Origin of the sequence: Pseudomonas sp. 273, from assembly GCF_029201425.1 — a bacterium.
Lineage (GTDB): Bacteria > Pseudomonadota > Gammaproteobacteria > Pseudomonadales > Pseudomonadaceae > Pseudomonas > Pseudomonas delhiensis.
The window spans coordinates 897,612-954,848 of sequence record NZ_CP116775.1; the positions used below are offsets into that span (position 1 = coordinate 897,612).

The 57,237-nt window shown below is 62.2% G+C and carries 49 protein-coding genes and 2 pseudogenes (1 of these 51 cut by a window edge); 23 read left to right on the forward strand and 28 right to left on the reverse strand.

The genetic code is table 11. From position 1 onward, the window contains the following. From PKO50_RS04255 to PKO50_RS04305, 11 genes are all read left to right on the forward strand, one after another. Positions 1-2,252, forward strand: the 3' portion of a protein-coding gene (locus PKO50_RS04255; protein WP_275628908.1) for a hybrid sensor histidine kinase/response regulator. It extends 19 nt beyond the left edge of the window; only the last 2,252 of its 2,271 coding nucleotides appear in the window; its start codon lies off the left edge, out of view; it ends in the stop codon at positions 2,250-2,252. Then, positions 2,249-3,256 (forward strand): chemotaxis response regulator protein-glutamate methylesterase, encoded by a 1,008-nt coding sequence (locus tag PKO50_RS04260; RefSeq protein WP_275628909.1) that lies wholly within the window; start codon positions 2,249-2,251, stop codon positions 3,254-3,256. Before PKO50_RS04255 ends, PKO50_RS04260 begins: the two co-directional genes overlap by 4 nt. A gap of 36 nt (positions 3,257-3,292) precedes the next feature. Next, positions 3,293-4,315, forward strand: coding sequence for a PleD family two-component system response regulator (locus PKO50_RS04265; protein ID WP_109935224.1), 1,023 nt, complete (start codon positions 3,293-3,295; stop codon positions 4,313-4,315). Positions 4,316-4,393: 78 nt separating this feature from the next. After that, a protein-coding gene (prfB, locus tag PKO50_RS04270) for a peptide chain release factor 2 (RefSeq protein ID WP_109935223.1) occupies positions 4,394-5,489 on the forward strand; the annotation gives its coding sequence in 2 pieces (ribosomal slippage) (positions 4,394-4,465 and positions 4,467-5,489; 1,095 coding nt in all). A gap of 81 nt (positions 5,490-5,570) precedes the next feature. After that, positions 5,571-7,076 carry a lysine--tRNA ligase gene (gene lysS / locus PKO50_RS04275; RefSeq protein ID WP_109935222.1) on the forward strand — a complete coding sequence of 502 codons (1,506 nt, stop codon included), beginning with the start codon at positions 5,571-5,573 and terminating at the stop codon, positions 7,074-7,076. A gap of 599 nt (positions 7,077-7,675) precedes the next feature. Beyond that, positions 7,676-8,389 (forward strand): TetR family transcriptional regulator, encoded by a 714-nt coding sequence (locus PKO50_RS04280; protein WP_089391517.1) that lies wholly within the window; start codon positions 7,676-7,678, stop codon positions 8,387-8,389. A 53-nt stretch (positions 8,390-8,442) separates the two neighbouring features. Next, the gene (locus PKO50_RS04285; RefSeq protein WP_275628910.1) at positions 8,443-9,006 is read left to right on the forward strand and encodes a hypothetical protein; all 564 of its coding nucleotides are present in this window, start codon (positions 8,443-8,445) and stop codon (positions 9,004-9,006) included. Then, positions 9,003-10,307: a flavohemoglobin expression-modulating QEGLA motif protein gene (locus tag PKO50_RS04290; protein ID WP_275628911.1), complete on the forward strand. Its 1,305-nt coding sequence runs from the start codon at positions 9,003-9,005 to the stop codon at positions 10,305-10,307. The genes PKO50_RS04285 and PKO50_RS04290 overlap by 4 nt, the downstream gene beginning before the upstream one ends. 128 nt (positions 10,308-10,435) lie before the next feature. After that, positions 10,436-11,356, forward strand: a complete 921-nt coding sequence (locus PKO50_RS04295) for an alpha/beta hydrolase (protein ID WP_275628912.1) — start codon at positions 10,436-10,438, stop codon at positions 11,354-11,356. Further along, positions 11,353-11,685, forward strand: coding sequence for a hypothetical protein (locus PKO50_RS04300; protein WP_109935218.1), 333 nt, complete (start codon positions 11,353-11,355; stop codon positions 11,683-11,685). The genes PKO50_RS04295 and PKO50_RS04300 overlap by 4 nt, the downstream gene beginning before the upstream one ends. Before the next feature lie 46 nt (positions 11,686-11,731). Continuing rightward, positions 11,732-12,250, forward strand: coding sequence for an O-acetyl-ADP-ribose deacetylase (locus tag PKO50_RS04305; RefSeq protein ID WP_275628913.1), 519 nt, complete (start codon positions 11,732-11,734; stop codon positions 12,248-12,250). A gap of 693 nt (positions 12,251-12,943) precedes the next feature. Here the strand turns inward: PKO50_RS04305 and PKO50_RS04310 are convergent. From PKO50_RS04310 to PKO50_RS04320, 3 genes are all read right to left on the reverse strand, one after another. Further along, positions 12,944-13,723 carry an OmpA family protein gene (locus PKO50_RS04310; RefSeq protein WP_109935216.1) on the reverse strand — a complete coding sequence of 260 codons (780 nt, stop codon included), beginning with the start codon at positions 13,721-13,723 and terminating at the stop codon, positions 12,944-12,946. A 45-nt stretch (positions 13,724-13,768) separates the two neighbouring features. After that, positions 13,769-14,170 (reverse strand): DUF4398 domain-containing protein, encoded by a 402-nt coding sequence (locus PKO50_RS04315; RefSeq protein WP_109935215.1) that lies wholly within the window; start codon positions 14,168-14,170, stop codon positions 13,769-13,771. Positions 14,171-14,353: 183 nt separating this feature from the next. After that, positions 14,354-16,618, reverse strand: coding sequence for a heavy metal translocating P-type ATPase (locus PKO50_RS04320; RefSeq protein ID WP_275628914.1), 2,265 nt, complete (start codon positions 16,616-16,618; stop codon positions 14,354-14,356). A gap of 85 nt (positions 16,619-16,703) precedes the next feature. On the opposite strand from PKO50_RS04320, the gene cadR reads away from it, so the two are divergent. Next, positions 16,704-17,171, forward strand: a complete 468-nt coding sequence (gene cadR / locus PKO50_RS04325) for a Cd(II)/Pb(II)-responsive transcriptional regulator (protein ID WP_074985207.1) — start codon at positions 16,704-16,706, stop codon at positions 17,169-17,171. Positions 17,172-17,313: 142 nt separating this feature from the next. Here the strand turns inward: cadR and PKO50_RS04330 are convergent, their stop codons facing one another. Further along, positions 17,314-17,661 carry a pilin assembly protein gene (locus PKO50_RS04330; protein WP_089391526.1) on the reverse strand — a complete coding sequence of 116 codons (348 nt, stop codon included), beginning with the start codon at positions 17,659-17,661 and terminating at the stop codon, positions 17,314-17,316. A 195-nt stretch (positions 17,662-17,856) separates the two neighbouring features. On the opposite strand from PKO50_RS04330, the gene ppc reads away from it, so the two are divergent. The 7 genes from ppc to PKO50_RS04365 all read left to right on the forward strand — a co-directional run bounded on the left by ppc (position 17,857) and on the right by PKO50_RS04365 (position 25,046). After that, positions 17,857-20,493 (forward strand): phosphoenolpyruvate carboxylase, encoded by a 2,637-nt coding sequence (gene ppc / locus PKO50_RS04335; RefSeq protein WP_275628915.1) that lies wholly within the window; start codon positions 17,857-17,859, stop codon positions 20,491-20,493. A gap of 160 nt (positions 20,494-20,653) precedes the next feature. Next, positions 20,654-21,301 carry an adenylate kinase gene (adk, locus tag PKO50_RS04340; protein ID WP_275628916.1) on the forward strand — a complete coding sequence of 216 codons (648 nt, stop codon included), beginning with the start codon at positions 20,654-20,656 and terminating at the stop codon, positions 21,299-21,301. 87 nt (positions 21,302-21,388) lie between these two features. Then, on the forward strand, positions 21,389-22,063 hold the full coding sequence (gene tsaB, locus PKO50_RS04345; protein ID WP_109934932.1) for a tRNA (adenosine(37)-N6)-threonylcarbamoyltransferase complex dimerization subunit type 1 TsaB: 675 nt from the start codon (positions 21,389-21,391) through the stop codon (positions 22,061-22,063). Between the two features lie 64 nt (positions 22,064-22,127). Further along, positions 22,128-22,478: a hypothetical protein gene (locus PKO50_RS04350; protein ID WP_275628917.1), complete on the forward strand. Its 351-nt coding sequence runs from the start codon at positions 22,128-22,130 to the stop codon at positions 22,476-22,478. After that, positions 22,475-23,335, forward strand: a complete 861-nt coding sequence (locus tag PKO50_RS04355) for a DUF72 domain-containing protein (protein ID WP_275630425.1) — start codon at positions 22,475-22,477, stop codon at positions 23,333-23,335. The genes PKO50_RS04350 and PKO50_RS04355 overlap by 4 nt, the downstream gene beginning before the upstream one ends. 50 nt (positions 23,336-23,385) lie before the next feature. Beyond that, positions 23,386-24,213 carry an isocitrate lyase/phosphoenolpyruvate mutase family protein gene (locus PKO50_RS04360; protein ID WP_275628918.1) on the forward strand — a complete coding sequence of 276 codons (828 nt, stop codon included), beginning with the start codon at positions 23,386-23,388 and terminating at the stop codon, positions 24,211-24,213. Between the two features lie 47 nt (positions 24,214-24,260). After that, positions 24,261-25,046, forward strand: coding sequence for a class I SAM-dependent methyltransferase (locus tag PKO50_RS04365; RefSeq protein WP_275628919.1), 786 nt, complete (start codon positions 24,261-24,263; stop codon positions 25,044-25,046). 455 nt (positions 25,047-25,501) lie between these two features. On the opposite strand, the gene PKO50_RS04370 is transcribed toward PKO50_RS04365, so the two are convergent. Beyond that, complete coding sequence (locus PKO50_RS04370) at positions 25,502-26,134, reverse strand: TetR/AcrR family transcriptional regulator (RefSeq protein WP_275628920.1); 633 nt, start codon at positions 26,132-26,134, stop codon at positions 25,502-25,504. 97 nt (positions 26,135-26,231) lie between these two features. On the opposite strand from PKO50_RS04370, the gene PKO50_RS04375 reads away from it, so the two are divergent. Further along, entirely contained in the window at positions 26,232-27,335 is a 1,104-nt protein-coding gene (locus PKO50_RS04375; protein ID WP_109934417.1) for an efflux RND transporter periplasmic adaptor subunit, read from the forward strand. 6 nt (positions 27,336-27,341) lie between these two features. Beyond that, positions 27,342-30,413 carry an efflux RND transporter permease subunit gene (locus tag PKO50_RS04380; protein WP_275628921.1) on the forward strand — a complete coding sequence of 1,024 codons (3,072 nt, stop codon included), beginning with the start codon at positions 27,342-27,344 and terminating at the stop codon, positions 30,411-30,413. A gap of 585 nt (positions 30,414-30,998) precedes the next feature. Here the strand turns inward: PKO50_RS04380 and PKO50_RS04385 are convergent. After that, entirely contained in the window at positions 30,999-31,832 is an 834-nt protein-coding gene (locus PKO50_RS04385) for a crotonase/enoyl-CoA hydratase family protein (protein WP_109934415.1), read from the reverse strand. 102 nt (positions 31,833-31,934) lie between these two features. Here PKO50_RS04385 and PKO50_RS04390 point away from each other — a divergent pair, with 102 nt between their 5' ends. Both PKO50_RS04390 and PKO50_RS04395 read left to right on the forward strand, forming a co-directional pair. Continuing rightward, positions 31,935-32,534, forward strand: a complete 600-nt coding sequence (locus PKO50_RS04390; protein WP_109934414.1) for a TetR/AcrR family transcriptional regulator — start codon at positions 31,935-31,937, stop codon at positions 32,532-32,534. 17 nt (positions 32,535-32,551) lie between these two features. Then, a complete protein-coding gene (locus PKO50_RS04395) occupies positions 32,552-33,679 on the forward strand; it encodes an aromatic ring-hydroxylating dioxygenase subunit alpha (protein WP_275628922.1) in 1,128 nt (375 codons plus the stop codon). 389 nt (positions 33,680-34,068) lie between these two features. On the opposite strand, the gene PKO50_RS04400 is transcribed toward PKO50_RS04395, so the two are convergent. From PKO50_RS04400 to rfaH, 22 genes and pseudogenes are all read right to left on the reverse strand, one after another. Continuing rightward, positions 34,069-34,746, reverse strand: coding sequence for a DUF4197 domain-containing protein (locus PKO50_RS04400; RefSeq protein ID WP_109934412.1), 678 nt, complete (start codon positions 34,744-34,746; stop codon positions 34,069-34,071). Positions 34,747-34,858: 112 nt separating this feature from the next. Next, a complete protein-coding gene (locus tag PKO50_RS04405; RefSeq protein WP_275628923.1) occupies positions 34,859-35,263 on the reverse strand; it encodes a YbaY family lipoprotein in 405 nt (134 codons plus the stop codon). A gap of 133 nt (positions 35,264-35,396) precedes the next feature. Then, positions 35,397-37,481 (reverse strand): YjbH domain-containing protein, encoded by a 2,085-nt coding sequence (locus PKO50_RS04410; protein ID WP_275628924.1) that lies wholly within the window; start codon positions 37,479-37,481, stop codon positions 35,397-35,399. After that, positions 37,478-38,245, reverse strand: a complete 768-nt coding sequence (locus PKO50_RS04415; RefSeq protein WP_275628925.1) for a capsule biosynthesis GfcC family protein — start codon at positions 38,243-38,245, stop codon at positions 37,478-37,480. The genes PKO50_RS04410 and PKO50_RS04415 overlap by 4 nt, the downstream gene beginning before the upstream one ends. Beyond that, entirely contained in the window at positions 38,242-38,901 is a 660-nt protein-coding gene (locus PKO50_RS04420; RefSeq protein ID WP_275628926.1) for a YjbF family lipoprotein, read from the reverse strand. The genes PKO50_RS04415 and PKO50_RS04420 overlap by 4 nt, the downstream gene beginning before the upstream one ends. Before the next feature lie 24 nt (positions 38,902-38,925). After that, complete coding sequence (locus PKO50_RS04425; RefSeq protein WP_275628927.1) at positions 38,926-40,032, reverse strand: polysaccharide biosynthesis/export family protein; 1,107 nt, start codon at positions 40,030-40,032, stop codon at positions 38,926-38,928. A gap of 139 nt (positions 40,033-40,171) precedes the next feature. Beyond that, complete coding sequence (locus PKO50_RS04430) at positions 40,172-40,444, reverse strand: hypothetical protein (RefSeq protein WP_089391546.1); 273 nt, start codon at positions 40,442-40,444, stop codon at positions 40,172-40,174. A 180-nt stretch (positions 40,445-40,624) separates the two neighbouring features. Continuing rightward, positions 40,625-42,039 (reverse strand): annotated as a pseudogene (locus tag PKO50_RS04435) (undecaprenyl-phosphate glucose phosphotransferase). 38 nt (positions 42,040-42,077) lie between these two features. Continuing rightward, positions 42,078-43,097: an NAD(P)-dependent oxidoreductase gene (locus PKO50_RS04440; protein ID WP_089391548.1), complete on the reverse strand. Its 1,020-nt coding sequence runs from the start codon at positions 43,095-43,097 to the stop codon at positions 42,078-42,080. Positions 43,098-43,161: 64 nt separating this feature from the next. Further along, positions 43,162-44,571, reverse strand: coding sequence for a mannose-1-phosphate guanylyltransferase/mannose-6-phosphate isomerase (locus PKO50_RS04445; protein WP_089391549.1), 1,410 nt, complete (start codon positions 44,569-44,571; stop codon positions 43,162-43,164). 74 nt (positions 44,572-44,645) lie between these two features. Next, positions 44,646-45,746: a glycosyltransferase gene (locus tag PKO50_RS04450; protein ID WP_089391550.1), complete on the reverse strand. Its 1,101-nt coding sequence runs from the start codon at positions 45,744-45,746 to the stop codon at positions 44,646-44,648. 92 nt (positions 45,747-45,838) lie between these two features. Then, the gene (locus PKO50_RS04455) at positions 45,839-46,987 is read right to left on the reverse strand and encodes a glycosyltransferase (protein WP_089391593.1); all 1,149 of its coding nucleotides are present in this window, start codon (positions 46,985-46,987) and stop codon (positions 45,839-45,841) included. After that, positions 46,984-48,264, reverse strand: a complete 1,281-nt coding sequence (locus PKO50_RS04460; protein WP_139210180.1) for an O-antigen ligase family protein — start codon at positions 48,262-48,264, stop codon at positions 46,984-46,986. Before PKO50_RS04460 ends, PKO50_RS04455 begins: the two co-directional genes overlap by 4 nt. Further along, entirely contained in the window at positions 48,212-49,168 is a 957-nt protein-coding gene (locus PKO50_RS04465) for a hypothetical protein (protein ID WP_275628928.1), read from the reverse strand. Before PKO50_RS04465 ends, PKO50_RS04460 begins: the two co-directional genes overlap by 53 nt. Before the next feature lie 436 nt (positions 49,169-49,604). Next, a pseudogene (gene pseI / locus PKO50_RS04470) lies at positions 49,605-50,659 on the reverse strand (pseudaminic acid synthase). Next, on the reverse strand, positions 50,660-51,088 hold the full coding sequence (locus tag PKO50_RS04475) for a GNAT family N-acetyltransferase (RefSeq protein WP_275628929.1): 429 nt from the start codon (positions 51,086-51,088) through the stop codon (positions 50,660-50,662). Between the two features lie 92 nt (positions 51,089-51,180). After that, positions 51,181-52,263: a UDP-2,4-diacetamido-2,4,6-trideoxy-beta-L-altropyranose hydrolase gene (pseG, locus tag PKO50_RS04480; RefSeq protein WP_089391553.1), complete on the reverse strand. Its 1,083-nt coding sequence runs from the start codon at positions 52,261-52,263 to the stop codon at positions 51,181-51,183. Next, on the reverse strand, positions 52,263-52,964 hold the full coding sequence (gene pseF, locus PKO50_RS04485) for a pseudaminic acid cytidylyltransferase (protein WP_089391554.1): 702 nt from the start codon (positions 52,962-52,964) through the stop codon (positions 52,263-52,265). Before pseF ends, pseG begins: the two co-directional genes overlap by 1 nt. After that, positions 52,961-54,121, reverse strand: coding sequence for a UDP-4-amino-4,6-dideoxy-N-acetyl-beta-L-altrosamine transaminase (gene pseC, locus PKO50_RS04490; RefSeq protein WP_089391555.1), 1,161 nt, complete (start codon positions 54,119-54,121; stop codon positions 52,961-52,963). The genes pseF and pseC overlap by 4 nt, the downstream gene beginning before the upstream one ends. Continuing rightward, on the reverse strand, positions 54,121-55,119 hold the full coding sequence (gene pseB / locus PKO50_RS04495; RefSeq protein ID WP_089391556.1) for a UDP-N-acetylglucosamine 4,6-dehydratase (inverting): 999 nt from the start codon (positions 55,117-55,119) through the stop codon (positions 54,121-54,123). The genes pseC and pseB overlap by 1 nt, the downstream gene beginning before the upstream one ends. Before the next feature lie 15 nt (positions 55,120-55,134). Beyond that, positions 55,135-56,406 carry a hypothetical protein gene (locus PKO50_RS04500; protein WP_089391557.1) on the reverse strand — a complete coding sequence of 424 codons (1,272 nt, stop codon included), beginning with the start codon at positions 56,404-56,406 and terminating at the stop codon, positions 55,135-55,137. A 287-nt stretch (positions 56,407-56,693) separates the two neighbouring features. Then, positions 56,694-57,194 (reverse strand): transcription/translation regulatory transformer protein RfaH, encoded by a 501-nt coding sequence (gene rfaH, locus PKO50_RS04505; RefSeq protein WP_275628930.1) that lies wholly within the window; start codon positions 57,192-57,194, stop codon positions 56,694-56,696. Positions 57,195-57,237 lie beyond the last annotated feature (43 nt).

Genomic DNA, 57,237 nt, shown 5'->3' on the forward strand with positions numbered 1-57,237 from the left:
TGGAACTCTTCCGCCTGGAGGCCGAAGCCCAGGCCCAGGCCCTCGGCCAGGGCCTGCTGGCGCTGGAGCGCGAGCCGCGCCAGGCCACCCGGCTGGAAGCCTGCATGCGCGCCGCGCATTCGCTCAAGGGCGCCGCGCGCATCGTCGGCCTGGACGAAGGCGTGCAGGTGGCCCACGTCATGGAGGAATGCCTGGTGGCCGCCCAGGACGGCCGCCTGCTGCTGGGGGCGGAGCATATAGATGCCTTGCTGGCCGGCACCGACATCCTGCTGCACATCGCCGACGTCCAGCCCGAGCAGGCCGCCGCGGCGCGCGCGGCGGTGCCGGACCTGGTGCTGCGCCTGCAGGGCCTGCTGGGCGGGGAGCCGGCGCAAGCCAAGGCGCCGCCTGCCGCGCCTGCGCCCGCTCCCGCCGAAGCCGCGCCGCCGATGCCGCAGCCGGCCGAAGTCGCCGAGCCGCCGCCCGAACCTGCCGCAGTCGCGAACCCACGCGGCCCGGGCGAGGAGGGCACGGGGCGGGTGCTGCGCGTCACCGCCGAGCGCCTGAACCAGTTGCTCGACCTGTCCAGCAAGGCCCTGGTCGATTCCCAGCGCCTGCAACCGCAGCTGGCCTCGATGCAGCGCCTGAAGCGCCTGCAGGCCACCGCCAGCCGCCTGCTCGACGGCGCCCGCGACGCCGCCGGCGCCAGCCTCGACCCGCAGGCCCAGGCCTTCCTCGCCGATGCGCGGCGCCTGGTGGGCGAATGCCAGCAACTGCTGGGCGAACAGATGGCCGAGCTGGACGAATTCGCCTGGACCACCTCGCAGCGCGCCCAGACCCTCTACGACAGCGCCCTGGCCTGCCGCATGCGGCCCTTCGCCGACGTGCTCGGCGGCCAGGCGCGGATGGTCCGCGACCTCGGCCGCGAACTGGGCAAGCCGGTACGCCTGGAGGTGGACGGGGTGTCCACCCAGGTGGACCGCGAGGTCCTGGAAAAACTCGAGGCGCCGCTGACGCACCTGTTGCGCAACGCCGTCGACCACGGCATCGAGATGCCGGACGCGCGGCGCCGGGCCGGCAAGCCGGAGCAGGGGCTGATCCGCCTGCTGGCGCGGCACCATGCCGGCATGCTGGTGCTGGACCTGCGCGACGACGGCGCCGGCGTCGACCTGCAGCGCCTGCGCGAAGGCATCGTGCGCCGCGGCCTGTCCACCGCGGACACCGCCGCGCGGATGTCCGAGGAAGAGCTGCTGGCCTTCCTCTTCCTGCCCGGCTTCAGCCTGCGCGAGCAGGTCACCGAGGTCTCCGGCCGCGGCGTCGGCCTGGACGCGGTGCAGCACATGGTGCGCCAGCTGCGTGGCGGCATCCGCATGGAGCAGGTGCAGGGCCAGGGCAGCCATTTCCACATCGAGGTGCCGCTGACCCTCTCGGTGGTGCGCAGCCTGGTGGTGGAGATCGGCGGCGAGGCCTACGCCTTCCCCCTGGCGCACATCGAGCGCATGCGCAGCCTGGCGGCGGAGGAGATCGTGCAGATCGAGGGCCGCCAGCAGTTCTGGCACGAGGGCCGGCACGTCGGCCTGGTGGCCGCGCACCAGTTGCTGCAGCGCCCGGAAGGCCGCGCGGCGGAAGGCGACATCCCGCTGGTGCTGATCCGCGAGCGCGACACCCTGTACGGCGTGGCGGTGGAGCGCTTCATCGGCGAGCGCACCCTGGTGGTGATGCCGCTGGACGCGCGCCTGGGCAAGGTCCGGGACGTGTCCGCCGGCGCCGTGCTGGACGATGGCACCCCGGTGCTGATCCTCGACGTCGAGGACATGCTGCGTTCGGTGGACAAGCTGCTGGCCAGCGGCCGCCTGGAACGCATCGACGCCGGCAACCGCCAGGGCGCGATGCTGCGCAAGCGCGTGCTGGTGGTGGACGACTCGCTGACGGTGCGCGAGCTGGAGCGCAAGCTGCTGGTCGGCCGCGGCTACGACGTGGCGGTGGCGGTGGACGGCATGGACGGCTGGAACGCCCTGCGCTCGGAGCGTTTCGACCTGGTCATCACGGATATCGACATGCCCCGCATGGACGGTATAGAACTGGTCGGGCTGATCCGCCGCGACGCCCGCCTGCAGGCCCTGCCGGTCATGGTCGTGTCCTACAAGGACCGCGAGGAGGACCGCCGCCGCGGGCTCGATGCCGGCGCCGACTACTACCTGGCCAAGGCCAGTTTCCATGACGAGGCCCTGCTGGACGCGGTGGTCGATCTGATCGGAGGGGCGCAGGGATGAGGATAGGCATCGTCAACGACATGCCGCTGGCCGTGGAAGCATTGCGCCGCGCATTGGCCTTCGAACCCTCGCACCGCGTGCTCTGGGTGGCCGGCAACGGCGCCGAGGCGGTGGAGATGTGCGCCGCGCAGACCCCCGACGTGGTGCTGATGGACCTGCTGATGCCGGTGATGGACGGCGTCGAGGCCACGCGGCGGATCATGGCCGCCTCGCCCTGCGCCATCATCGTGGTCACCGTGGACCTGGAGCAGAACCTCTCGCGGGTGTTCGAGGCCATGGGCTGCGGCGCGGTGGACGCGGTGAACACCCCGGCGCTGGGCGTCGGCGACTCCCTGGAGGCGGCCCGCCCGCTGCTGCGCAAGCTGCAGAACCTGGCCTGGCTGTCGGCCCCGGGCAATGCCCGGCCGCGCAGCGAGGTCGCCGTGCGCGACAACCCCGCCAAGGCCCGCCGCCTGGTGGCCGTGGGCGCCTCGGCCGGCGGCCCGGCGGCCCTGGCCGAACTGCTGGGCAAACTGCCGGCGAGCTTTTCCGCGGCCATGGTGGTGGTGCAGCACGTGGACGAAGTGTTCGCCGCCGGCATGGCCGAATGGCTGGCCAGCCAGGCCAGCATCCCGGTGCGCCTGGCGCGCAACGGCGAGGTGCCGCAGCCCGGCTGTGTGCTGCTGGCCGGCACCAACGACCACATCCGCCTGCAACGCAACGGCGAGTTGGCCTACACCGCCGAACCCTGCGGGCACATCTACCGGCCCTCGATCGACGTGTTCTTCGACAGCGTGGCCGACAACTGGGTGGGCCAGGCCACCGGCGTGCTGCTCACCGGCATGGGCCGCGACGGCGCCCAGTGCCTGAAGCACATGCGTGAGCGCGGCTTCCTGACGCTGGCCCAGGACCAGGCCAGCAGCGCAGTCTATGGCATGCCCAAGGCCGCCGCGGCGATCGGCGCCGCCACCGAGATCCGCGCCCTGGGCGACATCGCCCGGCGCCTGGGCGAACTGTACGGCTGACATTCCGGAGGGAGCGCCAGCGGCGCCAGAACGACGATGAATCCCAACCATAGCGAGAAGCCCTTGATCACCCCGGACGACACCGCGGTCATGGTCCTGCTGGTCGACGACCAGGCCATGATCGGCGAGGCCGTGCGCCGCGCCCTGGCCGACGACGGCAGCATCGACTTCCACTTCTGCTCCGACGCCACCCAGGCCATCGAGCAGGCCCTGCAGATCCGCCCGACGGTGATCCTCCAGGACCTGGTGATGCCCGACACCGACGGCCTCGACCTGGTGCGCCAGTACCGCCGCCACCCGCAGACGCGGGACATCCCGATCATCGTCCTGTCGACCAAGGAGGAGCCGCAGGTCAAGAGCGCCGCCTTCGCCGCCGGGGCCAACGACTACCTGGTCAAGCTGCCCGACGCCATCGAGCTGGTGGCGCGGGTGCGCTACCACTCGCGCTCCTACCTGGCCCTGCAGCAGCGCGACGAGGCCTACCGCGCCCTGCGCGAGAGCCAGCAGAAGCTGCTGGAGACCAACCTGGTGCTGCAGCGCCTGATGAACTCCGACGGCCTCACCGGGCTGTCCAACCGCCGGCACTTCGACGAGTACCTGGAAATGGAATGGCGCCGCGCCCTGCGCGAGCAGAGCCAGCTGTCGCTGCTGCTGATCGACGTCGACCACTTCAAGGCCTACAACGACACCTTCGGCCACGTCGCCGGCGACGAGGCGCTGCGCCGCGTCGCCGGCACCATCCGCGAGAGCTGCGCGCGTTCCTCCGACCTTCCGGCGCGCTACGGCGGCGAGGAGTTCGCCATCATCCTCCCGGGCACCTCGCCGGGCGGCGCGCGGCTGCTGGCGGAAAAGCTGCGGCTGACCGTGCAGGCCCTGGGCATCGCCCACGAGGAGCCGGACTCCGGCGCGGTGCTGACGGTCAGCATCGGCGTGGCGACCCTCACCCCGGGGCAGGGCGAAAGCTGCCTGCGGCTGATCGAGCACGCCGACCGCGCGCTCTACAATGCCAAGCACGGCGGGCGCAACCAGGTCGGGGTGGACGGCGGCCCGACCGGCTGACGCATAGCCGCCCACGGGCGGCTTTCTCGGGTATACTTCCGAGTTTTTCCACGCCATTACCCGTGAGTGCTGACCGTCATGGAAATCAACCCGATCCTCAACAGCATCAAGGACCTCTCCGACCGCACCCAGTCCATTCGGGGGTATCTTTGACTACGATCTGAAGCATGATCGTCTGGTCGAAGTGAACCGCGAGCTGGAAGACCCGGCCGTCTGGAACAACCCCGAATACGCCCAGAACCTGGGCCGCGAGCGCGCCACCCTGGCGCAGATCGTCGAGACCCTCGACGAGCTGACCGGTGGCCTGGCCGACTCCAGCGACCTGCTGGACATGGCGGTCGAGGAAAACGACGAAGGCGCCGTCAACGACGTCGCGACCGAAGTCGAGCGCCTGCGCGAGATCCTCGAGAAGCTGGAATTCCGCCGCATGTTCAGCGGCGAGATGGACCCGAACAACGCCTACCTGGACATCCAGGCCGGCTCCGGCGGCACCGAGGCCCAGGACTGGGCCAACATGCTGCTGCGCATGTACCTGCGCTGGGCCGACAAGCACGGCTTCGATGCCGAGATCGTCGAACTGTCCGAGGGCGAGGTCGCCGGCATCAAGGGCGCCACCGTGCACATCAAGGGCGAGTACGCCTTCGGCTGGCTGCGCACCGAGATCGGCGTGCACCGCCTGGTGCGCAAGAGTCCGTTCGACTCCGGCAACCGCCGCCACACCTCGTTCACCGCGGTGTTCGTCTCGCCCGAGATCGACGACAACATCGAGATCGAGATCAACCCGGCGGACCTGCGCATCGACACCTATCGCTCCTCCGGCGCCGGCGGCCAGCACGTGAACACCACCGATTCGGCGGTGCGCATCACCCACGTGCCGACCAACACCGTGGTGGCGTGCCAGAACGAACGCTCCCAGCACGCCAACAGGGACACCGCCATGAAGATGCTGCGGGCCCGGTTGTACGAGCAGGAGATGCAGAAGCGCAACGCGGCGTCCCAGGCCCTGGAAGACAGCAAGTCGGACATCGGCTGGGGCCACCAGATCCGCTCCTACGTGCTCGACCAGTCGCGGATCAAGGACCTGCGCACCGGCGTCGAGCGTAGCGACTGCGACAAGGTGCTCGACGGCGACCTGGACGAGTACCTGGAAGCCAGCCTGAAACAGGGCCTCTGACCCGTCCCGCCTCGCGGGAACGGGACCGCCCGTTCCCGCCATAAACCCAAATTGAAGATACGCCAGGCAGATAGAACGACCATGAGCGACCAACAACTCGACCAGCACGAACTGCAGCAGGAAGAAAACAAGCTGATCGCCCAGCGCAAGGAAAAGCTTGCCGCCGTGCGCGAGGCCAAGGCCATCGCCTTCCCCAACGACTTCCGCCGCGACAGCTACTTCGCGGACCTGCAGAAGCAGTACGCCGACAAGACCAAGGAAGAGCTGGAAGCCGCAGCCATCCCGGTCAAGGTCGCCGGTCGCATCATGCTCAACCGCGGTTCCTTCATCGTCCTGCAGGACAGCAGCGACCGCCTGCAGGTGTACGTCAACCGCAAGACCCTGCCCGAAGAGACCCTGGCCGAGATCAAGACCTGGGACCTGGGCGACATCATCGGCGCCGAAGGCGTGCTGGCCCGCTCCGGCAAGGGCGACCTGTACGTCGACATGCACGACGTGCGCCTGCTGACCAAGTCGCTGCGCCCGCTGCCGGACAAGCACCACGGCCTGACCGACACCGAGCAGCGCTACCGCCAGCGCTACGTCGACCTGATCGTCAACGAGGAAACCCGCCACACCTTCCGCGTGCGTTCCCAGGTGATCGCCCACATCCGCCGCTTCCTCAGCGACCGCGGTTTCCTCGAAGTGGAAACCCCGATGCTGCAGACCATCCCCGGCGGCGCCGCGGCCAAGCCCTTCGCCACCCACCACAACGCGCTGGACATGGCCATGTTCCTGCGCATCGCCCCGGAGCTGTACCTCAAGCGCCTGGTGGTCGGCGGCTTCGAGAAGGTCTTCGAGATCAACCGCAACTTCCGCAACGAAGGCGTCTCGACCCGGCACAACCCCGAGTTCACCATGCTCGAGTTCTACCAGGCCTACGCCGACTACGAAGACAACATGGACCTGACCGAGGAGCTGTTCCGCGAGCTGGCCCAGGCGGTGCTCGGCACCACCGACGTGCCCTACGGCGACAAGGTCTTCCACTTCGGCGAGCCGTTCGCCCGCCTGTCGGTGTTCGACGCCATCCTCAAGTACAACCCGGACATCACCGCGGCCGACCTGCAGGACGTCGACAAGGCCCGCGCGATCGCCAAGCAGGCCGGCGCCAAGGTCCTCGGCCACGAAGGCCTGGGCAAGCTGCAGGTGATGATTTTCGAGGAGCTGGTGGAGCACAAGCTGGAACAGCCGCACTTCATCACCCAGTACCCCTTCGAGGTCTCCCCGCTGGCCCGCCGCAACGACCAGGACCCGAGCGTCACCGACCGCTTCGAGCTGTTCATCGGCGGCCGCGAGATCGCCAACGCCTACTCCGAGCTGAACGACGCCGAGGACCAGGCCGAGCGCTTCATGCTGCAAGTCAAGGAGAAGGACGCCGGCGACGACGAGGCGATGCACTACGACGCCGACTTCATCAACGCCCTGGAATACGGCATGCCGCCCACCGCCGGCGAAGGCATCGGCATCGACCGCCTGGTGATGCTGCTGACCAACTCGCCGTCGATCCGCGACGTGATCCTGTTCCCGCACATGCGCCCGCAGGCGTAAGCGCTGGAGCAATAGAAGAAGCCGCCTTACAGGCTGTGTGAAAAACCGAGCGGCTCTTCGAAGAGCGCGTTCCTACGTGAAATCTGAAGAGGCTTGGCTATTCAGCCAATCCAGAATCCACGTAGAAACGCGAAATCCAGGTTGTTTTTTAACCAGCGGGACCGATCCTGAGGTTTTCACACAGCCTGCTTAGGGCGGCTTTTTCGTGCCCGAGGGCAAGGCTCTTCGTAGGAGCGAACTTGCTCGCGAACGGTGCTTGCCGGGGATTTGGGCGCTGGGTTTGAGAGCGCCCTCTCCCCAGCCCTCTCCCTGAAGGGAGAGGGGGCTTGTCCGTGCCGAGAGAGGGAATGGTTTCAGCCGGAAACCCTCCGTGTTGCCGGCTGACTCCAAAACATCCAAGCACACCGAACGGTCCCCTCTCCCTTCAGGGAGAGGGTTAGGGAGAGGGAACGGAGGTCGGCGCAATAACAGAGTTACCGGGTGACTCGTTCGCGAGCGCTCCTACAAAACCCGCCTCTCCATCCGCCAGCGGGCCACCAATTGATTCCCCGCGCAAAAGCCCGAACAATGCGCCATCGCCCGCGAGCGGAGGAAACACCGTGCCCCGAGCAGTTCCCAGAGACAGCGCCGCCCAGGCCGCCAGCGCGGTGGCCGAGAGTGTCCGGTACCAGGGCCGCAAGGCCGCCCGCCAGGGCAGCGAGCAGCGCCGCCAGGCGATCCTCGACGCGGCCATGCGCATCATCGTCCGCGAGGGCGTGCGGGCCGTGCGCCACCGGGCGGTGGCGGCCGAGGCGGACGTGCCGCTGTCGGCCACCACCTACTACTTCAAGGACATCGACGACCTCATCACCGACACCTTCGCGCTCTTCGTCGAACGCAGCGCCGAGGCCCTGTCGGCCTTCTGGGCCAGCGTCGAGGGCGACCTGCAGGCCCTGGCCGCCGGCCTCACCGGCAGCCCCGAGGCGCGCCGCGAGCTGGCCGACCGCATCGCCGAGCTGGCCATCCAGTACGTGCGCGTGCAGCTCACCGAGCGCCGCGAGCACCTGCTGGCCGAGCAGGCGTTCCGCCAGGAGGCGCTGCTCAACCCGCGCCTGGAACAGCTGGCGCAGAGCCACAGGCGCATCCTCTCCCTGGGCGTGGTGCACTTCTTCGAGGTGCTCGGCTCGCAGCAGCCGGAACAGGATGCCAAGGTGTTGACGGCCATCATCCTGCAGATGGAGTATCAGGGCCTGCTGGATGGCGTGGAGCACCTGGACACCGTGGAGATGCGCGCCATCCTGACCCGCTACCTGTACCTGGTGCTGGGCCTCTGAGCCCGCCGACGACCCCATATGGCGTGCCGCCCGCGGCCCCTGAGGAGACTTCGATGAAAGCCTGGCGCGCCTTGCTGCTGTTGAGCATCCTCCTGCTCGGCGGCTGCCTGGTGACCTTCAAGGAGCCGATCCCGGCGAAGGAGGCCGCGCCCACGCAGTTGCTCGGCCAGTGGTCGCGGATCGACGAGTACGGCGAGGAACAGTTCCTCGAGATCAGCCGCACCGGCGAGGGCCTGTACCGCGCCTTCAGCTACTACGACGACAGCGGCAACACCGACAGCGCCGAAGACCTGCCCTTCACCGTGGCCCACCACGGCCAGCGCTGGTACCTGTCCGCCGGGCTGCCCAAGAGCCAGGGCGGCAACTACGTGCTGGCCGGCTTCGAGATCACCGACAAGGACGAGCTGGTGGTCTACTCGCTGGACGTCGAGCAAATCCTCCAGGCCATGGCCAAGGGCACCCTGCAGGGCCAGAAGGTGGACAGCGAGCAGGGCGCCGGCGCCCTGGTGGCCAGCCCCCTGGGCGACGTCCTGGCCTACCTGGACGACCCCGCCAACGCCGAAGTCTTCAGCGAAGCGCTACGCTTCCAGCGAGTGACTCCGGGAGAACGCCCATGAACCCGCGGCGCAAGAAGGCCACGCCCAGCGAGTACCAGCAGATCATCCGCGGCCTGTCCGACCGCCTGGTGGAGGCGCAGACGCCGATCCGCGTGCTCGACGCCATCAAGTGGGACGACAGCGTGCGCGCGGACTTCCTCAAGGGCCGCGGCAAGCATGCGCCCAAGGTCGACCGCGGCTACTACGACGGCCGCCCGCTGGCCTTCGACGGCGATGCCAAGAAGCAGGAATTCCAGAACCTGGAGCGCGACATCACCCGCCAGCTCGGCCAGTTCAACCCGGTGGGGCAGATCATGCGGCGCATGTGCCGCGAGTACCGCATGGTCATCCGCATGCTCGAGGCGCGCGGCACCCAGGACTTCGGGCTGATCTCCCAGGAGCTCTACGGCTCGGCCTCCGACGCCTTCCACGCCGGTGACCCGACCCTGGCCGACCTCGGCCTGATGCTCTCGGACTACCTGAACAACATCGCCGACCGCGGCGACCTCAAGGACGAGCCCAAGACCCTCACCGCCAAGGAAGCGGTGGCCATGCTGCAGGAGCGCCTGAACAAGACCTTCGGCGAGGCCGAGGACACCATCCGCGTGTTCGAGTCCGACGGCATAGTCGCCGATGCCGCGGCCGGCGCCGACTACATCAAGGTGCGGGCGGACGCCATGTTCAACGAGCGCGACGTGCGCGCCCTGGAGGTCCACGAGGGCCTGGTGCACGTGGGCACCACCCTGAACGGGCAGAACCAGCCGATCTGCACCTTCCTGGCCAAGGGCCCGCCGTCCTCCACCGTGACCCAGGAAGGCCTGGCCATCCTGATGGAGGTGATCGCCTTCGCCTCCTACCCCACGCGCCTGCGCAAGCTCACCAACCGCACCCGCGCCATCCACATGGCCGAGGAGGGCGCGGACTTCCTCGAGGTGTTCCACTTCTACCGCGAGCAGGGCTACAGCCAGGAAAGCAGCTACCAGAACGCCAGCCGGGTGTTCCGCGGCTCGACCCCGGCCGGGCTGCCGTTCACCAAGGACCTGTCGTACCTGAAGGGCTTCATCCTCATCTACAACTACATCCAGCTGGCCGTGCGCAAAGGCAAGCTGGAGCAGATCCCGCTGCTGTTCTGCGGCAAGGCCACCCTGGAAGACATGCGCACCCTGCGCCAACTGGTGGACGAGGGCCTGGTGGTGCCGCCGAAGTACCTGCCGCCGCAGTTCCGCGACCTCAACGCGCTGTCGGCCTGGATGTGCTTCTCCAACTTCCTCAACCACCTGAGCCTGGACCGCATCGAGGCGGACTACGCGAATATCCTCTAGGGACCGCGCCGAAATGCCCTTCGTAGGAGCGAGCTTGCTCGCGAACCGACTCCGCAGCGGGGCCCATTCGCGAGCAAGCTCGCTCCTACGAAAAGCCGTGCGTTCCCGGCCCCAAGGATGACCCGACCATGACCCACCGCTTCAAGGCCGCCGCGCTGTCCCTGCTGCTTCTGCTCGGCGGCTGCAGCTCGCTGCTGTTCTACCCCAGCCCCGACGTGGCCATCACCCCGCAGCGGGCCAAGCTGGACTACCGCGACGTCAGCATCACCACCGCCGACGGCGTGAAGCTCGCCGGCTGGTGGCTGCCGGCCAAGCCGGGCGTGCCGGTGAAGGGCACGGTGCTGCACCTGCATGGCAACGGCGGCAACATGGCCTGGCACCTGGGCGGCACCTTCTGGCTGCCGGAACAGGGCTACCAGGTGCTGATGATCGACTACCGCGGCTATGGCCATTCCCAGGGCGAGCCGCGCCTGCCGGATGTCTACCGCGACATAGACGCGGCCTTCGCCTGGCTGGACAAGGCCCCGGAAGCCCAGGGCAAGCCGCTGGTCCTGCTCGGCCAGAGCCTGGGCGGCGCCATGGGCGTGCACTACCTGGCGCAGCATCCCGAACGGGTGAAGCAGCTCAAGGCGGTGGTGCTCGACGGCGTGCCGGCCAGCTACCGCGAGGTGGCCCGCTACACCCTGGGCAACGCCTGGCTGACCTGGCCGCTGCAGGTGCCGCTGTCCTGGCTGGTGCCCGACGGCGACAGCGCCATCCGCGCCATGCCGCGACTTTCTGGCGCACCCGTGCTGTTCTTTCACAGCATCGACGATACCATCGTGCCCCTGGACAACGGCCTGAGCCTGTACAAGGCGGCGCGGCCGCCGAAAGTCTTCCAGCTGACCCGTGGCGGGCACGTGGAAACCTTCGGCGAACCGACCTGGCGCGAAGTGATGCTGCGCTTCCTCGACGACCCGCAGCATTTCAGCGGCCTGCGCCGCCTGGCCGAAGTCCCCAACACCGATCCGCCGGCCGAGCCGGCCAGCCAGTCCCAGGGCAAGCCATGACCACCAGCACCGACCGCAACATGATCCCGTACATCCTCACCGCCATCGGCAGCATCATCGTCAGTGTCGGCACCCTCTGGTACTACGGTTACCTGCACTTCGCCAAGGAGCAGGACGCCCTGCTGCTGGCCGAGTTCACCATGCTCAAGAGCATCCCCGGGGAGGACGTGAAGCTGTCCCTGGAGCCGGCCACCCAGGTCGCGCAATGCATCGACGGCGTGCTGGTACTGTTCGACACCGCCCAGAAGGGCCTCTCCGGCGTGCTGGTGGACAACAAGAAGCACGCCGTGCGCTGCGCCGGCCAGGAAACCCCGCAGCAGGTGCACTGACGGCAGCGTTCGGGGCTAGGCTGGGAGCAACCCGGAGGGCGCGACCATGAGCAACCCCGAAATCCACGTCTGGCAGGGCGACATCACCACCCTGCGCATCGACGCCATCGTCAACGCCGCCAACGCCTCGCTGCTCGGCGGCGGGGGCGTGGACGGCGCCATCCACCGCGCCGCCGGCCCGGAGCTGGTGGCTTATTGCCGCACCCTGGGCGGCTGCGAGACCGGCGAGGCGAAGATCACCCCCGGTTTCCGCCTGCCGGCCGCCCACGTCATCCACACCGTCGGCCCGGTCTGGCGCGGCGGCGGGCACGGCGAGCCGGAGCTGCTCGCCGCCTGCTACCGCAACAGCCTGGCGCTGGCGGAAGCGCATGGGCTGGAAGGCATCGCCTTCCCGGCCATCAGCTGCGGCATCTATGGCTATCCCCTGGAAGCGGCGGCCGGCATCGCCATCGGCGAACTGCGCCGCCTGCGCCCCGCCGGCAGCAGCCTGCAACGCCTGCTGCTGGTGCCCTTCGCCGAAGACATGGCCGAACTCTACCGGCGCCTGCTGCGGGGTGGTGCGTAGGCGCCGACTGCGCCGAGGTGCTCTTCGTAGGAGCGAGGGGGACGCCTAGTTCTTGCTCGCGAACCGCATGGCACCGCGTTTATTCGCGAGCGAGCTCGCTCCTACGAAAAGCCATGCTCGCCGGCAGGCAATGTAGGAGCGGGCCCTGCCCGCGAATCGCGCGCAGGGCGCGCTCCTACATGGGAATGGTGCGGGTGGGGCAGTGTAGGAGCAGATCTCATCCGCGAAGCGCGCCGGTGGTTCCGGCTATCGCGGACAAGGTCCGCTCCTACGGTGGGATATGTGCTGCACGGTAACCTGTAGGAGCGGGCCCTGCCCGCGAATCGCGCGCAGGGCGCGCTCCTACATGGGAATGGTGTGGGTGGGGCGGTGTAGGAGCGGATCTTATCCGCGAAGCGCGCCGGTGGTTCCGGCTATCGCGGACAAGGTCCGCTCCTACGGTGGGATATGTGCTGCACGGTAACCTGTAGGAGCGGGCCCTGCCCGCGAATCGCGCTCAGGGCGCGCTCCTACATGGGAATGGTGCGGGTGGGGCGGCGTAGGAGCGGATCTCATCCGCGAAGCGCGCCGGTGGTTCCGGCTATCGCGGACAAGGTCCGCTCCTACGGTGGGATATGTGCTGCACGGTAACCTGTAGGAGCGGGCCCTGCCCGCGAATCGCGCGCAGGGCGCGCTCCTACATGGAGAGCCGCGTCAGTAATCGCTATCCACCGACGAGCGCGGCACCACCGGCTTGGCGTCGTTGGAGATGGTCACTTCCACCCGGCGGTTCTGTGCGCGGCCGGAGGAGCTGGCGTTGCTCGCCACCGGGTAGTCCTTGCCGTAGCCGCGGGTGGTCACCCGGGCCGGGTCCACGCCCTGGGCCAGCAGGGCCATGCGCACCGAGTCGGCGCGGCGCTCGGACAGGCTCTGGTTGTAGCCGGCCGAGCCGCTGCTGTCGGTGTAGCCCTCGACCAGTACCTTGCGCTCGGGGTTCTGCTGCAGGTAGCTGGCCAGTTGCTGGATGTTGTGGCTGGCCTCGGGCTTGAGGTCGGCGCGGTCGAGGTCGAAGAGCACGTCGCCGAAGGTCACCAGGGTGCCGCGCTGGGTCTGCCTGGCCTGCAGGTCCTTGAGCTGCTGGGTGCGCACGTCCAGGCGGGCCTGGGTGCGTTGCGCCGCGGTGTTCTGCAACTGCCCTTCGGCGGTCTTCAGGGCGATGGTCTGGTTGGCCAGGTTGATGCGCTGCTGCGTCAGGTAGGCCAGCTGGTCCACGTCCTGCTGCTTCTCGCCGTCGCGGTAGGCCTTGTCGGCCTTGCTCAGCCAGTCGCCGGCGTCCTTGGTTTCCAGGGCCGCGAGCTGGGTGGCCTGGGGTTGCGCCTGCAGGGCGGAATAGTCGCTGCGGGCCTTCTCCAGGTTGGCGTTGGGCTCGTGGGCGCAGGCGGCCAGCAGCAGCGCCAGGCTGGAGAGGGCGGGGAGGGCGATGAGTTTACGCATGGCTGTCGTCCTTAATGATCCGGAGGGGGGAATGGGGAAGGGCGCCTACTGCTGTGGCTGCTGGAGCTTCTGCAGCCCTTCCTCGCGGATTTCCATCACGCCCTGCTGGGCGTCCTTGACGGCGTTCTGCGCCTTGACTGCCTGCGACTTGCGCTCGGCCACGCGGGCGTCCCACTCGGCCTGCTGGGCCAGGCGCCTGGCCTGCTCGTACTCCTTGTCGTTGAGGGCGATGCGCGCCTGGGCGAGCTTGTCCTGGGCGGATTTCGTCTCCACCGGCGCGTACTGCGGGCCGCCGGCGCTGACCGCGGCGTTGACCGCCGACTCGGTGACCGCCATCTGCTCGCTCGGCGGGTTGCCGGCGCAGCCGGCCAGGACCAGGGCGCTGGCGCCGATCAGCAGGCCCGTGCGCAGGAAGGCGAGGCGGGGTTGGTATGCTTTCAGTTCCATTGGTCGAGTCCTCTCGTCTGGGGAACACGGATTCTCAGCGGGCGATGCCCGGCCTGGCCGTTCGCAGCCCTGCGCTGCGGCGTTATCCCGTGGTTGCCAGGTACTACTGGGGACTTGAGGACTTGTCCGAGGGTTCAAAAAAAATGGCTGCCCGGAAGGACGGCCCTATCTGCGGCGCGGCTTTCAGAAGCGCAGGCGGAGCAGGCGCAGGCCGTTGAAGACCACCAGCAGGCTGGCGCCCATGTCGGCGAACACCGCCATCCACAGGGTGCCCAGGCCGGCCAGGGTGAGGGCCAGGAACACAGCCTTGATGCCCAGCGCCAGGCTGATGTTCTGCACCAGCACGGCGTGGGTGCGGCGCGACAGGCGGATGAACTGCGGCAGCTTGCGCAAGTCGTCGTCCATCAGCGCCACGCCGGCGGTCTCGATGGCCGTGTCGGTGCCCGCCGCGCCCATGGCGAAGCCGATGTCGGCGCGGGCCAGGGCCGGGGCGTCGTTGATGCCGTCGCCGACCATGCCCACCCGCGCGCCGCCGGCCTGGTGCTGCTCGACCTCGCGCAGCTTGTCCTCGGGCAGCAGGTTGCCGCGGGCCTGGTCGATGCCCACCTGGGCGGCGATGGCGGCCGCGGTGTGCGGGTTGTCGCCGGTCAGCATCAGCGTCTTCACGCCCAGGCCGTGCAGTTCGGCCAGCGCCTCGCGGCTGGTCTGCCTGACCGCGTCGGCCACGGCGAACAGCGCCAGCGGGCCTTCGTCGTCGAGCAGGACGATGACGGTCTTGCCCTGTTGCTCCAGGGCGTCCAGGCGGGCTTCCAGGGCCGCCGAGCACAGCCCCAGTTCCTCCACCAGGCGGTGGTTGCCCAAGTGGTGCAGGCGGCCGTCCACTTCGCCCTTCACGCCGCGGCCGGGGATGGCCTCCAGCGCGTCGACGCCGTACAGCGCCAGGCCGTCGGCCTCGGCGGCGCGGGCCACGGCCTGGGACACCGGGTGGTCGGAGCGGGCGGCCAGGCTGGCGGCCAGCGAACGGGCGCGCGCCGCGTCGCCGCGCAGGCCGTGGAAGTCGGTCTGCGTCGGCCGGCCTTCGGTGAGGGTGCCGGTCTTGTCCAGGGCCAGCCATTGCAGTTGCCGGCCCAGTTCGAGGAACACCCCGCCCTTGATCAGGATGCCGGCGCGCGCCGCCGCCGACAGGCCGCTGACGATGGTCACCGGGGTGGAGATCACCAGGGCGCAGGGGCAGGCAATGACCAGCAGCACCAGGGCGCGGTACACCCAGTCGAGCCAGGCGCCGCCGAAGGCCAGCGGCGGGATGAGCGCGGTGGCGATGGCGATGAGGATCACGACTGGCGTGTAGATGCGTGCGAACTGGTCGACGAAGCGCTGCGTCGGCGCCCGCGAGCCCTGGGCTTCTTCCACGGCATGGATGATCCGCGCCAGGGTGCTGTCGTCGGCGCCGCGGCTCACCGCGTACTCCAGCGCGCCCTCGCCGTTGATGCTGCCGGCGAACAGGGGTTCACCGGCCTGCTTTTCCACCGGCAGGCTCTCGCCGGTGATGGGCGCCTGGTTGACGCTGGAGCGGCCGTCGAGCACCTCGCCGTCGAGGGCGATGCGCTCGCCGGGGCGCACGCGCACGCGCTCGCCCACGGCCACCGACTTGGCCGGCACGTCCTGCCACTGCCCGTCGCGCAGCACCGTGGCCTGTTCCGGGGCCAGTTGCAGCAGGCCGCGGATGGCGCTGCGCGCGCGTTCCAGGGAGCGCGCCTCGATCAGCTCGGCGATGGCGAACAGCACCGCGACCATGGCTGCTTCCGGCCACTGGCCGATGAGCATGGCGCCGGTCACGGCGATGCTCATCAGCGCGTTGATGTTCAGGTCGCGGTTCTTCAGGGCGATCCAGCCCTTGCGGTAGGTCGGCAGGCCGGCGCCGAGGATGGCCGCCACGGCCAGGCCGGCCACCAGCCACTGCGGGCCGAGGGCGAACCATTCGCAAACCTCCGCGGCCAGCGCCAGCACCCCGGTCAGGGCCAGCGGCCACCAGGGCTTGTGCTTCGCCGGCGCGCTGGCCAGCGGCTGGCCGTCTTCCACGGCCTCGGCCTCCATGCCCAGGGAGTCCACCAGCTTCTGCAGCGGCTCCAGGCTGTCGAAGCGGTGCTGCACCTTGAGCAGGCGCTGCATCAGGTTGAATTCCAGTTGCTCCACCGCCGGCAGCTTGCCCAGGGCGTCGCGCAACAGGCGCTCCTCGGTGGGGCAGTCCATGGCCTCGATGCGCAGGCTGCTCCAGCGCAGCTCGCCGGTGGCGGCGGCCGCGGCGGCGCCCAGCGCGGCTTCGGCGTGGCGCGGGCGCTCGTGGTGGTGATCATGCCCGTGGTCGTGCTCGTGGCGGTGCGCGGCGGCGGGGGCGTGGTCGTGGCAGCAGGGCCCGCATCCAGGCTGGCGGCTGTTGGCGTCGGTCATCAGGTCGTTTCCCATTTGACGGTATGCTTGCGATTGCACACCCTGTAGCAACTACAGAGTCAAGCGGTTCCGGGAGGAAAGGCTGATGAAGATCGGTGAACTGGCGAAACTGACCGGCTGCCCGGTGGAGACCATCCGCTACTACGAGCGCGAGGGCCTGCTGCCGGAACCGGCGCGCACGGGCGGCAACTACCGGCAGTACGACAACGCCCACGTCGAGCGGCTGTCGTTCATCCGCCACTGCCGCTCGCTGGACATGACCCAGGAGGAGATCCGCATCCTCCTCGGCCTGCGCGACCGCCCCGAGTCCGATTGCGGCACCGCCAACCGGCTGATCGACGAGCACCTGCACCACGTCGAGGTGCGCATCGCCGAGCTGCAGTCGCTGCGCCAGCAACTGCAGGACCTGCGCGCCCGCTGCAGCGGCAGCGGCAACAGCGAGGACTGCGGCATCCTCCGCGAGCTGCAGCTGCCCGCCGAGCCCTCGGCGGTGCCGGAAGCCTGCGCCGAGGCCGGGCACCTGCACGTGCCCGGGGTGCATGGCAGGCATTGAAGCCCGTTCCAGCCGTAGGGCGCATAACCGTTCGCGGTTATCCGCCGATACACCGAGGCCAAAGTCAACGCCAAGGTTGGTCCCGGAGCCGCCGGGGACCAAGGCCAAACGCCGGAGGCGTTATGCGCCCTACGGGATGGGCTCAGCTGTGGCTCGGTTCTTCCTGGTGCCCCGTCAGCTCGTGCAGGTACTTGCGCGACAGCTGCAGGAAGCGCGGGGTAGGGCCGACGTCCTCGTAGAGCGGGTCGCCCTGCTCGTCGTGCGCCACCACCTTCTGCCCCTTCACGTAGGGGAAGCTCGCCTCCAGCTCTTCCAGGGCCGAGCCGACCAGCTCGCCCAGCAGTTCCTCGACGCTGCGCTTGGGGTACATGTCGTGCAGCGCGGCCAGGCGCGCCGCGGTTTCCACGTCCAGCGGGATGCTGTAGCTGTGGCTGGTCATGCGCCCCCTGGCGTTCTGTTCCCAATGGCGTACCAGATCGCGGATCTTCATGTTCACCTCGTGGGCCGGCTCGTGGCCGGCGTGGAAGACGGCCCTTCTGGGGCCGCCGGGAAGAATTTCCCGATTCCTTCGGGATCACATTCAGCCTAGACGCTGTCGGAGCAGGATCGCGGGCGTTCGTCGCACGCTTGTCAGCCGGTGTCGCCAGGCGGCACTGTAAGTAGAACCAGACACGGAGAACCCGTCATGGCGGATATCGACGCGCGCCTGCGCGAGGACGTGCACCTGCTCGGCGAACTGCTCGGGCAGACCATCCGCAACCAGTACGGCCAGGCCTTCCTCGACAAGGTCGAGCTGATCCGCCAGGGCGCCAAGGCGGCGCGGCGCGGTTCGGCGGAAGGCGCGCGGCAGCTGGCGGCGGCCCTCGACGGCCTCGGCGAGGACGAGCTCTTGCCGGTGGCGCGGGCCTTCAACCAGTTCCTCAACCTGGCCAACATCGCCGAGCAGTACCACCGCATCCGCCGCCGCGGGCCGAAGGAGCCGCAGCCCTTCGAGCAGCGCGTGCTGGGCGAGCTGCTGGGGCGCCTGCGCAAGACCGGCGTGGAGCCGGCGGAACTGGCGCGCCAGGTGGCGCAGCTGGACATCGAGCTGGTGCTCACCGCACATCCCACCGAAGTGGCGCGGCGCACGCTGATCCAGAAGTACGACGCCATCGCCGCGCAACTGGCGGCCAAGGACCATGCCGACCTGCTCCCCGAGGAGCGCGAGCAGGTGGACGGGCGCCTGCGCCGGCTGGTGGCCGAGGCCTGGCACACCGAGGAGATCCGCCGCACCCGGCCGACACCGGTGGACGAGGCCAAGTGGGGCTTCGCGGTGATCGAGCATTCGCTGTGGCAGGCCGTGCCCGACTTCCTCCGCCACGTCGACGAGACCCTGCAAGGCGGCACCGGCCAGCGCCTGCCGCTGGAAGCCGCGCCCATTCGCTTCGCCTCCTGGATGGGCGGCGACCGCGACGGCAACCCCAACGTCACCGCCGCCATCACCCGCGAGGTGCTGCTGCTGGCGCGCTGGATGGCCGCCGACCTGTACCTGCGCGACGTCGACGGCCTGGCCGCCGACCTCTCCATGCAGCAGGCCAGCAAGGAACTGCTGGCGGAAACCGGCGCTGTGGCCGAACCCTACCGCGCCCTGCTCAAGCAGCTGCGCGAGCGCCTGCGGGCCACCCGGGCCTGGGCCGAACGCGCGCTGGCCGAGGACGAGGTTGCACCCGAGGCGGTGCTGCAGGACAACCGCGAGCTGCTGGAACCGCTGGAGCTGTGCCACCGTTCGCTGCACGCCTGCGGCATGGGCGTGATCGCCGACGGCGCGCTGCTCGACACGTTGCGCCGCGCCGCCACCTTCGGCCTGTTCCTGACGCGCCTGGACATCCGCCAGGACGCCGGCCGCCACGCCGCCGCGCTGAGCGAGATCACCGAGTACCTGGGCCTGGGCCGCTACCAGGACTGGGACGAGGCGGTGCGCCAGGAATTCCTCCTGGAAGAGCTGGGCAACCATCGCCCGCTGCTGCCGGCGGACTACCAGGCCAGCGCCGACACCGCCGAAGTCCTGGCCACCTGCCGCGTGGCGGCCGCCGCGCCGCAGGCGTCGCTGGGCTCCTACGTCATCTCCATGGCCGGCCAGCCGTCCGACGTGCTGGCGGTGCAACTGCTGCTCAAGGAGTGCGGGTTGCGCCGGCCGATGCGCGTGGTGCCACTCTTCGAAACCCTCGACGACCTCGACAACGCCGGCCCCTGCATCGACCGCCTGCTCGGCCTGGACGCCTACCGCGAAGCCCTGGCCGGGCCGCAGGAGGTGATGATCGGCTACTCCGACTCGGCCAAGGACGCCGGCACCCTGGCCGCGGCCTGGGCGCAGTACCGCGCCCAGGAAGCGCTGGTGGACATCTGCCGCGCCCATGGCGTCGAGCTGCTGCTGTTCCATGGCCGCGGCGGCACCGTCGGGCGCGGCGGCGGCCCGGCTCACGCGGCCATCCTCTCGCAGCCGCCGGGCTCGGTGGCCGGGCGCTTCCGCACCACCGAACAGGGCGAGATGATCCGCTTCAAGTTCGGCCTGCCCGGCATCGCCCGGCAGAACCTCGACCTCTACCTGGCCGCGGTGCTGGAGGCCACCCTGCTGCCGCCGCCGGCGCCGGAACCGGCCTGGCGCGAGGAGATGCAGCGCCTGGCCGCCGACTCCCTGGCCGCCTACCGCCAGGTGGTGCGCGAGACGCCGCAGTTCGTCGACTACTTCCGCGAGGCCACCCCGGAGCAGGAACTCGGCCGCCTGCCCCTGGGCAGCCGCCCGGCCAAGCGCCGCCAGGGCGGCATCGAGAGCCTGCGGGCGATCCCGTGGATCTTCGCCTGGACGCAGACGCGGCTGATGCTGCCGGCCTGGCTGGGCTGGGAGACCGCGCTGTTCAACGCCATCGACCGCGGCGAAGGCAGCCTGCTGGAGCGCATGCGCAGCCAGTGGCCGTTCTTCCGCGCGCGCATCGACATGCTGGAGATGGTCCTGGCCAAGGCCGACGGCGAAATCGCCCAACTCTACGACGAACGTCTGGTGCAATCGGAACTGCGACCATTAGGTGCGCATTTACGCGACCTATTGTCGCAGGCGCTGCGCGTGGTGCTCGGCCTGACGGGCCAGCAGCGCCTGCTGGCGCAGGCCACCGAGACGCGCGAATCCATAGCCGTGCGCAACATCTACCTGGACCCGCTGCACCTGCTCCAGGCGGAGCTACTGGCCCGTTCCAGACGCTGCGAGGGCGACGCCTGCGGCGCTCTGGAACAGGCCCTGCTGGTGACGGTGGCGGGCATCGCCGCGGGGCTGCGCAACACCGGCTGAGGGGCCCCGACCACGACTTTCCGGTGGCTTGTGCGCTCAGGGTGCGCTGTGTATCTTGATCAGCCTTTCGGCGTATTCCTGCGCCATTTCAAGCATGTTCAGATTGGCCCCATAAGGCAGATCCGGGATTTCGCTTTCAACAAGACTAAGGAGCATATCGATGCGTGTGATTCTGCTCGGGGCGCCCGGTGCCGGCAAAGGTACTCAGGCCCGCTTCATCACCGAGAAGTTCAGCATTCCGCAGATCTCCACCGGGGACATGCTGCGCGCGGCGGTCAAGGCCGGCACCGAGCTGGGCCTGCAGGCCAAGAGCGTGATGGATGCCGGCGGCCTGGTTTCGGATGACCTGATCATCAACCTGGTCAAGGAGCGCATCGCCCAGCCCGACTGCGCCAACGGCTTCCTGTTCGACGGTTTCCCGCGCACCATTCCCCAGGCCGAGGCCATGAAGGAAGCCGGCGTGACCATCGACCACGTGGTCGAGATCGCCGTCGACGACGAAGAGATCGTCAGCCGCATGGCTGGCCGCCGCGTGCACCCGGCCTCCGGCCGCGTCTACCACGTCGAGCACAACCCGCCGAAGGTCGCCGGCAAGGACGACGTCACCGGCGAGGAGCTGATCCAGCGCGACGACGACCGCGAAGAGACCGTGCGCCACCGCCTGTCGGTCTACCACACCCAGACCAAGCCGCTGGTCGACTTCTACCAGAAGCTGGCCGCCGTCGAAGGCACCCCGAAGTACAGCCGCGTCGAAGGCGTCGGCTCGGTCGACCAGATCACCGCCAAGGTCCTGGCCGCGCTCAGCTGAGCCGCCGCCCGACCTGCACCAGAGGCCCGCTTGCGGGCCTTTGGCGTTTATAATGCCCGCCCTTTTTCAGCTTGCCGGAAGACCCCGATGCCCACCCTGCTGGCCCTGGACACCTCCACCGAAGCCTGCTCCGTCGCCCTGCTGCACGACGGCCGGCGTTTCAGCCGCCACGAGGTGATCCCGCGGCTGCACGCCAAGCGCCTGCTGCCGATGGTGCAGGAGCTGCTCGACGAAGCCGGCATCGCCCTGGGCGCGGTGGACGCCATCGCCTTCGGCCGCGGCCCCGGCGCCTTCACCGGCGTGCGCATCGCCATCGGCGTGGTGCAGGGCCTGGCCTTCGCCCTGGACAAGCCGGTGCTGCCGATCTCCGACCTCGCCGTGCTGGCCCAGCGCGCCCACCGCGAGCATGGCGCCAGCCAGGTGGCGGCCGCCATCGACGCGCGCATGGACGAGGTCTACTGGGGCAGCTACCGCCTGGAGCAGGGCGAGATGCGCCTGGCCGGCGCCGAGGCGGTGCTGCCGCCGGAGCACGTGGCGCTGCCGCGCGATGCCCGGGGCGACTGGTTCGGCGCCGGCACCGGCTGGGGCTACCGCGAGCGCCTGGCGGTGAAGGTGCAGGCCGAGGACGCCAGCCTGCTGCCCAACGCCCAGGACCTGCTGGACCTGGCGCTGTTCGCCTGGCAGCGCGGCGATGCCGTGCCGGCGGACCAGGCGCAGCCGGTGTACCTGCGCGACAACGTGGCCACGCCCAAGGCCGGCTGACCGGCGATTGCCAAGCCCGGGGGCGCTCGCTAGAGTGAAATCCTTACCCGCTGAGCCCTGAAAGATGCGCATCGACGGCCTGTCCAGCTACTCCATCACGCCCGACTCCGGCAGCCGCTCCGGCACCGCGGTCACGCCTTATCGCGAGGTCATGCGCGAGGCCGAGGCGCGTCGCGAGCAGCCGGCGTCCATCGCCGCCAGCCAGGGCTTCGAGCAGCAGGCGCAGGCGCGCTACGTGGAGCCGGGCAACGCCGGCACCGGCAGCCTGCCCATCGTCCTCAGCGACGTCCTGGCCTACCAGCGCCCGGTCAGCAACCGCGCCGCCCAGGCCCTGGCCAGCTACAGCAGCACCGCCAACCTGCCGCTGGGCAGCTACGACGCCCCGGAAGTGCTGGGCATCGACCTCTACGCCTGATGGCCCTGCCGTACTACCTGGGCTGCCCATCCTGGAACGAGCCCGCCTGGCGCGGCAGCTTCTACCCCGCCGACCTGCGCCCGGCCGACACCCTGGGTTTCTACAGCCAGGTGTTCAACGCGGTGGAGGGCAACACCACCTTCTACGCCCGGCCCAGCGCCGAAACGCTGGAGCGCTGGGCGCAGACCATGCCGGCGGACTTCCACTTCTGCGCCAAGCTGCCTCGCGACATCAGCCACGAAGGCGACCTGCGCGAGCAGTTCGGCGCCACCGGCGATTTCCTCGACCTGCTGGCACCGCTGGGGCAACGGGTGAGCCCGCTGTGGCTGCAGCTTTCCGCCGGCTTCGGCCCGCAGCGCCTGGGCGAGCTGGCCGCCTGGCTGGATGAGTTCGGCGCCCGGCGCATCGCCGTGGAAGTACGCCACCCGGCGTTCTTCGACAAGGGCGAGGAAGAGCGGGTGCTCAACCGCCTGCTCCACGAGCGCGGCGTGGAGCGCATCTGCCTGGATTCGCGGGCGCTGTTCGCCTGCCGCTCCGACGACCCGGCGGTGCGCCACGCGCAATCGAAGAAGCCGAGGATTCCGGTGCGCCCGGCGGCCTTCAGCGACAGCCCGCAGGTGCGTTTCATCGGCGGGCCGGACCTGGACGCCAACCAGGCCTACCTGACGCCCTGGGTGGACAAGGTGGCCGGCTGGATCGAGGACGGCCTGACGCCCCACGTGTTCCTCCACACCCCGGACAACCACCGCGCCGCCGAACAGGCGCAGCGCTTCCACGCCCTGCTGGGCGAGCGCCTGCCGGGGCTGCCAGCGCTGCAGCTGCCGCAGCCGGAAGTGGAGCAACTGGGCCTGCTCTGAGGCCCCGGTTGCGCTAACCTGCAAGCTCCCCTCAGGCACGGAGAGCGCCCATGACCACCCAACGCGAACGCGGCCTGGCCTTCCAGGCCCTGCACCGGCGCGACGGCCTGTTCGTCCTGCCCAACCCCTGGGATGCCGGCTCGGCGAAGATGCTCGCCGGCCTGGGCTTCGAGGCCCTGGCCACCACCAGCGCCGGCCTGGCCTTCGCCCTTGGCCGCTGCGACGCCGAGGGCGAGGTGAGCCGCGAGGAAGCCCTGGCCAACGCCCGCGCCATCGTCGAGGCGACGCCGCTGCCGGTGGCCGCGGACCTGGAGAACGGCTACGGTGATGCGCCCGAGGACTGCGTGGCGACCATTCGCCTGGCCGCCAGCATCGGCCTGGTGGGCGGCTCCATCGAGGACGCGACCGGCCGCCCGGACGATCCCATCTATCCCTTCGAACTGGCGGTGGAACGCGTGCGCGCGGCGGTCCAGGCCGCACATTCCCTGGAATTCCCCTTCACCCTGGCGGCCCGTGCGGAGAACCTGCTGCACGGCCGCGACGACCTGGACGACACCATCCGCCGCCTGGTGGCCTTCGCCGAGGCCGGCGCCGACGTGCTCTATGCCCCCGGGCTGACCACCCGCGAACAGATCGACGCGGTGGTGCGCGCGGTGGCGCCGCGGCCGGTGAACGTACTGGTCGGCTCGCCGGCCCTGCAGCTGTCGCTGAGCGAACTGGCGGAGCTGGGCGTGAAGCGCGTCAGCCTGGGCTCGTCCCTGGCGCGGGTGGCCTACGGCGCCTTCTTCCACGCCGCCACCGAGCTGGCCAGCGGGCACCTGGAGGCGACCCAGGAGGGCATGCCCTTCGCCCGCCTCAACGCGCTGTTCCGGCGCTGAGCCCGGGGCTGCGGTAGAATCGGCGCTTTTGCACCGGATCGACCCGCATGAGCGCCAGCGCAGCCACCCCCCGCATCATCGTCCAGGCCCTGGCGCCGCATTGCCGCGAGGCCGCCGGGCAATGGGCGCAGCGCCTGGGCCTGGAACTGGCGGAGGAGGGCGTGGCGGACTTCGCCCTGCAGGTCGGTGAGCAGGGCCTGCAACTGCTGCAACTGGGCCCGGACTCGCCGGGGCCTGTGCGCGTGGACTTCGTCGAGGGCGCCGCCGCCCACCGCCGCCAGTTCGGCGGCGGCAGCGGGCAGATGATCGCCAAGGCGGTGGGCGTGCAGCCGGGCGTACGCCCGCACGTGCTCGACGCCACCGCCGGCCTGGGCCGCGACGCCTTCGTCCTCGCCACCCTGGGCTGCGAGATGCAGCTGATCGAACGCCAACCGCTGATCGCCGCCCTGCTGGAGGACGGCCTGGCCCGCGCCGCGCGCGACCTGGAAGTGGCGCCGATAGCGGCGCGCATGCAACTGCTGCAAGGCAACGCCATCGAGCTGATGGGCGCCTGGCAGGGCGAGGCGCCCCAGGTGGTCTACCTGGACCCGATGTTCCCGCACCGCGACAAGAGCGCCCTGGTGAAGAAGGAAATGCGCCTGTTCCGCCCCCTGGTGGGCGACGACCAGGACGCCCCGGCGCTGCTCCAGGCGGCGCTGGCCCTGGCCAGCCACCGCGTGGTGGTCAAGCGCCCGCGCAAGGCGCCGATCATCGAGGGCGCCAAGCCCAGCTACAGCCTGGAAGGCAAGTCGAGCCGGTATGACATCTACCCGTTGAAGTCGCTGAAAGCCTGACCTGCGGGTTTTTCGTAGGAGCGAGGGGGCGCCTAGCTCTTGCTCGCGAACAATGGCGTCAGGCCCTGCTCCGGAGCGATGTCGAAGTCCGTCCCCTCTCCCCAGCCCTCTCCCTGAAGGGAGAGGGGGCTTGTCAGTGCCGAGACAAGGAATGGTTTCAGCCGGAGGCCGCTGGAGTTGCCGGCTAACTCCAGAACATCCAAACACTCCGAACGGCCCCCTTTCCCTGAAGGGAGAGGGGGCTTGTCCGTGCCGAGACAAGGAATGGTTTCAGCCGGAAACCGCTGGAGTTGCCGACTAACTCCAGAACATCCAAGCACACCGAACGGTCCCCTCTCCCTTCAGGGAGAGGGTTAGGGAGAGGGAGCGGAGTCAAGCCACAACACCGAAGTCCCGGGTGAGTACTATTCGCGAGCAAGCTCGCTCCTACAGGAGAAGCGCCTACGGCATAGGCCTCAAGGCCGATAAGCCCGCAAAAACAACTCCACCACCTCCTGCACATGCCTTTCGCTTTCCTCCACCGGCGGCAGCTCGACGCAGCCGATCAGCAGGCGGAAGTGCAGGCAGCCCTGCACCAGCATCAGGAAGTGCTCGGCGGCGTTGCGTGCGTCGCTCTCGCGCAGTTCGCCCTTGCGCTGGGCCTGGGCGATCAGCCTTTCCATCTGGTCCAGCACGCGCTGCGGGCCGGCGTCGAAGAACATCTGCGACAGCGCCGGGTTTTGCCCGCCCTGGGCGATCATCAGGCGGCTCAGGGCGATGGCCTCGGGGCTGTTGATCAGGCGGTTGAAGCCCCGCGCGATGTTCAGCAGCAGCTCGCGGGTGGGCGCGTCGGCCGGCGGTTCGTGGAACAGCTCCGGCACCTGTTCGGCGCACTTGGCCTGCACCGCCTCGCAGAACAGCGTCTCCTTGTCGGTGAAGTGGCTGTACACGGTGAGCTTGGAAACCCCGGCCTCGGCGGCGATGGCTTCCATGCTGCTGCCGTCGTAGCCGTTGCACAGGAACAGTTCCTTGGCGGCGTCGAGGATCGCCTGGCGCTTGGCCAGGTCCTTGGGGCGGCCGGGGCCGTTGGAAAGGGGAGGCTGGGACATTTTTTTTACAATTCAAATACTGGACTGGTTGGTTTTGTATTCTTACTATACCGACAAGTATAAAAATTCAACTGCGTTTCGCGAAAGGTCATCCATCATGTTCCGCCATGTCTTGTCCGTCGCTGCTCCCCTGGTCCTCTCCCTGTCCCTCGCTGCCTGTGGTAACGGCGAGCCGGCCAAGCCGGCGCTGCGCCCGGCCATGGTCGTGCAGCCGCAACTGGCGCGCTCGGTCACCGAGGCATACCCGGGCGAGGTGCATGCCCGCCACGAGCCGGAGCTGGCCTTCCGCATCGGCGGCAAGGTGGCCAAGCGCCTGGTGGAGACCGGCGAGCGGGTGCGCCGCGACCAGCCGCTGGCCGAGCTCGACCCCGAGGACGTGCGCCTGCAGCTGGAGGCCAACCGCGCCCAGGTCGCCGCCGCCGAGGCCAACCTGCAGACCGTGCGTTCGGAATACCTGCGCTACAAGACGCTGCTGGAACGCAAGCTGGTCAGCCAGTCGCAGTTCGACAACATCGAGAACACCTACCGCGCCGGCGAGGCGCGCATGAAGCAGGTGCGCGCCGAGTACGACGTGGCGCGCAACCAGGCCGACTACGCCGTGCTGCGCGCGTCGCAGGACGGGGTGATCTCGGCGCGGCGCGTCGAGGTGGGCCAGGTGGTGGCCGCCGGGCAGACGGTCTTCACCCTTGCCGCCGACGGCGACCGCGAGGTGCTGATCAGCTTCCCCGAGCACGCCATCGAGCGCTTCCGCATCGGCGAGGGCGTCAGCGTCGAGCTCTGGTCGCAGCCGGACAAGCGCTTCAGCGGGCACATCCGCGAGCTGTCGCCGGCCGCCGACCCGCAGTCGCGCACCTTCGCCGCGCGGGTGGCCTTCGACGACGCCAAGGTGCCGGCCGAGCTGGGCCAGAGCGCCCGCGTCTACATCCACAACGAGGGCGCCGTGCCCCTGGCCGTGCCGCTGGCGGCGGTGAGCGCCGAGGGCGGCCAGCCGTTCGTCTGGGTGGTCGACCCGAAGGATTCCAGCCTGCATCGCCGGCCGGTGCGCATCGGGCCCTACACCGAGGACCGGGTGCCGGTGCTGGAGGGGCTGCAGCCCGACGACTGGGTGGTCGCCGCGGGCGTCCAGGTATTGCGCGAAGGCCAGCAGGTACGCCCGGTCGACCGCGAGAACCGTTCGGTCAAGCTGCTGGCGAAGGAGTGACGCAGGATGCGCTTCAACCTCTCCGCCTGGGCCCTGCAGAACCGACCGATCGTACTCTTCCTGATGCTGCTGCTAGGCATCGCCGGGGTGCTGTCCTACACCCAGCTCGGCCAGAGCGAGGACCCGCCCTTCACCTTTAAGGCCATGGTGGTCAAGACCAACTGGCCCGGCGCCACCGCCGAGGAGGTCTCGCGCCAGGTCACCGAGCGCATCGAGAAGAAGCTGATGGAGACCGGCGACTACGACCGCATCGTCTCCTTCTCGCGCCCGGGCGAGTCCCAGGTGACCTTCGTCGCCCGCGAGGACTTCAAGTCCAGGGACATCCCCGAGCTGTGGTACCAGATCCGCAAGAAGGTCGGCGACATCCGCTACACCCTGCCGCAGGGCATCCAGGGGCCGTTCTTCAACGATGAGTTCGGCACCACCTTCGGCAACATCTACGCGCTGTCCGGCAAGGGCTTCGACTACGCGGTGCTGAAGGACTATGCCGACCGCATCCAGCTGCAACTGCAGCGCATCAAGGACGTCGGCAAGGTCGAGCTGGTCGGCCTGCAGGACGAGAAGATCTGGATCGACCTGTCGAACACCAAGCTGGCCACCCTCGGCCTGCCCCTGGCCGCGGTGCAGAAGGCCCTGGAGGAGCAGAACGCGGTGAGCGCCACCGGCTTCTTCGAGACCGCCAGCGACCGCGTGCAACTGCGCGTGACCGGCCGTTTCGACTCGGTGGAGGACATCCGCCAGTTCCCCATCCGCGTGGGCGACCGCACCTTCCGCATCGGCGACGTGGCCGAGGTGCACCGCGGCTTCAATGACCCGCCGGCGCCGCGCATGCGCTTCATGGGCGAGGACGCCATCGGCATCGCCGTGTCGATGAAGAGCGGCGGCGACATCCTGGTCCTGGGCAAGGCCCTGGAGAACGAGTTCCAGCGCCTGCAGCAGAACCTGCCGGCGGGCATGGAGCTGCGCAAGGTGTCGGACCAGCCGGCGGCGGTGCGCGAGGGCGTGGGCGAGTTCGTCCGGGTGCTGGCCGAGGCGCTGATCATCGTGCTGCTGGTGAGCTTCTTCTCCCTGGGCCTGCGCACCGGCCTGGTGGTGGCGCTGTCGATCCCGCTGGTGCTGGCGATGACCTTCGTCTGCATGCGCTACTTCGACATCGGCCTGCACAAGATTTCCCTGGGCGCCCTGGTGCTGGCGCTGGGCCTGCTGGTGGACGACGCCATCATCGCCGTGGAGATGATGGCGGTGAAGATGGAGCAGGGCTACGACCGCCTCAAGGCGGCCAGCTTCGCCTGGACCAGCACGGCCTTCCCGATGCTCACCGGCACCCTGGTGACCGCCGCCGGCTTCCTGCCCATCGCCACCGCGCAGTCGGGCACCGGCGAGTACACCCGCTCGCTGTTCCAGGTGGTGACCATCGCGCTGCTGGTGTCCTGGATCGCCGCGGTGGTCTTCGTGCCCTACCTGGGCGCCAAGCTGCTGCCGGACCTGGCCAAGCGCTATGCCGAGAAGCACGGCGGCAGCGACCAGGGCCACGACCCCTACTCGACGGCCTTCTACCAGCGCTTCCGGCGCCTGGTGGAGTGGTGCGTGCGCTACCGCAAGACGGTGATAGTGCTGACGCTGCTGGCCTTCGTCGGCTCCATCGCCGCCTTCCGCCTGGTGCCGCAGCAGTTCTTCCCGCCGTCGGCGCGGCTGGAACTGCTGGTGGACCTGAAGCTGGCCGAGGGCGACTCCCTGTCCGCCACCGCCGAGCAGGCCCAGCGCCTGGAGAAACTGCTGGCCGGGCACCCGGGCATCGAGAACTACGTGGCCTACGTCGGCACCGGCTCGCCGCGCTTCTACCTGCCGCTGGACCAGCAGTTGCCGGCGGCGAGCTTCGCCCAGTTCGTGGTCCTGGCCAAGGACCTGCAGAGCCGCGAGGAAGTGCGCCAATGGCTGATCCAGCGCATGGCCGAGGATTTCCCCACGGTGCGCAGCCGCATCAGCCGCCTGGAGAACGGCCCGCCGGTGGGCTACCCGGTGCAGTTCCGCGTGTCCGGCGAGCACATCGCCGAAGTGCGCGCCCTGGCGCGCAAGGTGGCGGACAAGATGCGCGAGAACCCCCACGTGGTGAACGTGCACCTGGACTGGGAGGAGCCGAGCAAGGCGATCTTCCTCAACGTCGACCAGGACCGCGCCCGCGCCCTGGGCGTGAGCACCCGGGACATCTCGCAGTTCCTGCAGAGCTCGCTGACCGGCTCCACCGTCAGCTACTACCGCGAGGACAACGAGCTGATCGAGATCCTCCTGCGCGGCGACGCCCGCGAGCGCCAGGACCTGTCGCAGCTGCCGAGCCTGGCCATCCCCACCAACAACGGCCGCAGCGTGGCGCTGTCGCAGGTGGCGACCCTGGAATATGGCTTCGAGGAAGGCATCATCTGGCGGCGCAACCGCCTGCCCACGGTGACGGTGCGCGCGGACATCTACGACGACTCGCTGCCGGCGACGCTGGTGAAGCAGATCTCGCCGACCCTCGATCCGGTCCGCGCCCAGCTGCCCGACGGCTACCTGCTGGAGGTGGGCGGCACCGTGGAGGACTCGGCCAAGGGGCAGAATTCGGTGAACGCCGGCATCCCGCTGTTCCTGGTGGTGGTGATGACCCTGCTGATGGTCCAGCTGCGCAGTTTCTCGCGCATGGCCATGGTGTTCCTCACCGCGCCCCTGGGGCTGATCGGCGTGACCCTGTTCCTGCTGGTGTTCCAGAAGCCCTTCGGCTTCGTCGCCATGCTCGGCACCATCGCCCTGGCCGGGATGATCATGCGCAACTCGGTGATCCTGGTGGACCAGATCGAGCAGGACATCGCCCATGGCCTGGACCGCTGGCACGCCATCATCGAGGCCACGGTGCGGCGCTTCCGCCCCATCGTGCTGACCGCCCTGGCGGCGGTGCTGGCGATGATCCCGCTGTCGCGCAGCGTGTTCTTCGGGCCCATGGCGGTGGCCATCATGGGCGGCCTGATCGTCGCCACGGCGCTGACCTTGCTGTTCCTGCCGGCGCTCTACGCCGCCTGGTTCAGGGTCAAGAAGGAACCTGCGTAGGGCGTATGACCGTTCGCGGTCATACGCCGATTGACCTTGGCTCCAGGCCGCTTCGGTATCGACCTCGGAGCGCCATCGCGAGGCGCTTCGGGCTCGGCCGTGGAGTTGGCCGTCGATCGCGGTGTAGCGGCGAATAACCGCGAACGGTTATTCGCCCTACGCACTGTCTATTGCGAAGGTGTGAGGTTGACGCCGGCCTTTCCTCCAGCAGAGGACAGCCCCCTCTCCCGCTTGCGGGAGAGGGCTGGGGAGAGGGCGCTCTTGACCCCAATGCCTACGTCACCGGGAAACGTTATCCGCCGTTTTCAACGACGGATGATACGGTCCTGGGAAGCACGGTCGTAGGAGCGACTGTCTTGCGGCCCGCGCCGAAATGCTCTTCGTAGGAGCGAGCTTGCTCGCGAATAAACCCCGCTGCGGAGTCCGTTCGCGAGCAAGCTCGCTCCTACAGGTTGCCGGAAGGCGTGGCATTTCCCTGTAGGACTCCGTCCGCGATCGGCATCGGCCACGCCGGGCGCCCCGGTAGCACGGCCGACGGCGGATGACCGCGAACGGTTATTCGCCCTACGAGCGGGATGTCGCGGCTCAGGGAATCGGCGCCCCCGAATCCCGCTCGCGCACCGCCTGGGCGAAGCCCACTTCCTCGCAACGCGCCTTGAAGCGCACGCCTTCGGGGCTGTGGCGGGTGATGCCGTCGAACAGGGTGGCGAACATCTGCGTGGTCTCCAGGCCCATGTTGTGGAAGGCCTGGTTGATCATCAGCTTCTGCATCATCAACTGGTTCTTCGGGATGCCCTGCATGCGCGCGGCCAGGGCGTCCACCGTGGCGTCCAGTTCGGCCAGCGGCACGCTCTGGTAGACCAGCCCCAGGCGCTGGGCCTCGCGGCCATCGACCAGGTCGCCGGTGAGCAGCATGCGCTTGGCCTTCTCCGGGCCCAGGCGGTAGACCCACATGGCGGTGGTGGGGCAGCCCCAGACGCGCGCCGGTGGGTAGCCGATCTGCGCTTCCTCGGCCATCACGATCAGGTCGCAGCACAGGGCGATGTCGCTGCCGCCGGCCACCGCCGGGCCGTTGACCTTGGCGATCACCGGCTTGTAGCTGCGGAACAGGCTCATGAACTGCTCGGTGTTCCGCTTCATCAGCGCGTAGTCGAGCATCGGGTCCCAGGGCATTTCCTGGCTGCCGTAGACGCCGCGCGGGTTCTCGGCGAAGAACTTGAGGTCATAGCCGCTGCAGAAGCCGCGCCCGGCGCCGGTGAGGACGATGACGTGCACGGCGTCGTCGGCGTTGGCGCGGGCCACGGCCGCTTCCAGCTCTGCAGGCATGCGGTCGTCGATGGCGTTGAGCCGCTCGGGGCGGTTGAGGGTGAGGGTGGCGACGCGTCCGTCGACGCGGTACAGCACGCAGGGTTCGCTCATGGCCGGGGCTCTCGTGGTGGCTTCCTGGGATGGGGGCTTGGCTTGCTCGCAGAAATAAGTAAACTGAATTCACTTTTTCTGTCCAGCCCCATGAGCCCCGCCATGCCCGACCTGTCCGCCAAGGCCCTGAAAACCCGCGCCAGCCTGCTGGAGGCCGCGCGCGCCGAACTGCTGGAGTTCGGCGGCGGCCTGGAGGTGGGGCGGGTAGCCGAGCGCGCCGGCGTCTCGGTGGGGCTGATCTACCGCTACTTCGCCTCCCGCGCCGGGCTGCTGGCGGCGGTGGCGGAGGACTTCTACGACCGCTACCAGGCCCAGGTGATGGCCGCCGACCCGCTACCCCAGGCCCAGGACTGGAGCGAGCGCGAGGCGCAGCGGGTGCGCCGCGCGGTGGAGTTCGTCTATGCCGAGCCGCTGGCGCCGCTGGTGCTGGTCAGCCTGGCGCGCGAACCCGAGGTGGCCGCGCTGGAGGCCCAGCGCATCGCCGAGAACATCCGCCAGGGCGCCGACAACATCCGCCGCGGCCAGGCCGCCGGGCAGCTCAACGCACAACTGGATGCGCAACTGGTCTCGGCGATGATCCTCGGCGGCCTGCACCAGGCCCTGCTGGAAGCCCTGGCGCGCCAGCCCCGGCCGCCGGCCGCGCAACTGGCGCGGCAGCTGTGGCATTTCATCCGCGGCGCGCTGGCGCCCCTGTCGAACTGAACAGAAGGAGTCGCCCCATGCAGCATGCAACCCAGGTGGAGCTGTTGAGCAAGGTCCTGGCCCTGGCCGAGCGGAGCGTTTCCGATGGCGCGGCGGAGCCGTCGTCGTTGCCGGTGTCCGCCTACCTGGACGAGGAACGCTACCGCCGCGAACGCGACGAGGTGCTGCTGCGCGAGCCGGTACTGGTGGCGCGTTCCAGCGAGATCGCCAAGGGCGCCTTCCTCACCCGCGAGCTGATGGTGCCGCTGCTGCTGACCCGCGACGAGCAGGGGCGGCTGCGGGCCTTCCTGAACGTGTGCAAGCACCGTGGCACGCAACTGGTAGGCGAGGCGGCGGGGCGCAACCGGGTGTTCGTCTGCCCCTACCACGCCTGGGCCTACAATCCGGACGGGCAACTGCGCGGTATTCCCCACGGCTACGGCTTCGAAGGCGTCGACAGGGCCTGCCTGAACCTCACCGAACTGCCGGTGGCCGAGCGTTTCGGCGCGGTCTGGGCGCGCCTTTCACCCGGGCCGGCGCTGGACCTGGACAGCTTCTTCGGCGAAGCGCTGTGCGCCGACTTCGACAGCTTCGCCATCGACGACCACGTGCTCTTCGACCCGCGCGACATCCGCCGCCCGGTGAACTGGAAGCTGACGGTGGACACCTTCCTGGAGAACTACCACGTGGCCAAGGCCCACCAGGCCACCATCGACCACCTGTTCTGGCCCAACCTGGGCAGCTTCGAGCGCTTCGGCCGGCATATCCGCAACTACTACGTGAAACGCAACCTGCGCGAGCTGCAGGGGCAGCCGGAAGAGCAATGGGACCTGCGCCGCCACGGCAACCTGCTGTACCTGCTGTGGCCGAACACCCTGGTGCTGGTGGAGCCGGACCATATCGACTTCTCCAGCGTATTCCCCGACGGCCCGCTGGCCACGCGGGTGCTCAGCCACACACTGCTGCCGGAGGAGCCGCAGACGGAGAAGGCGCGGCGCTATTTCGAGAAGAACAACGAAATCCTCTACGCCGCCCTGGAAGAAGACTTCGCTATGGCGACGCGGGTGCAGAACGGCATCCGCGCCGGCGCCAGCGAACGCCTGTGGCACGGGACCTACGAGGTGGCGCTGCGGTGGTTCCACCAGAGCCTGGAGCAGGGCTTGTAGGAGCAACTGTCCGCGATTCGCGCGCAGGGCGCGCTCCTACATTTGAATGGCGCGGGTGGGGCAGCGTAGGAGCGGATCTCATCCGCGATCCGCGCCGATACGTCTGGCTATCGCGGACAAGGTCCGCTCCTACGGGGAGGAATACCACGCCTCCCGGCAACCTGTAGGAGCGGACTCCGTCCGCGATGGGCTGAGCCCATGCATGGCTATCGCGGATAAATCCGCTCCTACGGTTCCAGGGACGCACAGTCGTCGCCGGATGACGCCTGTCTACCAGGCAGCTCAGGACAGCTCCCTCTCCCGCTTGCGGGAGAGGGCTGGGGAGAGGGCGCGAAGCCACCCGATACGACGATGCAACCGGGAAACGCCCTTCGCGAGTTCTGCAGGCCTCAGAGCGCCCCGAAAACCTTCTTCGCCAGACTGGTAGCCGCCCCCGCCGGATTCTCGCGAATCCCCTTCTCCTGCTGGGCGATCACCTTGAACAGCCCATCCAGCGCCTGCTCGGTAACGTAGCCCTCGACGTTCGCATCCTTGGCATCGACCACGCCGAAGGCCGCGGCCTGGCTGGCGAAGGCGTTGTACTGCTTGGCCAGGCCGACCTTGTCGGTGGCCTGCTTGACGATCGGCAGGAAGCGCTGGCGCAGCTGTTCGCGGCTGCTGCGCTCCAGGTACTGGGTGGCGGAATCGTCGGCGCCGGCGAGAATGCCCTTGGCGTCCTGCACGGTCATCTTCTTCACCGCATCCACCAGCAGCGCCTGGGCCTGCGGCACGGCGGCCTCGGCGGCCTGGTTCATGCTGGCTTCCAACTGGTCGACCTGGGCGCCCATGCCGAACTGCTTCATCACCTTGGCGGCCTTGCCCAGCTTGCCCGGCAGCTCGATGCGCACGGCCGGATCGTTAGTGAAGCCGCCGGGCTTGCCCAACTGCTTGACGGCGATCTGCGCGCCCTGGCTCAGGGCATCCTTGAGGCCGCCGCTGGCGTCGGCCTGGCTGAGGTTGGCGAGGGACAGGGCGAAGGCATTGGCGGACAGCAGGGCGCCGGCCAGCAGGGCGGTGAAACGCAGCATCGGGATTCCTTGTGGGGCGGGACGGAACCTTCGCCGAGGGCCTCGGCGAAGGACGAAGGGACAAGCTTAGCGAGCCCGCGCCGGCAACGGAACCCGGCCGTGGGACGACGGATCAGCGCACCGCGTCGACGCGGATGCGCAGCGGCTGCGGATCGCTGCCGTCGAGCTTGACGCCGTGGCGCTCGGTGCTGATGAACAGCAGCCTGCCGGCATTCTCGATGCGCGCGCTGACCGCATAGCTGTGGCCAGGCTTGACCTGCTGCGGGTCGTAATCGAGCTTGAAGGCAACCGGCACCTGCTGGCCGCCGGGCAGCGTCTGCGAAGCCAGCTCCACGGCCGGCGCATCGGCCAGGGAAACATCCTGCAGGCTCACCGAAACCTGCGCACCCGGCGGCAGCGCGATGCGCTGCAGGTAGAACACCTCGCCACTGAGCGAAGCATGCTGCGAAGGCGAGTTGGAAGCGCAGGCGGCGAGCAGGCCGGTCATGAGCAGGAGGGGGAGGGCGGTGAGCTTCATCGGCGGATTCCTTCCGGATAGAACGGGCGTCATCCGACACAGCTTAGGCGCAAAGGTTGCGAGGGGGTTTGTAAACACAGGTTTCGCTGATCTGCAGCAAACAGCCCCGCCGTTGCGGCGGGGCTTGGGCGGCTTACTCGGCGATCTTGCTGAAGCTGCCGTCGAACATGTCGACGTTGCGCCCGTCGGTGAGGGTATACAGCGAGTAGCTGCGGCCCAGGCGCGCACCACCGTCACGGGTCAGCGGGGCCCAGGCCAGGTTGGCACGGCGCATGGTCGAGCTGCTCATGATCTCGTCGAACGGAATCGACACGTAGATGCCCTTGTCGAAGCTACCTTCGCCGTACTCTTCCTTGGAGGCTGTGGTGAGGGTCACCCAGCCGCCGAAGCGCACGCCGTTGCTGAACTCGCGGGACAGGTCGATGGTGGTGCCCCAGTCGCGGGCCAGGTAGCGGCCCACGCTGACGGCGGCCAGCACGTCCTGGAAGTCGGTCTTCAGGTAGCCGGTGACGTGGCCGGTGAGCACCTTGTAGTCGCGCAGGCCGAAGTCCTGCTCGAAGTCACGCTGGCGCACGTAGTTGAGGTCGCCACCGATGGCCCAGCGCTCGTTGAGCGGGCGATACAGCAGCTCGCCACCGACGCCGGCGAACATCGACTCCAGGTAGCCGCCGTAGACCATGCCGTACATGTCCTCGTCCAGGCGCTTGACCTTGTTCAGCTGGAAGGTCGGCATGGTCACGTCCGAGGTGGTCCAGTACTCGCGCAGGTAGGTGCGCACGCGCGGCAGGTTGCTGGGCGCGTCGTACTTGAACTTGTCGAAGTTGTTCAGCAGGTTGGCGCTGAGCGAGCCGCTCCACCAGGTATCCGGGGTGAAGCGGTATTCGCCGTTCAGGTCGGCGGTGAACTGGTAGAGCAGGAAGCCGTCAGGGCCGCCGACGTTCTGCTTGTAGCCCAGGCCGAGGCCGTAGCTGAACGGATCCGGTTTCTGCGTGTAGAGCACCTTTTCCTGGTGCGGCAGCGGCCAGTTGCTCTCGGTGCCGCGGCGCAGGTCGTCCAGCGGACGGTCGTTGTTCACCACCTCGCGGAAGGTCTCGCGCGGCACGCTGGTCTCGATGACCGGCAGGTCGTAGCGCTTGTCCACCACGGTGAAGTACTTGATGTCGTCATCCACGCTGTTGTCGAGGATGCGCGCTGCGCGGCCCACCGCCTTGGGCGGGTAGAGGTAGCGGGTCTGCTCGCCGTAGACGACGATTTCCTTGTCGCGCTGGGCGATGCGCTCGACCTTGTAGCCGGCGTTGTTCTGCAGGCGCCTGGACACGTTCGCCCAGTCCACCTGGTCCGGATGCAGGTCCGGCGCCTTGGCTGGCAGTGGCTCGGCCGGCGGGTCGAAAGTCTTGGCTGGTGCCGAGCGGGAAGCGAAATTGGTGTGCAGGGTGATGCCGAACATGGCGGTGTTGCCACGTTCCCAGCCGGCGGTCAGGTCTACCGAGTCGCTGGCCTTGAAGACGAGGCCCAGGTTGATGGGGGAGCTTTGGTCCTGGTTGTTGTCCTGGGGTTCGCTCTTGTAGTCGTTGCCGTCGTATTCCAGTTTTACCGACAGACGATCCCAGGGCGTTTGCCAGAGTACGCCACCGAACAATGACGGCGAGCCGCGGAAGTAGGAACTGGTACTGAAGTCACCGGTACCGGTGGCTTCCGGCCGGGTGTCGTACTTGTCGTCGATCCAGCCCAGCGGGTTGTCGAAGTCACCGCGGTTGCCCAGATAGCCCCAGGCTACGCCCAGGCTGAGGTCGAAGTTGCCGAAGCGTTTGTTGCCGACGAAGTATTCGCTGGAGAACAGGCCGGTACCACCGATGTCCTGCGCGCCCAGAGCCACTTCCGGCAACCAGCGGCTTTCCTGGAGCAGGCGGAGCTTGGCGTCGACCGCCTTGTCCTTGTAGCTCTGATCGCCGCTGAGGCTTTCCGGACCGTAGTCGCGGTTGCTGATCGAGGTGTAGCGGAACGAGGTTTCCAGCCAGTCGAAGGGCTGCAGCGAGAAGCTGTAGCGCGAATAAGGGTCGACGCGGTTGGCGGTAATAGCGACCTCGCCAGCTTTGGCCATGCGTGCACTAGGCGTTTGCAGCAAGCCCATCACGCCGAAGTCGTTGCGGCTGTGGTAAGGCTCCGCGTGGGCCATGGTCCATGGCAGCAGCAGGCAGAGGGAATAGCGGAGCTTCATTGCGCCACCTCGGACAACGGTTGGGTGGCGATGAATTCGGCCATTTCTTCATTCAGATCCGGGACGGCACTATCCGGTCCGGCCGCCTTGATCGGTACCAGGATGGTTGCCCCCGGTGCTGCGGGCAGGCTGTCCTGGAGGTTCCACAGGGCGATGCCGAGGCGGCTGACCTGACCGTCCGGCTGGATCAGATAGACATAGTCGGGATCGGCTTCCGGCAGCGACGGGCACGCAGCGGAATAGTTGCGTGCCTGCTGCATCGGTACATAGGCCAGGTAGCAGTCAGTCGCCACGGCTCCCAGCACACGGACCGCACTTGGCCGGGTGGGGAAAATGAAAATGTCGCCGGGCTCCACCAGGCTGTTCTGCGCCGGGGTGACTTCCACCTCGACCGGGTCCATCAGGTGCAGGCGCCGACCACTGACCGGCTGGCTGGCGACCTGGTCGTAGAGGCGCTTGGCCAGGCTGGAAAGCGCGGGTTGATCGTCCAGCAGGGCTTTCTGTTGCAGCATGGACAGGTCGAACAGGATGCCGGCCTTCAGGCGCTTCTGCTCCGGCAGCAGCTTCGACTGCAGCCACGCGGCACCCAGCCAATAGCCCTCGGCGTTGACCTGGGTGGCACGGAAGACGTCGGAGAGTCGGGTCGTCGGGGTGATAGCCACGAGGCCGGGCTTGGCCGCATCGCCACGAACTTCGACGGAGTCGCCGGCCATGGCGGGGCCGACCAGCAACAGGCTAATCAGGGCGAGAAGGCGAATGCTCATTTGCCTGCCCCCCGATATGGGCGCAGCTGGGTGATCGCAACCTGCAGGTTGGGCGTGACCTGTTGCAGGCTCTGCATCACGAAGCCGTCCCTGGGGTCGACCCAGTATTTGTTGGTGGCGCTGAAGCCCAGCAGCGGCGCGCGGATGTCTTCATCGACGCGCAGCAGGTCGTAGTCGCGCCCGAGAATGTTCACGCGTTCCAGGCCAACCTTGTGGAAGCTGCTCTGCACGGGAATACCCAGGCGATAACCGCTCGCCAGGTCGATCCAGCGCTCGCTGCGCTGTCCATCCGCCAGCTTGTGCAGGCCGGTATGGAAGGGCGAGTCGACACCCAGGCGCGTGCCGGCGAGGTTGTCGCCGAAGCCGGTGGTGCGTACCACCAGGCCATCTCGCATCATCAGCACCTGGCGGGTAGAGGCGAGCCAGTACTGCAGGTCGCCCTGCTGGCGCACCAGCGCCATCACGGCTTCGCCGCCCTGAGTCTGCAGCTTGATCTGGTAGTAGGGCACCGCATCCACCTGGGCCTGGGTCAGCTCAAGCGGCTTCGGGCCCTGAGTGGCTGCGCGCAGGGTGTCCCACGACGCCTGCATCAGAGGGTTGCAGGCGGATAGCGACAAGGCCGCCCCGGCCAGGGCGGCGAATTGGAGGAGTTTCACGTCGGTCGACCTGAGTTCGGTGGTTTATTCGTCGTTCAGGTCGTTCTTGATGTTGGCACCAGTACCAAGAATGGTGGTAGACGGCACCAACTGGCTGATGAAACGGTTCCAGCGGGTAACGCCTGCCGGGCCGACATAGACCACATCCTGCGGCTCCAGGTTGAAGCGCTGGGCGAGGATGAAAGCGGTAGGCGATTGAGCATCCAGTTGGAAGACCTTGGCGGGTTCGCGCTCCAGGTCTTCGACGCCGCGAATCACATAGACGGCCTTGCCGTTGGAACTGGCCTGGTTCAGGCCGCCGACACTGCCCAGGGCATCGGCCAGGTTCAGGTACTTGGTCTTGTAGGTGATGGCGCGCGGGCTGTTCACCTCGCCCATCAGGTAGACCTTCTTGCGGTCGTTGTAGGGCAGGTAGATCTGGTCGCCATCCTTCAGGTAGACGCTGTACAGCTGGCTTTGCTGTTGGTCATTGAGCGCGTCGAGGTTGAGCTTGTACTCGCGGCCATCGCGCTTGAGGACCATGTTGGAGAGGTCGGCGGAACCAGTGTTCACGCTTGCGGTGCTGACCGCTTCCATCAGGCTGAGCGGGGTAGCGGTAATGGCCTGCGGGCCGGCTTTGCCGAAGGCGCCGCTGAGGATCACCTTCTGGCTGGAGAAACGCATGATCGCCAGGTCGACTTGCGGGCTTTCCACATACTGGGACAGGCGGCTGGAAATTTCCGAGCGCACTTCCTCGATGGTTCGACCTGCGACTTTGACGGTGCCGATATAGGGATAGAACAAGGTGCCGTCAGGGCGAACCAGACGACCGTTGGCGTCGATCTGCTGTTGTTGGCCGGAAGGCGCAGTCAGTTCTGGGTGGTCCCAGACGGTGATGTAGAGAACATCAGTTGGCCCGATCTGGTAGTCCTGCGGATGGTAGGCCAGCAACTCGGCCGGCACCTGGCTCCCAGTCTCCGTCGCGGCGTTCACCGCCAGCAGCTTGGGGGTGATCTGCACCAGCTCGACGCGGCTGCTCTCGGCGGAGTCATCGCGAATGATGCGGCTGGTGTCCATATTCTGGCCAGGGGCGAACATGCAGCCCTGGAGCGAAAGAGCGGCGACAACGGCAACGGATAAAGAGCGGATCATGGGAAAGAACTACGCAGCAAGCCGAGACGGCAACACCCTGAAGACCGGGAGCCGTGAACGGAATTGATAGGAAACGGAATGAGGTGAACCCTGCCGCCACTATGACGTGGCGGCAGGGTTCAGCGGCTACAGACTGATATCAGTGAGTGCCGGTGGTACCAGTGGTACCGGTAGTGCCAGTAGTGCCCGGGGTACCGTCATGGCCACCACCGCCACCGCTATTGGAAGCGGCAACGCCCGCTGCCACTACGGCAGCACCGATACCAATGGCGCCACCTACGGTGACACCACCGGCAACCGGGGTGGACAGGGTCAGCGGCTCGGAAGAAGCCGGCGCGTCGGCCGGTGCTTCCGCTGCCAGCAGCGACGTGCTCAGGGTCGCCAGAGCGGCGAACGTCAGCAGTTTTTTCACGTTGAGACTCCTTGTGGGGTCGTTCCTTCAGAAAGAAGGAAGGTTAAGGCTGGCACGAAGCCAGTGCAAGCAGAAAAGCCCGGCACCATTGCAGACATTGAATCCTGCCAAGCCTTCGGCTTTCCAGGATCCACGGTTTGGTTAATGGGGAGTTCCGGAACTCTTCAGCCTTCTGTTCTCTCAATAGGCGTTCTTGTGAATAAATCCCTTAAACACTGTGAGAAAAACGATTTTCAGGTCCCACCACAGGGACCAATTGTGGATATAGGCAAGGTCGTGTTCGACGCGCTTCTGCATCTTGTCCAGCGTGTCAGTTTCACCGCGCCAGCCATTAATCTGCGCCCAGCCGGTGATCCCCGGCTTGACCTTGTGACGTAGCATGTAGCTGCTAATCTGGCCGCGGTATTGTTCGTTGTGCGCTACGGCGTGCGGACGCGGACCGACGATGGACATGTCGCCCAAGAGCACATTGATGAATTGCGGCAGTTCGTCGAGTGAGGTTCGGCGAAGGAAGGCGCCAACAGAGGTGATGCGGTTGTCCCCTCGGGTGGCTTGCACTATGTCGGAGCCGTTCTCCATGACCCGCATGCTGCGGAACTTCCATACCTCGATGGGGCGGCCGTCGATGCCGTAGCGCTTTTGGCGGAAGAACACCGGGCCGGGGGAATTGAGCTTCACGGCGGCGGAGATCAGCAGCATCGGTACGGCAATCAGGCAGAGGATTAGCATCGACAGGATGATGTCTTCCAAGCGCTTGACCACGGTATTTGCTCCAGTCATTGGGCTATCGAAGATGCTGATTGTGGGTACGCCGTTGATGTTTTGGCTGCGTGCATGCAGCAATTCAAAGACAAATATGTCGGGAACAATGTAGACCGAGGCGGTGGTATCGCTGAGCTGGTTCACCAGCCACTTGATACGTGCCTCGCTGCGCATCGGTAGTGTGATGTAGACGCGATCAATGTCACCCGCACGGGCTTGCTCGACCAGCGCCTCCAGTCCGCCCGAAATGGGCAGTTTGATTTGGCTCTTGCCTAAACGAACCGGCTCGCGGTGCTTGTCATCGAAGAAACCGAGCAGATCTAGACCCATCCAGGGAGCGCCAGCGATGTTAGCGGCCAAGCGCTGGCCTAAGGGGCCGGCACCAGCGATGGCCACCGAGCGGGTGTTGAAGCCGCGACGGCGCAGAGCATGCAGGCCAATGCGTAGGAGAACGCGATAGCCGCATAGTCCAGCCAAGACTAGCGAGAACCACTGGAGCAGAGCCGAATCGCTCAGAAGAGGGGGGCGGCCATGAAGTAGTCCGCCATGAATACACCAACAAAGCTAACTGCCCACACTCCTCCTACCTTGCGGAGTTCTTCGCGGATTCGTTCGCCCCGCCATGACGCATACAACTGCCCGAAGTCACCAAGCAGATAAAAAATCACTAGTGCCAGCAACGAGGCGATAATTGGGGCACTTTCCGTTGGGTTGTCATTTGCAATGATCACGACACCCATTCCAGCGCAGATCACGAACAGGTCGAGCAATTTTTGCAATACGGAAATAGTGGCTTGATGGGGGCGAAGAATTCCACGGTCCATGCCATTCATCTTTGATTTCCTCTGGAACTCGATTCTGCTATCAGAAATTAGTACCACTCCTCGGGAGCAGAGGATTTCCAATCAGTAAATGCTGACTTCAGATCATACTGATAGGGATAACCCTGTTCGACTAGGCGGCCGGGATGAATATTGTTGGAGCGCACCAGCTTGCGGATGCGAACCGGGCTGAAGGGGTGCTGAATACCGAGAGGACGAGCAACCAGGTCGATACCATATGCAGCAGCTAGGAGTAGTGGATACGGAATCGCTGGTATCTTGCGTTTTATGTTTGCAACCTGGCAAACAGTATCGACATAGTCTTGGATCGAAGGGCCAGGATTCATCGACATGTTGAACAGGGAGAAGTGTTCTCCTTGGGCCTTTTGCCTTTCCAGCATCCACCACATGGCCGAGCATAGTTCTTTCACATAGGTACCCGCCTTTCGGGTATCACGATTTCCCATGTAGAAGAAATAACGATGGATCACCGCTTTGATCAGACGAGATACATTCCCTCCTTCGCCTGGTCCGAACACCACGCCGGGCCGTACGATGACGAGATGACGCCTTTCCATGTCAGCTGCTAACCAGGTCTGATGCATCTTTTCTGCGACCAACTTCGAACCACCATAGGCAGTTACTGGAGCAGGAAGAGAGCACTCATCTTTCTGCTCTTCACTTGGGCCATAAGGCGAGATTGAACTGGTGAAGATGATTTCATTGCAACGTACTTGTTCAGCCCAATCACAGACGTGTTGCGCACCAAGCAGGTTGGTTTCGTAGTATTCGATATCCTCATGCCCTGGTTCGCGATGCACGGCCGCGAAGTTTGCGATGAGTGTTACTGGTTCAGTCGGTACCCAGTTGATGGGATGACGAACGTCGCCATGAATTTCGACGATTCCATCAGACTCTCGCACCAGCCGGGTGCGATAGGCAAAAGGTTTTTCCGCGACCTGTTCCTTGTCGAACAAATACACCTTTTCAACGGATCCTGTGGAGAGCAATTGCTTGGCGAAAAAAACGCCAATAAAGCCGGAGCCTCCGAAGATGACAGCGCTACGCATTGGGAACCTGCGGGAGTGATGGGAGCTATGCGGCTCGCATTAAGTAATGACTGGGAGCTTTGGATCAGGCTCGCCCGTATTTATCTTCGAAGCGGACGATATCGTCTTCACCTAGGTAGGAACCGGATTGCACTTCGATAAGTTCCAAGGGGATCACTCCGGGGTTTTCAAGAGCATGAACCTGGCCAATCGGGATATAAGTAGACTGGTTTTCAGTCACTAGATAGGTTTCATTACCGTTGGTAACTTTCGCCGTGCCGCTGACTACTATCCAGTGTTCAGCGCGATGATGATGCATTTGTACGGAGAGCTTGGCGCCCGGCTGTACGGTTATACGCTTGACTTGGTAGCGATGGCCGCTATCGATCGAGTCATATACGCCCCAGGGGCGATACACCTCGCGATGGTTGATGTGCTCGCTGCGGCCGTCACGCTTTATCCGCTCGACGATGTTTTTTACTTCCTGAACTTTGTCCTTGTGTGCGACGAGCACCGCATCCTTGGTCTCAACGATCACCAAGTCTTCGACACCCACGGTTGCCACGAGACGACTGTCGGCGTAAACGTATGTGCCGCGCGTATTCTGTCCGAGAACATCACCTTTGAAAACGTTGTTATCACTATCTTTTGCGCTGACATCCCATAATGCAGACCAAGAACCAATGTCACTCCAACCCGCATCTAATGGCACCATGACCGCATCGGAAGTCTTTTCCATAACCGCATAATCAATCGAGTCTTCTGGACAGGCGAGGAATGCATCGCAGTCGATACGAGTGAAGTGCAAGTCTTGCTGACCGCCCTCGATAGCTTTGCGACAGGCCTCTAGAATATCCGGTTGAAAACGCTGGAGCTCTTCCAAATAGCGGCCCGCTCGAAACATGAACATACCGCTGTTCCAACAGTAGTTGCCACTCGCAACGTAATCGCATGCGACCGAGAGATCTGGTTTTTCAACAAAGCGGCTGACCGTATAAACATCTGGAGCCAACCTGTCACCTTTCTCGATATATCCGTAACCTGACTCCGGATGTCTTGGGACGATACCAAACGTGACCAGCTTACCTGCGATGGCAAGAGGGAGAGCAGTGAGGATTCCTGTTTGGAAAGCGTCGATATCATGAATTAGGTGATCTGCGGCCAATACAAGCATAATTGGATCAATGGCTTCACTTACGATCTGCAGAGCAGCCAGGGCTATCGCGGGGGCTGTATTGCGGCCTGCGGGCTCAAGCAAGATACGAGTGTTTTCCATTCCTATTTGCCGCATCTGCTCTGCAGCGAGGAAACGATGTTGCTCATTACAGATCAGGAGAGGCTGGCTGGTATCCAGCCCTTTCAGGCGTTGGATAGTGGCTTGCAGCATGGTGAGCTGGGCATCGGCCAAGGGAAGGAACTGCTTAGGGTTTAATTGCCGAGAAAGCGGCCAGAGCCGGGAACCAGCTCCACCGGCCATGATGACGGGGAGTATCATCTGTATAGTCCTTTAGTCCCATAACTCATTGTTAGTATGGGCGAGTATTTTTATATTGTCTTGACAGGAAGGGTTCAGGTTGTGGCCAAGGCCTTGTCAATAAAGTCTTTGACGCGCTGTTGGAATTTTCTTTTCTCGAAGGTTTTTGCATGCTGATGCAGTTCGGCCGAGGCGAATTCAAAATTTCCTGCTTCAAATTGACGCACTGCCTGGACTAATGCATCAATGCTCTGCTCATGGAAAAGAACACCCGTTTTTCCATGGACTACCGTATCCAAGGCACCACCTTTACCGTAAGCAATAACTGGTGCGCCGGCAGCCATTGCTTCGACGGGGACGATGCCAAAGTCTTCCAAGCCTGGAAATACTAAACCACGACAACGCTGAAGTAGATCTTTGATAATTGGGAACGACTGACGTCCCATCAACGTGATATTAGAATTAGCTATCTCTTTCAACGTGTTGAATAATTCGCCTTCTCCCACCACTATCAAAGGTAAGCCCAACTTATTGAAGGCCTCTACGGCCAAGTCGGCGCGTTTATATGCCACAAGTTGACCCAGGCAGAGATAAAAGTCGCCTCGTTCCTCGGAATAGCTGAACTCAGATACGTTTACTGGTGGGTAGATAACTTCAGCCTGCCTACGATAGAACTTCTGGATGCGTGATGCGACGAATCTTGAATTCGCAATGAAGTGATCCACCCTGTCTGCTGAAAGTTTATCCCACATTCGTAACCAATGAGCTATAGCTGGGAACAGCATGCGTATGAGTCGCCCTGTCCCCGAGAGATATTCATGGTACATGTCCCAGACATAGCGCATGGGAGAGTGGCAGTAACAAACATGCAACGCGTCGGGACGAGTAATGACACCTTTTGCCGGTCCAGACTCGCTGCTGATGATTAGGTCATACTCGGTGAGATTTAATTGCTCCAAGGCAAGTGGCATGAGCGGTAAGTACTTCTGATAATGTTTACGGGCACCAGGGAGTCGCGAAATAAATGTCGTCTTGATCTGCCCTTTGAAGTTGCTCGGTAACGTTTTGCGCACCAGATCTTCATCGCAGACATGAATGAATATATCTGCTTCTGGGTAAATTTCGGCAATGGCGGAGCAAACTGCCTCGCCGCCTCGGTTACTGAGCCACCAATAGTGAACTATTGCGACTTTCATTTATATCCTTGATGAGTGTGAGGCGCGAATTGAAGTGTGATGGCTTGGTGGTTTTCTATGGGACTTTATCTAAATATTTTGAACTTGGAAAATTACGCCTTTGATGAAGTGGTTTGCTCTATATAGTGTGAAATTCTTTGGGCTGCATAGTGCTCTTTAATAAAATTCTGTGCTGCCTGTAGATGCTGATAGGCCTCTTGCTTTTGAGTCAATAGCCGAATTGTTGTATTTATAAAATTTTCTGGTGTATCCGAAATAAAAATATGATGTTTAGGGGAAAGTCCGGTACCTTCATTTCCAACGGTTGTCGTGATAACGGGGATTCCTGAAGCTAGAGCGTTAATATTTTTTATTTTTACTCCTGCTCCGTGGAATATTGGGGACACAAAAAGTGAACATTTATTATATAGAGACTCTAGCATCTCGTCTGAAGCGTTAGGGTAGATTTCTATATTTTTGTAATTTTTAAGCCAAGTGATCTCATGGTCACGAGTATTTCCTGCTATGTGAAGTCTGTAGTTAGGTAAACTACTTTCTATGGTTGGATGTACCTTTTCCAGATACCAGCGAAGGCCAAATATATTGTTTGGCATAAAAAGAGAGCCAATGTAAAGAACATCTTCCCCTTGTGGGAAGGTAGTACGCTCTAAAATACCATCTACATCGACTGGTGTTGGAAGCCAATACTCTTTATTTCCGTGGATTTGATTCTCTTTTTTCGATATGTAGAGTTTTTTTATGTTTTTGTAAGTTTCTCTCTTCTCTTGGATGTAAAATTTTATTGATTCTGAAAGGTAAAATATTTTTCTCCAAGTGGTGTCCGCTTTGAATAAGTTATAAAAATATTTGCTTTCAATGTTATGACTTCTAAGCAGGGGGGTTTTGCAGTTAATTCTAGGGTTGTCTAGAATGGGAAAAACATAGTCTCCCTCAAGAATCATTATGTCATACTGGTCTCGTAAGGGGGTTAGATCTTTTAGAGATGCTCTAGATTTTCCTTGAAATGGAGTTAGGGAAAGTGTAGCGCTAATGCCAGTGTTTCTAGGTGAGACCAGTATTCCATGACAATATTTTTTTAGCTCTTTGTTTGTCTCCGTGGTAAGTTCATTGCCTGTTATAATTATGTCTATATTTTCTCTTCCGTATGTTTTTGAAATCACTTTTAACCGTTCAAATATGTCTACGCGACCTCCATGATTTGCTGGGTACGGAGAATCGCCAGCAACAATAAGTATTTTCATGATTTATTATTGTCCTGAGAGAGATTAATTGTGATGGAAATCAATATAAATGCTGGATAAAAGCCTATACCGGTACTCCAGAATGAGAGCGAAGAAATAATAAAGAAAAATCCAGGTATAAGGTGTGACTTTCTGTTTCTGAGTATATTCGAAATTATTTTTCGGGTTTTTAGTAAAAGGAAGAAAACGAAAGGGATTCCGAAGTATATTATAGAGTCTGATAGGAATGATTTTGTGCTAATGGATTTTGTTGTTTGCTGTGTGGTATATCCAATAACCTCTGAGTAATCTAGATATGGAAGATATGGTCTGGCTAGGCGGATCACATAAGGGATAGATGATAGGTATTCATTCAAATAGGCACCAAAACCTACGCCGAATGGATTGTGTAATGCTATATATATCCCACTCATGAATCCAATGGTTCGTGTTGCTGTAGATGTATAATTATCCATATCGATTGATATTCTTCCCAAGATGTAGGGGAGAATGTAGGATATGGCAATATAACTAGTGATGAGAATCAGTGCTGATGTAATTACTATGTATTTTTTGCTCTTTGCTTGTATGGTAAGTAGTATATAAAAACCAGCGACATACAATACAATTCCAGCTTTCGATTGGCTGTAAATCAGCAGTAGTGCGCCAATTAAAGAGGCAATGACTTTGTTGATAGTTCTTGGATCAAGGGAAAAGATTATTAGGGCTAGAGATCCAGAAATAAAAGCAAAATGACTTGCTTCCATTGTAAGCCCCCTTGGGCGGCCTTCACTGCTCCCTTCGTAATTAAGAAAACTAATATCCGAAAGAGTTGGTAGCGTTGACGCCACGCATAAAAGTAACCCGCCCCATGCTCCAAGCTTTAAAATAGAGTAATTTCGATTTTTTGTTAACACTAGAGATGTACTAAGAGTGTAAAAAATGAGTATTTTTATTGCCTTCAGTAATGTTGTTTCATCTTTTGTTTGTTGTGGAGTGAATAGCAGGTATAAAGTTGATATCACAATGACGTAGGTTATAATTATTGCTGTTTCGCGTCTTATTATTCCCTTGCTTAGGCTTCTATACGAAATAAATAAAAATAATAGACCTACAAAGGGGGCTGAGGCTGACGCGCCAAATATTCCTAGTGAAGTTGCTTGTAAAGAAAGGTTGGCAATTGGTGATAATAATAATATAAGGGCCGAAAGAATGTCTTCTGGATATACTTTTGTTTTGGGTTTTTTATTGTATGCGTGCTGAGGGTATAATTTCTCTGCCGACTGTAAGAATTGCATCAGATACTTTCTCGATGTTGTGGCTTGTTATACATTTCGGATTTGATATCGGATCGGATATTATGCCCTCGAAGCTATTTCTTAGTATCCAGTTCTTGAATTCATGGGATTTACTCTCTGATTCCTTTATATGTTCAATTAGCTCTGGGATATCACTATTTCTAAGATCTTCTAGTGTCAGTTTCTTACAAAGACCTAGTTTGTTGAAAAATGTATCAGCGAATGTGGCGCTAGGAATCCCCTTCATAGCTGCTTCGTAAGCTACAGTACCAGATACAGTTATGACTAACTGAGCGTTCTCAATAATGTTTAGTGAGCTCTCGTTCTCATCAATCAAGACTATCGCGGGGTCTCTAAGTAAACGAGTGAAGAAGAAGATACTTCTATCCCCGATTGCATTCGTATGCTCTTTTATTAAAAGTTTCCAGTTATCTGGTAGCGATCTTGATATATTGGTTATGTTGGCCTCTTGATCTTCATAGTACCGACCTATAACATCGATAGATGCTTCGGGTTGTTTGTGAAGGGTTAATAGAACATATTTTTCGTTTCTTATGCTTTCATCGAATTTCTTTCTAGGTATAAATCTATATAATTCCTTGTTTAATTCTTCCTTTATTCTTTTTGTTAGTGTTCTTAAGTGTGAGGTCGTAAGGGTTGGATCATTAAAGTCTTTCTTCCAGCGTGTTATAAAATTATATAGCTTCTTGGCTCGATGATTAAAGGTTCTGGATTTTTTAAGGAGAGTATTGTTTAATTGTAGATAGTCTGGTGCTGAGACTTTGATTTCAGTTGGTGTTGTATGAATTGAGGTTTCTTTTTCTATTTCAAATATTTTTGACTGGAATTCATCTGTAAAGAAGGCAAATCTGTCAGACGGTATTCGAATGGTGTGAGGGTTCAAAAACTTTGCGTTTAATTCTTCTCTGCTTTTTATAATTCTAAGTATAAGTATTTCATGAGCCCAAGTGATTTCTCCGATGACAAGATTTATTTCTTTTTGTTTTATAAAATTATATATAGGGGACTGAATTTTTTTAGATAGTTAATTCCCCAGTTTTCATATTTTAAGCAGCGATCTCCATGTACTAGCTCTTTTATTTTAAAGTCATCTATAGGAAGATTCTCTGTGTCGAGTAAGGACTTGTCTATGAGGAGTATATTTTCTTTGGGAGAGTTTTTCTCTAGCTCAACAGCTTGTTGTTTATTTGCCGATATCCAGAATATTTCTATTCCATTTTTTTTAGTTGCTCTGATATTTTGTAAAAGAATAGTGTCTTTTGATAGTTTGCAATAAAGCAGACTTTCATTTGGCTAAAACTCTGTCCGTGTCGGTTGGGTTATTCGTAATCGCCAGGTAATACTGGTGTATTGGGTAGAGTTTTCTTTTTCACAGATTTCCCAACTACCTCTTTCATATACTTGGGCGCAAGTCCATAACCAGGTCGAACACTTCTGACTGAGTCGGCTGTTATCATATCACCTGCTTCTAAATTTTTTACAAAATATAGAGATCTCCGGAATTTGACATTATCAATCTCGCTTGATTTTCGGCCATAATCAATCCTTCCCAAAGAAGACCAAGAAATTTTGGTATTCTTGCAAAGTTCTTTAAGTTCGCTAGGCTCCAGAGAAAAGCTATCATCTGGTCCACCATTGTTTCGGTCGAGGGTAAAGTGCTTTTCAATAATGGATCCGCCTAGGGCAACACTTGTAATGGCGGTGATATTGTCTAGAGTGTGATCTGAAAGGCCTGTGACTAATCCAAAGCGATTTTTCATGTCAACTAAGGTCTGAAGATTGTAGTCTTCTGGGGGGCTGGATATCCACTTACGCAATGCAGTATTGCTAGCTCCTTGCAGCCACCATCTCTTGCTGCCTGAATAGCTTCTTCAATTTCCTCAGCATCAGCCATGCCGGTAGAAATGATCATTGGCTTGCCTGTGCCCGCCACATACTTTATTAGTGGCAAGTCTACTGCTTCGAAGGAGGCTATTTTGTATGCGGGCGCATTAAGGCTTTCCAGTAAATCAACTGCTGTATTATCAAAGGGCGAGCTAAAGATGGTGATTCCTAGTTTTTGTGCATATTCAAATAGCGGTTGATGCCATTCCCATGGCATATGAGCCTCTTGATAGAGCTGATAGAGCGTTTTTCCACCCCATAACCCTCCATGGATTTTAAATTCGTCTGCGTCACTATCCAAAGTAATTGTGTCGGCCGTATAGGTCTGAAGCTTTATTGCGTCTGCTCCAGCCTTGTGTGCTTCTTCTATGATTTTTAATGCAGTTTCCAGCTTTCCATTGTGATTCGCGGATAGTTCTGCAATAACGTAAGGAGGGCAGTCCTCAGCAATACGACGCCCGGCAATACTGATATTGGGAATAGCTTTCATTTAATGGCTTCCTTGTGTTTGCCGCCACTCGTCTGCAAACAATCCAAAACAGTAGATGTCGTGATAGTTCACGCCATCGAAGTGCTGCTTTCGAAGGATTCCTTCATTTTGAAATCCGAGATTGTTATGAAGTTTTATTGACGCATAATTGTAAGCAAGTACTTGGGCGTAAACTTTTTGAAGTTTAATTTCTTCAAATGCATATTGTAGTGCGCATAGGGCCATCTTTGTCCCTGTGCCTTTAGTCGCGTCAGGCGCTACATAGAATCCCCATTCTACGATAGCTCCCTTTGATCGTTGGGTATAGTTCATATACCCAACGGGCTTTGCTCGCTGCTCAAATATAAGCAAAGTTTGTGCTGGGTCTTCGATAGCACGACGGAACCACTGGGTATGCTCTGACATCTCGATAATGTTCTGATTGAACATGTATCGATTGATTGAGGGGTATTCCGCCAATTTAAAATTAAAGGTAAATCAGCCTCGGTTAGTTTTCGAAGACGCTCCATGGAGAACTCCGTTTATTTCATCATTGCTTCTATTGCGCGTTGTGTGCCAATGCCGTCGACAAAGACAGTTGCGTTCTTCGAGGCTCGTGTAAGCTCTTCAGGGGAGTGAAGATTTTCCACATATATCGGTAGAAGGGCAGGAATCTGTTCAATGGAGGGAATCAGAAATGCTGCACCCGCTTCGTGCAAGCGCTGGCCAATCAAGCGTTGATTTTCAGCTAGTATCAACATGATAGTGGGTAGCCCTAGGCAGCAGCGTTCCCAGCTTGTGGACCCTGCAGCGCCAATTGCAATATCCGCATCGCTCATTAGGCTGGCCATATCTGGAGTATTGACCAGCAGTTGAGTGAAGCATTGCATCAGTTCTACTTGGTGGCAGACATCTGATAGCCATGGAGCGTTAGCTCCCATGACGACCTGTATTTGCCAATTAGGATCGACAATAGAACCCAGCACCTGCAAAACCATCCCAGTTGCATTGGAGGCGTCGACGCCCCCCATGCTGATAAGAATCTTACTCAAAGAGCGATTCTTTCTGCTTGCTAGGCTTCGGGCACGTAATTCACTGAACTTCGGCCGCAAAAGGGCATAACTTGGTCCCAGAAGTAAACGGCAGGCATCAGGGATAAGTCCGTGATAATCCTCAGAGGTTCGTCCCAGGCTTTGGTCAAGAAGTAGATCGCAATAATGGCTTCTGTCGGCGAGATCATCCAGTGCCATCAGGCGGTTGCAGTGCCTTGAGACCTCCTGTTCCCAGCGTTTTTCCAAGGCATAGTGATCGACCACAAGCCAGTCTGGCTGTACAGTTTCGAGCACAGCGGCAGTCTGTTCAGCGTCTTCGTACCAAGGCGCTCCTAGCCATCCAGCGTGTACTGGAACAAATGGATCATCCAGCATATTCCGGGCAATGAACGGAAGCACATGAAGACTATGCCCTCGCTCTAAGACGAAATTGTTCAAATGACCTGGATGTTCGCGGCAGATAAAATGACAGTGAGCTCCTTGGGCTTTTAATGCATCCGCCAATGTAAGACAGCGCATCAAGTGTCCAGAGCCCATTTTTAGCGAGGCATCGGTACGAAAGACAATATTCATCAGGGGGAGCTCGTCTCGGCCTGCAAGGATTTAAACATCCACTCGGCTCGATACCAGTCCTCCTGTGTATCGATATCCTGTACCCGATGGCTAGGAAGTAATATGACTTTGGAGGTGTTGCTGAAGATTATTCGTTCGTTTAGCCAGGCATTCGCTCGACCCCAGTAGAACTGGCCTGCGTCATGATAGGCCTCTTCTAAGTCCTGGGAGCGAGTTTTGAAATGATCAGGGTTGAGCATTTCTACTCGGCCGTTAGAGTCCAAACGAATCGCTCGCTGGATTGGGAAGGGATAGGTTGTGGCAGAAAATACATATTCGACTTTCTGTCGCTCCAATATCTCCAATCCCTTGTTCAGGTCTATTGGGCTTATAAACGGCGCTGTTGCATAGATACAGCAAACTTTATCCGGAAACAGTCCGTGTTGTTGATGCCATTTAATGGCGTGCTGGATCACTGGAGTCGTGCCGGTATAGTCATCAGATAATTCATTAGGACGCATGAAAGGAGTTTCTGCGCCATACTGAACTGATATCCGAGCAATTTGGGGATCATCGGTCGAAACTACTATCTTATCGAAGCATTTACTTCGAATGGCCGCTTCGATCGACCAGGCAATCATTGGCTTTCCGCAGAATTGTTTAATATTCTTGCCTGGAATCCGCTTGCTGCCTCCGCGGGCAGGGATCACCGCTAGCTTCATGCTCCGACTGCCTGACGTAGAGCCGCAACGACTTGATCCTGCTGCTCTTCGCTCAAAGTCTGGTACATCGGCAGGCTGATCGCTTCCCGATAGTACTGCTCGGCTTCCGGATAGTCGCCAAACTTGAAACCCAGTTCGCGATAGTAAGGTTGGGTGTGGACCGGGATGTAATGCAGGTTCACGCCGATTCCGGCGTCCCTGAGCTTCTCGAAGGTCTTCCGATGGCTTTGGGAGCACTCTTCGAGCTTCAGCCGAATGACATAGAGGTGCAGTCCGGAGTAGCTATCCGAATGCTGCCATGGTGTGACTACCGGCAGATCCGCCAGCAATTCGTCATAGCGGCGAGCCAGGTCATGTCGACGAGCGACGTAGCCGTCGAGACGTTGCATCTGGGATACCCCCAGGGCTGCTTGTAATTCGGTCATCCGATAGTTGAAGCCCAGATCGATCTGCTGGTAGTACCAGGGGCCATCGGCTTCGTGTGTCATCTGCGAGGGATCGCGAGTGATACCGTGGCTACGCAGCAAGGCCATGCGTTGCGCAAGCTGCGCATCGTTCGTGAGCGCCATTCCACCTTCGGCTGTGGTGATGATTTTCACCGGATGGAAGCTGAATACGGTGATATCGCTGTAGCGACCATTGCCGATGAACTCGCCGCGGTACTTGCCGCCGATAGCGTGGGACGCGTCTTCGATCACTTTGAAACCGTAGCGCTGCGCCAACTTGTGGATTGCCGCCATGTCGCAAGGCTGGCCGCATAAATGCACAGCAACCACAATCTTCGGCAATTTACCCGCGGCTTCGGCTTGATCGAGTTTCCTGGCGAGCGCCTTGGGGCAAAGGTTGTAAGTTCTGGGGTCGATATCTACAAAATCGACCTGAGCCCCGCAATACAGGGCGCAGTTTGCCGAGGCAACGAAGGTTATAGGAGACGTCCAGAGAACATCGCCATCACCCAGCCCCAGAGCCAGGCACGCAATATGGAGCGCGGAGGTCGCGCTGTTGACTGCCAACGCGTGCTGGGCGCCTACATGCTGGGCCACGCTTTGTTCAAAGCGCGGCACCATCGGGCCTTGGGTCAGAAAGTCAGAGCGCAGGACTTCGATTACCGAATCAATGTCTGCCTGGGTTATCTCCTGACGGCCATAGGGAATCATTAGATACTCCCGATCTTATCGAAGTTGCGGTCGATCCAAGCGCTGAGAGCTTCGTCGCTCATCCATTCGGAGTTGTTGTCACTGGCATAGACGAAACCTTCGGGCACCTTCTTGCCGTTCTTGATACGCTTCTCGCAAGTCGCCCAGTTATTGATCGTTGGTAGGATCTTGAAGTGCTCGGGATATTCGTAGGTGTAATAGGCGTCTTCAGCGCTGATCATCTGCTCATGCAGCTTTTCGCCGGGACGGATGCCGATGACTTCCTGGGTCGCCTCCGGAGCGACCACTCGGGCCAGGTCGGTGACTTTCATTGACGGAATCTTCTTCACGTAGATTTCGCCGCCTTCCATATCTTCGAAGGCATGCCAGACTAGCTCGACACCTTCCTCCAGCGAAATCATGAAGCGAGTCATGCGCTCGTCGGTGATAGGCAGGACACCTTTGTCCTTGATGGACATGAAGAACGGGATTACCGAGCCGCGTGATCCCATTACGTTGCCATAGCGGACGACAGAGAACCGGCTGTCATGAGCTCCAGAATAGGAGTTGCCAGCAACGAATAGCTTGTCCGAAGCCAGTTTGGTTGCGCCATACAGATTGATGGGGCTGCTGGCCTTGTCGGTCGAAAGTGCCACCACGCGCTTCACTCCTTTATCGATGCAGGCATCGATCAGGTTCATGGCACCCATGACATTGGTCTTTACGCATTCGAAAGGGTTGTATTCCGCTGTGGGAACGATTTTCGTGGCCGCGGCATGGACAACGTAATCGACACCATCCAGAGCACGGTAGAGGCGCTCTTTGTCACGGACGTCCCCAATGAAGAAGCGAACGCGGTTGTCACCTTGGAATTTCTTGGCCATTTCCCATTGTTTCATCTCATCGCGGGAGAAGACGATGATTTTCTTGGGATTGTACTTGGCTAGAGTCATCGGTACGAAGGTATTGCCGAAAGAACCGGTACCGCCAGTGACGAGAATGGTTTTGTTTTGGAGCATTTATGTATCCTTGGCTTATGCCTTAGCTGTGTTCGAAGCGTTTTGGGAGGAAATTTCGTATCTGAGGAGGAATAATGAAGCCGACTTCCAGAGCAGTATGAAAAGGAAAGTTCCGCATACTGATATGGGAACGGCTAATGTTGCTGAGTAGTTTGAACTCAACCAGGCGCTCGCCGTGAACAGAGGTAGGGAAAGTAGATGGCTATAAATTATCGATCTGTCATACCCCATTGCATATAGTGCATAGTGAGGAATCATCCCGACGCCATAGAGTGTCGTGGCTAGCAAAGTCCAGGGGAAAATGGATTGATAGGTGATGTAGAGATCTTTTCCCAGCCAATGGAGCAATGGTTCGATAGCCAGTAATGCTATGCCGAAGAATAGGGCGCTTACGATTGTGGTCTGCCCTGCCAGCTTTGCCAGCTCTGCTCGGAACTTCGGGATGTCACGGGAATGCCAAGCCTTGATCAGTTCAGGGTAAACAAACGAGAAAACACCTGCATCGAGGAACGACATCAGGGCATTGCCTATGCTGATGAAAAGCACATAAGCGCCAAGCACTTCAAACCCGGACAGAGACTGGACCCAGTAACGGTCCAGAGTCAGTACCCCCCGAATGGCCAGGGTCGCAACCAGCAGAGCGCTGGATACTTTCAGACCTCGCAAGATCCATTGCCAATCGACTTTTGCCGACCAACCACTCAACCCGGCCCTGAACAGTATGAAAACACCTAGCAGGAGTGCGAATGTGGCACCGATGCACCAAGCTGCGAGAATGAAATCCAGCGTGCGTAGATCTTTTGAAAAAGACATGGCCGCAACGGCCAAAATTGGCCAAATACCTTGCCGAAGGAATAGGATAATGCTCGCCGCAAGTTGCTCGGAGACTGCGATGAGCAGGCGGCCAAGCTCCTGAGTTAAGTGCTCAAGGACGACTAGAGTAAAGAACCAGGCGGCATACTTCCAAGGAAGAAGTCCTTTGATAAAAACAATGCTCAGGAGAGGCAGGGCGATGATGTAGAGGACCAGGAAGATACTGGCTTGGTTCTTGAGTATGGAGCCTCTTTGACTTTTGGGAACCTTCAATATTTCTCGAGTGGAGAAGGTGTAGAAGTCGAACCCCAGTATATAAAGTGAATAACCTATGGTTGCACTGAGCAAACCAAACAGCCCTAGCTCTGCGGGCGATAATAGGCGCGCGAGGAAAAAAACCAGTAAAAATTTGCTGGCAAGTGTCGAGCCGCGAAGCCCCACGTTGCACAAACGCTTGAGTTTTTCGTTCAGCATTGACATCTCAGCGGATTTTGCGCATAGGTCCGATTGTGAATCAGAGGGATTTGGCACGCTACCGCCCCAGGATTTTTGGTCAATTTCCTGAGGACTCTGTATATCGGTATGTAACGGCAATCGGGCCGGGCTTGCGCCTGAATACCAGTGAGATAGAGAGCTATCTCTTTAGGATTTGAAAATACGACTAATTTCTGATCTGGTTTTCTGTTCAGAGGTTCCCGGTGAATAAATAAAAATGTTGATGGTTTGCATTAGATAAACTTGCTGCTCGAACATCTAACCGCTCAGATGATAGACTTTTCGATTCGAGAAAGTGGCACAGTGATTGTCACTTCGCGCTGAAGCAGCTTGAGTAGAAGAAGGACCCTTCCTTCCCCGTCGTTTTCTAGAAATATGGCGTCCAGGTGCGACAAGCTAGGATCGTTGATCGATACTCGCTCACCTGGAGTGAGAGCGGGCGTGATGATCGTTCTGGGCTGACGCAACGAGTCGATGATGTCTTCCGGAACAGGCGTCGGGCGACCACCAAAGCTGACTATTTGGTTCACTCCGCGAGTAGAGCGAATAGGCAGCCAGTTATCTTCTACCCTATCTAGATGAATGAAGAGATAACCTGGGAAGAGTGGCTCGGAGTGCTGCTGCAAACATCCCTGATGCAGTCGCTCCAGTTGGAGTAATGGAAGAAGGCACTGATATCCTTGGCGCTCCAGATTTTCTTGGGCGCGCAAGGCCTGGCGCGGCTTGCATTGGACCAGGTACCAGCGTTTTCCGGTTGCGTCCGGCATGATTCCCTCGTTGCAGGACTGACTGCTCCTGCGGCTTTCCGAT

Bases quoted from the DNA above. Each gene is read 5' to 3' on its own strand.
- PKO50_RS04260 (WP_275628909.1), top strand. From the start codon at position 2,249: ATGAGGATAGGCATCGTCAACGACATGCCGCTGGCCGTGGAAGCATTG.
- PKO50_RS04265 (WP_109935224.1), top strand. From the start codon at position 3,293: ATGAATCCCAACCATAGCGAGAAGCCCTTGATCACCCCGGACGACACC.
- lysS (WP_109935222.1), top strand. From the start codon at position 5,571: ATGAGCGACCAACAACTCGACCAGCACGAACTGCAGCAGGAAGAAAAC.
- PKO50_RS04285 (WP_275628910.1), top strand. From the start codon at position 8,443: ATGAAAGCCTGGCGCGCCTTGCTGCTGTTGAGCATCCTCCTGCTCGGC.
- PKO50_RS04290 (WP_275628911.1), top strand. From the start codon at position 9,003: ATGAACCCGCGGCGCAAGAAGGCCACGCCCAGCGAGTACCAGCAGATC.
- PKO50_RS04295 (WP_275628912.1), top strand. From the start codon at position 10,436: ATGACCCACCGCTTCAAGGCCGCCGCGCTGTCCCTGCTGCTTCTGCTC.
- PKO50_RS04300 (WP_109935218.1), top strand. From the start codon at position 11,353: ATGACCACCAGCACCGACCGCAACATGATCCCGTACATCCTCACCGCC.
- PKO50_RS04305 (WP_275628913.1), top strand. From the start codon at position 11,732: ATGAGCAACCCCGAAATCCACGTCTGGCAGGGCGACATCACCACCCTG.
- PKO50_RS04310 (WP_109935216.1), bottom strand. From the start codon at position 13,723: ATGCGTAAACTCATCGCCCTCCCCGCCCTCTCCAGCCTGGCGCTGCTG.
- PKO50_RS04315 (WP_109935215.1), bottom strand. From the start codon at position 14,170: ATGGAACTGAAAGCATACCAACCCCGCCTCGCCTTCCTGCGCACGGGC.
- PKO50_RS04320 (WP_275628914.1), bottom strand. From the start codon at position 16,618: ATGACCGACGCCAACAGCCGCCAGCCTGGATGCGGGCCCTGCTGCCAC.
- cadR (WP_074985207.1), top strand. From the start codon at position 16,704: ATGAAGATCGGTGAACTGGCGAAACTGACCGGCTGCCCGGTGGAGACC.
- PKO50_RS04330 (WP_089391526.1), bottom strand. From the start codon at position 17,661: ATGAAGATCCGCGATCTGGTACGCCATTGGGAACAGAACGCCAGGGGG.
- ppc (WP_275628915.1), top strand. From the start codon at position 17,857: ATGGCGGATATCGACGCGCGCCTGCGCGAGGACGTGCACCTGCTCGGC.
- adk (WP_275628916.1), top strand. From the start codon at position 20,654: ATGCGTGTGATTCTGCTCGGGGCGCCCGGTGCCGGCAAAGGTACTCAG.
- tsaB (WP_109934932.1), top strand. From the start codon at position 21,389: ATGCCCACCCTGCTGGCCCTGGACACCTCCACCGAAGCCTGCTCCGTC.
- PKO50_RS04350 (WP_275628917.1), top strand. From the start codon at position 22,128: ATGCGCATCGACGGCCTGTCCAGCTACTCCATCACGCCCGACTCCGGC.
- PKO50_RS04360 (WP_275628918.1), top strand. From the start codon at position 23,386: ATGACCACCCAACGCGAACGCGGCCTGGCCTTCCAGGCCCTGCACCGG.
- PKO50_RS04365 (WP_275628919.1), top strand. From the start codon at position 24,261: ATGAGCGCCAGCGCAGCCACCCCCCGCATCATCGTCCAGGCCCTGGCG.
- PKO50_RS04370 (WP_275628920.1), bottom strand. From the start codon at position 26,134: ATGTCCCAGCCTCCCCTTTCCAACGGCCCCGGCCGCCCCAAGGACCTG.
- PKO50_RS04375 (WP_109934417.1), top strand. From the start codon at position 26,232: ATGTTCCGCCATGTCTTGTCCGTCGCTGCTCCCCTGGTCCTCTCCCTG.
- PKO50_RS04380 (WP_275628921.1), top strand. From the start codon at position 27,342: ATGCGCTTCAACCTCTCCGCCTGGGCCCTGCAGAACCGACCGATCGTA.
- PKO50_RS04385 (WP_109934415.1), bottom strand. From the start codon at position 31,832: ATGAGCGAACCCTGCGTGCTGTACCGCGTCGACGGACGCGTCGCCACC.
- PKO50_RS04390 (WP_109934414.1), top strand. From the start codon at position 31,935: ATGCCCGACCTGTCCGCCAAGGCCCTGAAAACCCGCGCCAGCCTGCTG.
- PKO50_RS04395 (WP_275628922.1), top strand. From the start codon at position 32,552: ATGCAGCATGCAACCCAGGTGGAGCTGTTGAGCAAGGTCCTGGCCCTG.
- PKO50_RS04400 (WP_109934412.1), bottom strand. From the start codon at position 34,746: ATGCTGCGTTTCACCGCCCTGCTGGCCGGCGCCCTGCTGTCCGCCAAT.
- PKO50_RS04405 (WP_275628923.1), bottom strand. From the start codon at position 35,263: ATGAAGCTCACCGCCCTCCCCCTCCTGCTCATGACCGGCCTGCTCGCC.
- PKO50_RS04410 (WP_275628924.1), bottom strand. From the start codon at position 37,481: ATGAAGCTCCGCTATTCCCTCTGCCTGCTGCTGCCATGGACCATGGCC.
- PKO50_RS04415 (WP_275628925.1), bottom strand. From the start codon at position 38,245: ATGAGCATTCGCCTTCTCGCCCTGATTAGCCTGTTGCTGGTCGGCCCC.
- PKO50_RS04425 (WP_275628927.1), bottom strand. From the start codon at position 40,032: ATGATCCGCTCTTTATCCGTTGCCGTTGTCGCCGCTCTTTCGCTCCAG.
- PKO50_RS04440 (WP_089391548.1), bottom strand. From the start codon at position 43,097: ATGCGTAGCGCTGTCATCTTCGGAGGCTCCGGCTTTATTGGCGTTTTT.
- PKO50_RS04445 (WP_089391549.1), bottom strand. From the start codon at position 44,571: ATGATACTCCCCGTCATCATGGCCGGTGGAGCTGGTTCCCGGCTCTGG.
- PKO50_RS04450 (WP_089391550.1), bottom strand. From the start codon at position 45,746: ATGAAAGTCGCAATAGTTCACTATTGGTGGCTCAGTAACCGAGGCGGC.
- PKO50_RS04455 (WP_089391593.1), bottom strand. From the start codon at position 46,987: ATGAAAATACTTATTGTTGCTGGCGATTCTCCGTACCCAGCAAATCAT.
- PKO50_RS04460 (WP_139210180.1), bottom strand. From the start codon at position 48,264: ATGCAATTCTTACAGTCGGCAGAGAAATTATACCCTCAGCACGCATAC.
- PKO50_RS04475 (WP_275628929.1), bottom strand. From the start codon at position 51,088: ATGTTCAATCAGAACATTATCGAGATGTCAGAGCATACCCAGTGGTTC.
- pseG (WP_089391553.1), bottom strand. From the start codon at position 52,263: ATGAATATTGTCTTTCGTACCGATGCCTCGCTAAAAATGGGCTCTGGA.
- pseF (WP_089391554.1), bottom strand. From the start codon at position 52,964: ATGAAGCTAGCGGTGATCCCTGCCCGCGGAGGCAGCAAGCGGATTCCA.
- pseC (WP_089391555.1), bottom strand. From the start codon at position 54,121: ATGATTCCCTATGGCCGTCAGGAGATAACCCAGGCAGACATTGATTCG.
- pseB (WP_089391556.1), bottom strand. From the start codon at position 55,119: ATGCTCCAAAACAAAACCATTCTCGTCACTGGCGGTACCGGTTCTTTC.
- PKO50_RS04500 (WP_089391557.1), bottom strand. From the start codon at position 56,406: ATGCTGAACGAAAAACTCAAGCGTTTGTGCAACGTGGGGCTTCGCGGC.
- rfaH (WP_275628930.1), bottom strand. From the start codon at position 57,194: ATGCCGGACGCAACCGGAAAACGCTGGTACCTGGTCCAATGCAAGCCG.